This is a genomic window from Bacillota bacterium, assembly GCA_040755295.1.
Taxonomy (GTDB): Bacteria; Bacillota; Desulfotomaculia; order Desulfotomaculales; family Ammonificaceae; genus SURF-55.
In genome coordinates this window covers 1-57,671 of the sequence record JBFMBK010000013.1, presented here as the reverse complement: position 1 = coordinate 57,671, position 57,671 = coordinate 1, and the positions used below count along the sequence as shown (strand labels likewise).

The window sequence follows — 57,671 nt, the reverse complement described above, 5'->3', positions numbered from 1 at the left end:
ATTTACTTCCTACTCATCGCTGCTCAAGACCTGCAAACTTCAACTACTTCATTAAACTTAGTTTAGGAGGGTTAATTCAATGAAAAAAAATTGTTGGGAGTACAAAAGGTGCGGAAGGGAACCAGGTGGAGCCAAAACGCAACAACTGGGAGTTTGTCCTGCTGCTACCGAAACTCGGATGGACGGCGTTCACGGGGGCAAGAATGCCGGAAGATCGTGCTGGGTTCTTGCGGGGACTCTATGCGGCGGCGCAGTCCAGGGAACGTTTGCCCAGAAATATGCGAACTGTAAGAATTGCGATTTCTATGAACTTGTGAAAAGCGAAGAGTACCCGCATTTCATTTTGAGTGCGGTTCTGAACGAAAGGTTAAAATGAACAAAGGCGTCCTAAGGGAATATTAAATCGGGAGGCTGAGTCGTTTGGAAAGAAGAGCGCTTATCAGTGTTTCGGACAAAACGGGGGTAGTAGAGTTGGCCCGGGGTCTTTCAGAACTCGGGTGGGAGGTCGTTTCCACCGGCGGCACCTTCAAGACCATCAAAAACGCGGGTGTCGACGCTACTTATGTCTCCGAGGTCACCGGTTTTCCTGAAATCCTGAACGGACGCGTAAAAACGCTGCACCCCAAGGTCCACGGCGGGATCCTTGCGCTCAGGACGGAAGAACACCTGCGCCAGCTCGAGGAGCAAGGTATAACGCCCATCGATCTGGTGGCGGTAAACCTTTACCCCTTCCGCCAGACGGTCAGCAAAGAGGGCGTGACCCTTGAGGATGCGATTGAAAACATCGATATAGGCGGTCCGGCGATGATCCGGGCGGCCGCCAAGAACCACCGGTATGTGCTGGTGATGGTCAACCCGGACCAGTATCAGGCGGTATTAGATGCTCTCCGGGCCGGAGAAGTAAGCGATAAACTGAGGCTGGCGTTGGCCCGGGAAGCGTTTGCGCATACCGCGCATTACGATACGGCAATCGCCGGCTATCTCGGCGGACTTCTGGTTTAGCTTCGAACTGTGAACCGTGAACCGACCTCAAAAGGTCCATCCCTGTAGCTTGCACGTTGAATGTTGAACGATTTCCAAGGAGGCGTAAGCTGTTTTGAAGGTCCTTGTAATCGGCGGCGGGGGGAGGGAGCACGCCCTCGTCTGGAAGATCGCCCAAAACCCGAGCGTGAAAAAGGTATTCTGCGCGCCGGGAAACGCGGGGATCGGACGGCTTGCCGAGTGTGTCCAGATTAAAGCGGAAGACGTAAACGGGCTGCTCGCCTTCGCCCGTGAGGAAGGTATATCGCTCACCGTCGTGGGACCTGAGGCGCCCCTGGCTGCGGGCATCGTCGACGTTTTTGAGACTGCGGGCTTAAAAATATTTGGTCCGCGGCAGAAAGCGGCGCGTTTGGAAGCCAGTAAGGTTTTCGCCAAGGAGGTAATGCTCCGGTGCGGGGTACCGACAGCGAAGGCCGGGGTTTTCGACGCCCCGGAACCCGCAAAGGATTATATCCGTCGGCTTAACGGCCCGTGCGTGGTGAAGGCGGACGGGCTTGCTGCGGGAAAGGGCGTTATCGTGGCGGACGGGCCGGAGGAGGCCGAAGCGGCGGTTGTCAGCGTGATGGAGGAGAAGGCTTTCGGAGCGGCGGGCGGCCGGGTTCTCGTTGAGGAACGGCTTACCGGCGAAGAGGCCAGCGTTATGGCGCTCACGGACGGTGAAACGGTGCTGCCGCTCCTTCCGGCACAGGACCATAAGCCGGTTTTCGACGACGATAAAGGGCCCAACACCGGCGGGATGGGCGCCTATGCGCCTGCGCCGGCGGTGACGCCGAATCTTTTGCGCCGTATCGAGGCCGAGGTGCTGCTGCCTACCATCCGGGGGCTGGCGGCGGAGGGGATAGTGTATAAAGGCGTGCTTTACGCGGGCTTAATGTTGACTGCGGCGGGTCCCAGGGTTTTGGAATTCAACGTGCGGCTGGGGGACCCGGAAGCCCAGCCGATCCTTTCCCTTCTTGAGAGCGACCTGATCGACGTTATGGAAGCGGTGATCGCGGGCAGGCTGCGGCAGGTAAAACTAGCCTGGCGTCCGGGCGCGTCGGTCTGCGTGGTGCTGGCGGCGGCGGGTTATCCCGGAAGCTGCCGCAAAGGGGACGTTATCACCGGGCTGGAGGACATGCCGCCCGATGCGATGGCTTTTCAGGCCGGCACAGGCCTGAAGGACGGACGGCTGGTTACCGCGGGTGGAAGGGTTCTCGGGGTCACCGCGCGCGGCGCCGATGTGCGCGAGGCGATCGACCGCGCTTACAAAGCCGTCGAAGGGATTAAATTCGAAGGAATGCACTTCCGGCGGGATATCGGGCGGAAGGCGTTGAAAAACCAGTAGGTAGTAGGTAGTAGGCAGTAGATAGTAGGTATGTAGTAGTCTGTGTCTCTCCGTGGTAAAATCAATTGGCCCCGGTTTGTTCGGGTTTTGAATAACTGATGTCTTTACGGAGGAAAATGACTGGTTTGCTGCGGATATTGAATGCCAACGACCCGGAAACCGAGCGGCTCCTTGACCGGGAGTTTTCATTCCCGGAGGATGCGGCTCGGACCGTGGAAAACATTATCGCCAGGGTGCGCGCCGAAGGGGACGCCGCCCTGTGCACCTTAACCGCCGAGTATGACAAGGTGGAACTGTCACCCGAGGGATTGGCGGTAAGGGAAGAAGAAATTGAAGCCGCGTACGGGGCGGTCAGCGCGCGATTTGTGGCGGCAATCCGGCTTGCGCGCGACCGCATCAGCGGCTTTCATTCCCGGAAACTTCCCGCGACCTGGATGGATACGGCGCCGGACGGAACCAGGCTGGGTCAGCTGATTCGGCCGTTGGCAAGCGCGGGTGTTTACGTTCCCGGCGGACGGGCGCGCTACCCATCTTCCGTGCTGATGAACGTTGTTCCGGCGCGGGTGGCGGGGGTGCGCCGGGTGGTCATGACCACGCCCCCCGGTCCGCAGGGCGGGATAGACCCGCACGTCCTGGTGGCGGCGCGTGAGGCGGGAGTGGACGAGGTTTACCGGATCGGCGGCGCACAGGCGGTGGCCGCTCTGGCTTACGGCACGAAAGCGGTTCCGCGGGTGGACAAAATCGTGGGACCCGGTAATGTATACGTTACACTCGCAAAACGGGCGGTTTTCGGGCTGGTCGGCATAGACAGCCTGGCGGGGCCGAGCGAGGTGCTGGTGATTGCGGACGACACCGCCGACCCCCGGCATGTGGCGGCGGACCTTCTCGCCCAGGCGGAACACGACCCGCTTGCCCGGGCGTTTTTAATAACCACAAACCGGGCGCTTGCGTTCCGGGTGAACGAGGTCCTGGAAGAGGAACTTACGGCTCTCGGCAGGCCGGAAACCGTCAGAAGGGCGCTTGGGTCGAGTGCCGCGGTGATCGTACCGGATGTCGCCGCTGCGGTTGACTACGCCAACCGCTTCGCGCCTGAACACCTGGAACTGATGGTCGCCGAGCCGATGTCCGCGCTTGAAAAGGTGGAAAACGCGGGCGGGGTGTTCCTCGGACGCTTTTCCCCGGTGCCCATGGGCGATTATATAGCCGGGCCGAACCATGTTCTGCCTACCGGTGGAACGGCGCGGTTCTTCTCGCCGCTCGGGGTGGAGGACTTCTTAAAACGAATCAACGTTGTCGGCCTTTCACCGGAGGCGTTTAAAGAGCTGGCTGGGCCGGCTTTTCTGCTGGCTTCCGTTGAGGGGCTGCCGGCTCACGGGAGGGCTATCAAAATCCGGGAGAAGTAACCCATGCGGGCCTTCCGACCGCACCAAGGGTACAGCTCACGTAGCGTAATACACCTTATTACCGCGCCTTACGAAAGAACACTTATTTTCGGGGAGTTACCCCCTGGGTATAGCGAACCGTGATAAATGAAAATAAGGACCCCTAAGCTGACTACTTAGCAGCAGAAGAGTAACATAAACGGAACGCGACGAGGAGCGAGCGGTACAAGGAAGGCGCAGCCGGACGGGCCGGAGCGTATATGGAAATACGTGACGACCCGGCCGACAAGCCTGACGCAGTAATGCGAAGCTCACCGTCGCGCCCAAAGAGAGAAGTACTATTCTCAAAGGAGACGGAATGTGACTGACGAGGTACTGAAACTTACACGGCCGGACCTGCGCGATCTGATTCCTTATGCGGTGCCGGACTATCCCGGGTTTATCAAACTCGATGCCAACGAAAACCCTTACGATTTCGCGCCGGAAGTAATGTCCGAGATCTTCAGGCAGGTTTCCGGGCAGACCTTTGTCCGTTACCCGGACCCTCTGGCAGCAGGGTTAAGGGAAGCGTTGGCGGGTTACACCGGCCTTGACCCGGAGAACGTCCTTGCGGGCAACGGCTCGGACGAGCTGATCCTTACGCTGCTGCTGACCTTCGGCAGCGGCGGGCGGGTGATAATCACCCCCCCTACCTTTTCAATGTACGGGATTCACGCGCGTATCGCCGGGGCGGTCCCAATCGATGTGCCGCGGCTGGCGGACTTCACCCTCGACCTGCAGGCGCTGTTGCGGGAAGCGGCGGTTCAGGGAACCAGGATGATGATTATTTGTTCGCCGAACAACCCTACGGGGAACACGGTAGCACGTGCGGCTGTCGAAGAGCTGCTCGAAGGGACGGAAGGTCTGGTTTTGCTGGACGAGGCTTACGTGGAGTTTGCGGGGAAAAGCTGCACGGAGCTTGTGCGGCGCTACCCGCGTCTGGTGGTGCTGAGGACCTTTTCCAAGGCCTTCGGGCTGGCCGGGTTGCGGGTCGGTTACCTGGCGGCGGGCTCAGAGGTGATAAGCGCGCTATTAAAAGTAAAACAGCCTTTTAACCTTAACGCCTTCTCCCAACTGGCCGCCCGAACCGTATTGGAATACCTGCCGGTCTTCCGGGAGCGCATAGACGCGATTGTTGCCGGCCGGGAAGAACTGCTGCGGAAGATGAGCGATATTCCCGGCGTTGAGACCTTTCCCTCCCGCGCAAACTTTATTCTTTTCAGAACAGGTTTACCTGCGGCGGCGGTTTACGAGGGGCTGTTGGAAAGAGAAATCCTTATCCGGAATGTGGAAAGTCCGGGACTGGACCGGTGTTTGCGCGTAAACGTCGGCACACCGGCGGAGAACCGGGCGTTTATTGATGCTTTGCGCGCTGTTTTAGGAGTCAATGATGACGATTAATCGTCTATCGTGGAGTGAAAATATAGACCCGTAAGCGTGTTGCTTAGCCGCAGAAGAGTAACATAAACGGAACGCGGCGAGAAGTGGTGCAGTGCAAGGAAGAACGACGGAGCCGAACCGGAGTGTACTGGGACGTACATGAGGATTCGGTTTCGTCGGACTGACGCAGCGATGCTTTACTTATCGTCGCGCCCTGCGGGGAAACTGAATAGTTGCATACGAACGGGAGGTGGCCGAATGTCTGATATGCGAAAAGCGAGTTTTACCCGTCAAACGTCGGAAACGGCGGTCAAGGTTACGCTTAACATCGACGGGGAGGGCCGGAGCACCGTGAAAACCGGCGTGGGTTTTTTCGAGCACATGCTGCACCTCTTTTCCCGGTTCAGTCTCTGGGACCTTGATGTCGCGGCCGAAGGCGACCTGAAGGTTGACGCGCACCACACGGTTGAAGACGTGGGTATCGCCCTGGGTCAGGCTTTTAGCAAGGCCATCGGGACCAAACAGGGGATTCGCCGGTTCGGATACGCCGTGGTGCCGATGGATGAAGCGCTGGCCCTGGTGGCGGTGGATATTAGCGGCAGGGCTCACGTCGCTTTAAGCGCCGACTTTCCCGCCACCCGGGTGGGCGACTTCGACACCGAACTGGTATTGGAGTTTTTCCGTGCTTTTGCGTACAACGCCGGCGTTACGATGCACCTGAATGTCCTCTCCGGAAGGAATACGCACCACATCATCGAGGCGCTTTTCAAGGCTTCCGGGCGGGCGATGGGCGATGCGGCCTCTTTCGACCCGCGTGCCAAGGGAGTTCCGTCGACCAAGGGGACGCTGTAACAGTTCAAGGTTCAAAGTTCAACGTTCTTCTGAATTCTGACCCTGAATACTTGCGGAGGAGTTAATTGTGATAGCGATTATCGACTACGGGATGGGAAACCTCCGTAGTGTGGAAAAAGGTTTTGAGAAAGCGGGATTCAAGGCGGAAGTGGTACGGGAAGCCGAAGCGGTTGTCGCCGCACCGGGGGTTGTCTTACCCGGTGTAGGTGCATTTGCCGATGCCATGGCCAATTTGAATTCGCGCGGCCTGCTTGGCGCTGTGGAGCGGGCGCTTAACTCCGGGAAGCCCTTTCTGGGCATCTGCCTCGGTCTGCAGCTGCTTTTCGATGTGAGCGAGGAGTGGGGGGAGACGAAAGGCCTCGGATACTTCCGGGGACGTGTGAAACGTCTGCCGGAAGGGGTTAAGGTACCGCATATGGGATGGAACGAGGCGGAATTCGCCCGGCCGACGCCGCTGTTTACCGGCATCCCGGACCGGACCCGCTTCTACTTCGTTCATTCCTATTATGTTGATCCGGAAGAACGGGATATAGTGATTGCGGAGACGGAGTACGGCAAGCGTTTTACTTCGGCGGCGGGGAGAGGGAATGTTTACGGAATCCAGTTCCACCCCGAGAAGTCGAGTACCTGGGGATTGAAAATCCTTATGAATTTCGGAAAGCTGGTGACAGGGTGCTTGTGATTCCTGCGATCGACCTCCGGGGCGGGAAATGTGTCCGCTTGGTGGAAGGTAGAAAAGATAAAGAGACGGTTTACTCCGGCGATCCGGTGTCGGTGGCGCAGAAGTGGCAGGCGGCGGGGGCGCGGTGGCTCCACGTGGTGGACCTCGACGGCGCTTTTGCCGGACGCCCGGCGCACCTGTCCGTGATCCGGGATATCGCCGGGGCTGTTACGATGCCGGTGCAGGTGGGCGGCGGCATCAGGGAACGGGGGGCGGTGGAAGAGATTCTCGGTTGCGGCGCCGTCAGGGTCATACTAGGAACAGCGGCGGTTTACAACCACGAGCTTATGCTTGAGCTTATAAGGGATTTTGGTTCCCGCATCGTGGTCAGCGTGGATTGCCGGGACGGCGTAGTGGCGGTTGCGGGCTGGGAGAGCCTGGCCGGGGTGAACGCGGTCGCTTTCGGTAAGCAGCTTAAGAAAATGGGCGTGGAACGGGCGGTCTTTACCGACATTGCACGCGACGGCAAGCTTGAAGGTCCCAACATACCGGCGGTTGCCAACTTCGCCCGCGAGACGGGTTTGAAGGTGATAGCTTCCGGCGGGGTATCCCGGGCCGAGGACGTGAAAAATCTGCGGGAGACGGAAGAACTCGGGGTTGACTCGGTAATCATCGGGAAAGCGCTCTATGACGGGCGCCTCAGCCTCGCAGACGCAATAGCCGCGGCGGAGGGGAAGACGCTTGTTAGCTAAGAGGATTATCCCCTGTCTCGATGTCGACAGGGGGCGTGTGGTAAAAGGAGTCAACTTTATAAATCTTCGCGACGCCGGGGACCCCGTGGAACTTGCGGCCTTTTACGACCGTGAGGGCGCGGATGAGCTGGTTTTCCTCGATATCACGGCTTCGGCCGAAAAACGCGACATCATGCTCGATGTCGCGCGCCGGACCGCTGAAGAGGTTTTCATACCGTTTACGGTGGGCGGGGGGCTCCGGAACCTCGATGATATACGGCAGATGCTGGCGGCGGGGGCGGATAAGATTTCGCTCAACACCGCCGCGGTGAAAAACCCCGGACTCGTGAAGGAGGCTGCTTCCCGTTTCGGTAGCCAGTGTGTCGTGGTGGCGATCGACGCCCGCCGGATCGGGGAAGGACGCTGGGAGGTCTACATCCACGGCGGGCGGACGCCTACCGGGGTTGACGCGCTGTCCTGGGCGCGTGAGGTCGAATCCCTCGGCGCCGGAGAAATTCTTCTTACAAGCATGGACCGGGACGGCACGAAGGACGGCTACGATATACCGCTGACCAGCACGTTTACGGGCTCGCTCCGAATCCCGGTGATAGCCTCGGGTGGCGTCGGGACGCTCGAGCATGTCGCCGAGGGGCTGGTTGACGGCGGGGCGGATGCCGCTCTGGCCGCATCGATTTTTCATTTCGGGGAGTATTCCATCCGGGAGACCAAAGAATATCTTGTAGCGTGCGGGATTCCCGTCCGGCTTTAAAGAGTAACTCCTTCGGTCTTTTCAAGTTGATTGAGTGCCGGGTCCCTTGCGCTGCCCAAACGATCGCCGCGTTCCACCGTTGCAGGATGAACGGCTACTTTAAAGAAAGGCGCGGGTAAAGCCGAGATACGGGAAAATAGGCTTTTTTACTATGCCAAGGAGGGAAGATTTTGCGTTTTAATCTGGACCGTTTCAAATACAACAGCGATGATTTAATTCCGGTGATAGTGCAGGATATCAGAACCAGCGAGGTCCTCATGCTCGCCTATATGAACCGGGAGGCGATCACCAAGACCTTCAGCAGCGGGCAGACGTGGTTTTTCAGCCGCAGCCGGGATACACTCTGGCATAAGGGTGAGACCTCCGGAAATGTCCAGTACGTTGATGAAGTCTATTTCGACTGTGACGCCGACACCTTGTTGGTTAAGGTGCGGCAGGAGGGCGCGGCCTGTCACGAAGGGTACAAGAGTTGTTTCCACTACCGCATTGAGCCGGAGGGACAGGTGGCGCTGGTCGGGGAACTGGTCTTCAACCCGGCGGAGGTGTACGACGATAATGCGACGCCGGGCAGATCGCGGCCGCAAACCAAGGAAACCACCCGCCCGGTGTGTGTCTGCGGCAGTAACATTCTAGAAGAGGTTTACGATGTGATCCTCGATCGAAAGCATAACCGTATTCAAGGCGCGTACACCAGTTATTTATTTGACAAAGGAATAGACTCGATCTTAAAGAAGATAGGCGAGGAGGCGACGGAGGTCATCGTAGCCGCGAAAAACAATAAGAGGGACGAGTTAATCGCGGAAGCCGCCGATGTGATATACCACCTAATGGTGCTTTTGGCTGCTGAAGGGGTGGATGTACGCGAGGTGTTCGGGGAACTGTCCAGCAGAAAAAAATAAGCTCCGGGTGCCTATAACCAGGTCATGTAAAAGGCGGCAACGCCTTTTTAATTTTATCGCTGCGCAATCTAACCACCCGCTGCGTAGCGGGAACCTTCCGGTAATTTTTTATCGCCGATTCATCCCCTGGGGTTATTGACATATGCCCATTATAAACATATACTAATACTAAAAATATCCCTCCTGACGATTGGGGGTGAGGGATTGAAGATCGCGGTTTCAACATCCGGATACACCCTGGAAACGGCGATGGTTTCCTGCTTCGGCCGCTGCAATTACTTTACGGTTTACGATATGGATAACGGTGTATACTCGAACGTATTAATCGCGAAAAAACGCCGGGTGGGCGCAGGGATCCGCGCCGCCCAGACGATTCTCGAAAATGATATAGGGGTTGTCATTGCCGAGAACATCGGGCCTAACGCTCATGAAGCCTTAAAGACTGCTGGAATTCCCTGCTACACCGCGGTAAGCGGCACCGTCAAGGACTGCATCGCCGCTTATGTAAAAGGGTATCTGCCGGCCGCTAGGACGGCCACAGCGCCGCAGTACGCCGGTGTGGCGAAATCGGGGAGGAAACTGGCGGGGTTTTAGAAACGATTACATACAATTTTAATAGCGGTTTCATTAATCACAGGGAGGTCAAAATCGTGAAAATTGCTGTGTCAACCGACGGCGGTAATGTGGCGGCCCATTTCGGACACTGCCCGGTGTTTACCATTGTCGAAGTGGAAGAAGGGCGGATTAAAGATCAAGCGGAGGTCCAGAACTCCGGGCACCAATCGTGTTCACTCCCCAATTATTTCGGGGAGATGGGGGTGACTCACGTCCTGACGGGAGGAATGGGTGAAAAGGCGAAAGAGGTTTTTGGGAGAAGGCGTATTACCGTCATAACCGGCGTAAAGGGTTCTGTGGCGGACGCCGTTACCGATTTCATTGCCGGAAAACTGGCCGACGGTCCTTCACTCTGCAATCACGGAACGGGCGGCCACGCACACCGGCATCGCTGCGGGGGCGGCGGCTGCGGCGGGCATTAGAGCGTTAATCGGCCTTTTCCTTTAGGATAAAAAATTGCAGGTTGCGATAGCGGGCTGGAGAAAGGAGTGTCTTGACACTCCTTTCTCTTATTATCCAATGCATGGTATCATAAGAGGAGCCTTCCCGGAGGCATACGGCAACGCCGTGCAACTATTCAGTGTCCCGGTCGTCGGGCCGCGACTTGAGAGGTGCGATGTGGAACAACAAGCATCTGAGTGGTTGCAGCGGCAGGGAGACCGCTTATAAATTAGCCCTGTGGCGGAGGACAAAGGCCGTAACCGGCGAATTTATACACCGGGAATGTTCCTTATGCCTTAATTGGTAAGAGAAGTGTTCCCATTTTAAACATTTTTTACGAAAGAATAATATTAGTTTTAATTAATTACTACACCGGTTCCAGCGCTTTTTTGCGGAAAGGATGCCCAGAGAGAGTTGACGGATTTCCTCCGAGAACTAAACCCGGGTCAGAGGGAGGCGGTGGAGCACACCACGGGGCCGCTTCTGGTTTTGGCCGGAGCCGGCAGCGGCAAGACGCGGGTGTTGACCTACCGGATAGCCTACCTTATCCGCCAGGCCGGCGTACGGCCGGAGAACATCCTGGCCATTACCTTCACCAACAAGGCCGCAAAAGAGATGCGTGCCCGGATCGAGGCGGTCCTGCCCGACGAAGCGCGGGACCTCTGGGTGATGACCTTTCATTCGGCGTGCCTGAGGATCCTGAGGCGCGAGATACACCACCTCGGAAGGGACAGCGGGTTTGTGGTCTACGACGAAGACGACAGGCGGGCGCTGGTAAGACAGTGCCTGAAAGAGATAGATCTTGACGAAAAGCGGTACCCTCCCGGCGGCATCATCGCCGCCATATCCCGGGCAAAGAACTGGCTTAAGGGACCGGAGGAATACGCGCGGCATGCTGATAACCGTTACGAGGAACTGGTGGCGAAGGTTTATACTCTTTATCAGGAAAAGCTTCAGCATTATAACGCCCTTGATTTCGACGACCTTCTGGGGGAAGCGGTACGGCTTTGCACGCAGTGTCCTTCGGTCCTGGAACGCTACCGGCGGCGCTTCCGTTTCATCCTGGTGGACGAGTACCAGGATACCAACCACGTGCAGTACGTCTGGGTGAACCAGTTGGCGTCCGAGCACCGCAACCTGATGGTGGTGGGCGACCCTGATCAAAGCATCTTCGGCTGGCGCGGGGCGGATATCAGCAATATCCTCAATTTCGAGCGGGATTATCCGGAAGCGCGGGTGGTCAAGCTGGAACAGAATTACCGTTCCACGGCAAGTATCCTGTCCGTTGCCGACGGGGTGATAAGTCATAACAACCTGCGCAAGGAGAAGACCCTCCTTGCGGTCAAGGACCCGGGAGCGCCGGCAATGCTCTGCGTCGCGCCGGACGAGGTGACGGAGGCAAATATGATCGCGGAAAACGTCGCCGCCCTCCGCCGCGACGAAGGTCTATCCTACGGGGATTGCGCGGTGCTGTACCGCACCCACGCCCAGTCCCGGGTTATAGAAGAAGTTTTTCTGCTCTCGGGTATCCCCTATGTGATATTCGGGGGCCTGCGCTTTTACGAGCGCAAGGAGATTAAGGATATCCTGGCCTATCTCAGGTTGATCGTCAACCCGGCGGATGCCGTAAGCCTGAGGCGGGTCATCAACGTTCCCCCGCGCGGGATCGGTGACGCCTATTTAGGGCGGCTGCTGCAGCATGCCGCCGCGAACCGCCTGTCTCCGGCACTCGCGCTTCTTGAGGCCGAAGCGGTTCAGGGGTTGTCTAAAAAGGTCCGGGAAGAGATGCGCCGGTTGGGCGAGCTATTCGTCCGGCTGCGGGGAGAGGATGCCTGGGCGGTGACGAGAATCCTGGAAACCGTGCTTGCGGAAACGGGTTACGAGCGCCACCTTTTCGCCGAAAAAACACCTGAAGCGCAGGCGCGGGTGGAGAACATCAGGGAGTTTCTTACGGTAACCCGTGAATTCGACATAGAAGAGCGCGGCGGTCTTACAGACTTTTTGGCCGAGGTCGCGCTTTTTACGGATGTGGACAGGTTCGAACCGGGAACGGACGCCGTGGCGCTTATGACCCTTCACACCGCTAAGGGCCTGGAGTTTCCGGTGGTTTTTATAACCGGGCTGGAGGAGGGCCTTTTCCCGCATGCCAGGAGCATCGGGGATACGGCGGCGATGGAGGAGGAAAGACGGCTCTGCTACGTGGGCATAACCCGCGCCAAGGAACGGCTTTTCCTGACGCGATGCACGACCCGGCACCTTTACGGGAATACATCCTGGAACCCGCCTTCGCGCTTCTTGGGCGAGATGCCCGAGGGATTGCTGGAGGAGATGAGGGCGGGGGACGTTGCTCCGGCCGACGGCGAAGGGCTGGATGCCTTTGAGCTGGAGCCCGGCGACCGGGTGGCCCATAAGAAATGGGGTCCGGGCACGGTGATGGCGGTCGAAGGCAGAGGGGAGGACGCGCGGGTGACGGTTATGTTTCCCGGCGCCGGGATAAAAACCCTGATTTTGAGTTACGCTCCTTTAGAAAGGCTGGCCATAGAGTGACGACGCATCTCATCGCGGTTATGGCTCTTACGGTGCTCGTTCACCTGATTAACACCCTGATTTACAGCGTGCGTCTCTCCGGGGTGCGAACCGGGCGATTGGCGACCGCATATTCGCTTTTTAATATCATTTTCCTGATCGCCAGTTCGGCCAATATGATTCAGGCGCCGCTCCTGTCCTCTCTCGTGGAGAGGGCGATAAACCGCGGTATCGCGGCGCTGCCGTCCCGGGCTTCGTTGGATGTTTTGCTCGCGTCACCGGTATACCAGCAGGAGCTTCTTTCTTTGGACCACAGCATAAGGCTCGTTATAATAGCGGCGACCGTCGGGACGATCCTCGGAGGGCTTCTGATCCCGGCTTTTGTACAGGTGTTTTCCAGGGCGATCCTGCTTTTTGAAGAAATAGGGTCGGTTCCGCGGCTGATTATTTTTTCCCTTTCGCCGCGGCGGTTTTACAAGGCTTTGAAGACCATGAGGCCGGCCGCGCCCCAAACGCTGCGGAAGGTGATCCGGGAGCGCTCAGGCATACCCAAGGGGTTCCTGGTCCTTAATATTGTGGTGACGGGTGTCTACACCACGGGGGTGCTTTCCGCCCTTTACGCCGGCGCCCTTTTCCCCCACTACCGGGCGACCGCGACGCTCCTTTCCGGAATCGTCAACGGCGTGGCGGCTGTTCTCCTTGCTACGGCGGTGGACCCGACGGTCGCGATGATTACCGACCAGGCCCTCAGGGGTAAGCGGGAGGAAAAGGATGTGCGGCAGATGGCGACTTATCTGGCCGTGACCCGTTTTCTCGGGACCCTGCTGGCGCAGGTGATTTTTGTGCCCGGGGCGATACTTATAAAGTTTGTGGCTGAATTGATAGTGTAAGATATGGGGATGAACCGCCAAGGCGCCAAGGAGGCCATGAAGTACGGTATTATTTTAAAGGATACCGAAAGGCAATATTAAGTACTAAAGGCTACACCTTAAATTAAACGATAAGATAGCAACGTGGAATATTATCATAAAAATTTAGGATACAAGGGCAACTTTTTACTAATGAAGAAAGCGAGGCTTTAACAGACTTGTTGACTTAACGTTTTTAGAATCTTGGCGTCATGGCGGTTATATCACCTTCAGGGAGGAAAAATGTCCGGGAAAGAAGAGGCGGAGCGCCGGATCGAAGAACTCCGCCGGGAGATAGAACATCATAACCACCGGTACTACGTTCTTGACGACCCGGTGATTTCCGACGCCGAGTTTGACCGTCTGCTCGGCGAACTGACGGCTTTGGAAAAGGCCCATCCGGAATTGATAACCCCTAACTCGCCGACGCAGCGGGTCGGCGGCGCGCCGCGGGAGGGCTTTGCCGCCGTGCGGCACATCGCGCCGATGCTCAGTCTGGCCAACGCCTTCGGGGCGGAGGAACTCCGGGATTTCGACCGGCGCGTCCGCAGCGCTCTGCCCGGCGAGAGAACGGCCTACGTGGTGGAGCCGAAGATCGACGGACTGGCGGTGTCGCTTACCTATCGTCTCGGCGAGTACGCCCGTGGAGCCACCCGCGGGGACGGGGAAACGGGTGAGGACATCACCCCCGGCTTGCGCACCATCCGGGCGCTGCCGCTCCGCCTGATGAAGGATGCCTCCCCGGTTATCGAGGTGCGCGGCGAGGCGTACATGCCCAAGGAGGCCTTCGTGCGCTTGAATGAGCTGCGGGAGGAAGCCGGCGAAACGCTTTTCGCCAACCCGAGGAACGCCGCGGCCGGAAGCCTGCGGCAGCTGGACCCCGGCGTTACCGCCCACCGCAAGCTCGACCTGTTCGTGTACGGTATCGGGCACGCCGAAGGGCTGGAGCTCAAGACCCATCACGAAGTGCTTGAATGGCTGGCGGCGCAGGGTTTCAGGGTCAATACGAATTACCGCCTTTTTTCCGGGATTGAGGAAGCGGTTGAGTATTGTCTCTCCTGGCACGAAAAGCGTTTTGACCTGCCGTACGCGATCGACGGTATGGTGGTAAAGCTGGATTCGTACGAGCAGCAGGCGCGGCTGGGGGCGACCATGAAAAGCCCGCGCTGGGCGGTGGCCTATAAATTCCCGCCCGAGGAGGCGGTCACGAAGATTAAAAAGATCATCGTCAGCGTCGGGCGGACGGGGGTTTTAACCCCTACGGCCGTGTTTGACCCGGTGCGTCTCGCCGGGACCACCGTTGTTCGCGCGACGCTTCATAACGAGGATCTGATCCGGGAAAAGGACATCAGGATGGGCGACAGTATCGTGGTGCACAAGGCCGGCGACGTCATCCCCGAGGTCGTGCGCTCCCTTCCGGAAAGGCGCGCGGGCGGGGAAGAGGTGTTTACGATGCCGCACCGCTGTCCCGTATGCGGTGCCGGAACCGTAAAAGAAGAAAAGGAAGTGGCCGTCCGGTGTCCGAACATCTCCTGTCCGGCGCGTCTGAAAGAGAGCGTGTTGCACTTTGCCTCCCGGAATGCGATGGATATCCGGGGGCTTGGCCGGGCGCTGGTGGAGCAGTTGGTAGAAAAGGGCCTGGTGAGAAGCATAAGCGATATTTATGCCATAGAGCCCGGGGTTATGGCGGGTCTGGAGAGAATGGGGAAAAAATCGGCCGCCAACCTTTTTGGCGAGATCGAGGCAAGCAAAAAGAAGGATTTCGGCCGGCTGATTTTCGCGCTCGGCATACGGCACGTTGGGGAACGAGCGGGGAAGCTGCTGGCGGGTCATTTCGGCGACCTGGAGCGGTTGATGGCGGCTACCGGGGAAGAACTGACGACCATTCATGAGATAGGACCCAAAATGGCGGCCAGCATCAGGGCTTTTCTCGCGGAGCGGCAGAACCTGGAGGTAATAGAGCGGCTTGCCGCGGCGGGGGTCAACACCCGGAGCCTCGAAGACCGCGCGGCGTTCAGGCCGCTGGCGGGCAAGGTCTTCGTCCTGACGGGGACGTTCGAAGGGTTCACCAGGGATGAGGCCACCCGACGGATCGAGTCGTTGGGCGGCAGGGCGGCGTCGAGCGTGAGCCGCCGTACGGATTACGTCGCGGTGGGGAAGAACCCGGGTTCCAAATACGATAAGGCGCGGGAACTCGGCGTCGATATTTTAAACGAAGAAGAGCTGCAACGCCTGCTTTTTCTTGAGGGCTGACGCCGAAAGCAGCCGGAAAAACAGTAACCGACCCTTCCCCGGGCGGTATTGCTGTCTTGAAAGAAGAGCTTGTTATTTAAGGCACAAATTTGATATAATTTGCTTTGGTTTTTCAAGAGTCACCCATGCCGCGTTACGGCAAAACGAAGCATGAAAATCGACGCTGGATATAACGATTTAAGTGTTGTGATATATTTTTTTCTTGATTCATTGCTTTCTTGGCGTCTTGGCGGTTGATTTATTTTTCGAGGGAGGGTGTTGGAGATGATTACTCAAAAAGATGTCGAACATGTCGCCCTTCTGGCACGTTTAGAACTTAACGAGGAAGAAAAACGGGTTTACACAAAGCAGCTCGCAAATATCCTCGAGCACGCCTCCGTTTTAAACGAGCTTGATACGGCTGACGTTCCGCCGCTGGCGCATGTCCTGCCCCTGCAGAACGTTTTTCGTGAGGATAAAGCGGGCGGGCATCTTGAGGCGGAAACGGTCCTGGAGCACGCTCCGTCAAGGGAGGACAGGCACTTCCGCGTGCCGCGGCTGGTGTGACGAACTCAGAAGCCAGAAGCCAGAAGCCAGAACTCAGAAGCCAGAAGCCAGAAGCCAGAAGCCAGAAGCCAGAAGCCAGAAGCCAGAAGCCAGAAGCCAGAAGCCAGAAGCCAGAAGCCCTTCCAGAGCCTTTTGCCCTAACTACTGACTACTGGATTCTGACCCCGAATAGATACGGGAGGAATTGACTTGGCCCTTTTTTACAGGCCGGCGCACGAGTTGGGCCGGCTTTTACGGGAAAGAAAAATATCGGCGGTGGAACTTGCGGAAACCGTTTTTAAACGAATCGACGCGGTCGATGAAAGGGTCAGGGCATACCTTCTCCTGCAAAGGGAAGAAGCATTGTCCAGGGCGCGGGCGGTCGACGGCGCCCTTGCCGCGGGCGAGGTATTGCCGCCGCTGGCGGGTATCCCCGTAGCCCTGAAGGACAACCTGTGTACCCGGGGCGTGGAAACCACCTGCGCCTCCAGGATCCTCAAGGGGTTTGTTCCCCCCTATGACGCGACGGTGGTCGAAAGCCTTGAGAAGCAAGGCGCGGTGTTTACGGGCAAGACCAACATGGACGAGTTCGCGATGGGCTCGTCAACCGAAAATTCGGGCTATTTCCCCACCGCCAACCCCTGGGACCTCGAGCGGGTCCCCGGCGGGTCAAGCGGCGGTTCGGCGGCGGCGGTCGCTGCGGGCGAGGCCGTACTTGCCCTGGGTTCCGACACCGGCGGCTCCATCCGGCAGCCGGCGGCGTTCTGCGGCGTTGTCGGGCTGAAGCCCACCTACGGTCTGGTCTCCCGTTACGGCCTTGTGGCGTTCGCCTCTTCACTCGACCAGATCGGCCCGTTCAGCCGGGACGTCCGCGACTGCGCGCTGCTGCTGAACGCCGTCGCCGGGCACGATCCGAAGGATTCGACCTCGGTTCCCAGAGAAGTGCCGGACTACACGGAATCGCTTGTAACGGATATAAAGGGCTTCAGGGTGGGCGTGCCGCGCGAGTATACCGGAGAAGGCATAGCGCCGGAAGTCCGCGATGTTTTTAACGGGGTGATCGAGGTTTTAACCAGACTCGGCGCGACGGTGGAAGAAACGTCCCTCCCGCATACCAAATACGCCCTGCCTACGTATTACCTTATCGCACCCGCCGAGGCTTCCTCGAACCTGGCGCGTTACGACGGGGTGGAGTACGGCCTCCGCGTACCGGCGGAGGACGTGGTGGCGATGTACAAAAAGACTCGCAGCCAGGGTTTCGGCGCGGAGGTCAAGCGAAGAATAATGCTCGGCACCTACGCCCTTTCCGCGGGTTACTACGACGCTTACTACCTTAAGGCGCTGAAGGTGCGCGCGCTTATCAAACGCGATTTCGACGCCGCTTTTGAGCGGTTTGACGTTTTGCTCTCGCCGACGACGCCGACACCGGCTTTCAAAATAGGCGAGAAGGTCGCCGATCCCCTGTCGATGTACCTCTCGGACATCTGCACCCTTGCCGTGAACCTGGCGGGGTTGCCGGGTCTGTCCATACCCGGCGGGTTTGCCGGAAGCCTTCCGGTAGGCGTCCAGTTGATCGGGCCGCCCTTCGGCGAGGAACGGCTGTTGCGCGCGGCTTACGCCTTTGAGCAGGAAACCGGCTTTACGGCGAAACGGCCCGGTCTTTAGTGGCAAGAAAGCCACCACGGATAAAGACGAATGCGGAATGAGGACCAAGCACCGGAAACAATGGAACGATACGAACCACGGATTAACACTGATTAACACTAATGGGGAATAAGGAAACGAAACTTGTGAGCAAGGACCAATGACTTAGGAATAGACTAAATCCGTATCTATCCGTGTCCATCTGTGGCCCAGCACTCAACTTGTTGATCTTAAGACGCGGCGTTCTAAGTCACATTGTGCACATAACGATACAAAGTAGTTCTAACGTATCGTTAAGTGCTTGGGTGGTTCCGGCTTGTCCGGGTTAGGGACTAAGAGGAGTTGAACGAATGAAGGGTTACGAAACGGTAATCGGGCTCGAGATACACGCCGAGCTGCGGACGGAAAGCAAGATATTCTGCTCCTCGAGCGCGGCCTTCGGCGGCGAGCCCAACGCCCACATCTGTCCGGTGTGCCTGGGGCTTCCCGGGGTGCTGCCGGTTTTAAATAAGAAAGTGGTCGAGTACGGCATTCGTGCCGCCCTGGCGCTTAATTGCGAGGTGGCGCGGTTCTGCAAATTCGACCGGAAGAACTATTACTACCCGGACCTGCCGAAAGCCTATCAGATATCGCAGTACGACCTGCCGCTGGCGCAGAACGGCTACCTTGAGGTAGAAACGGAAAACGGCGTCAGGCGGATCGGCATCACCCGCATTCACATGGAGGAAGACGCCGGAAAACTGGTTCACCAGGGGACGGTTTCCACGACACCATACTCGCTGGTAGATTACAACCGGACCGGCGTGCCTTTGCTGGAGATAGTCTCCGAACCGGACATGCGCTCGCCGGACGAGGCCAAGGCCTACGCGGAAAAACTCCGGAGCGTGATTCAGTTCACGGGCATTTCGGACTGCAAGATGGAAGAGGGCTCCCTGCGCGTCGATGCGAACATTTCGGTCCGGCCTGTCGGAAGCCCGGAATTCGGTACCAGGACCGAAATAAAGAACGTGAACTCCTTCCGTTCCCTGCAGCGGGCGCTTGCCTACGAGGTCGAGCGCCAGATCGCCGTGATAGAGGAAGGGGGGCGCGTGGTTCAGGAGACGCGTACCTGGGACGACGCGAAAGGCGTGACTCTCCCCCTGCGCAGCAAGGAGGAGGCGCACGATTACCGCTATTTCCCGGAACCCGATCTCCCGCCTTTGGTGATTACCAGGGAGTGGGTCGAACAGATAAACGGAACCCTTCCCGAACTCCCCGACGCGAGGCGGGAGCGCTATGTCGGCGAGTACGGCCTTTCGGCTTATGACGCCGGGGTGCTCACGAACACGCGGGAGATAGGGGATTATTTCGAGGAGTGCCTGAAGGTATATCCCAACCCCAAAACCGTCGGTAACTGGGTGATGGGGGAACTGGCGCGGCTTTTAAACGCGACCAATAAAGAGATAGACGCGTCACCGGTGCGGCCGGCGCAACTGGCCGTGCTGCTCAAGCTGATCGACGACGGCACCATCAGCGGGAAGATCGCCAAGACCGTCTTCGAGGAGATGTTCAACAGCGGCAAAGACCCGCAGGTTATCGTGCGGGAGCAGGGTCTTGTCCAGATTACCGACGAGTCTGCGCTTAAGGCGGAGATAGAAAAGGTTATCGCCGCAAATCCCAAGGTGGTGGCGGATTACAGACAGGGTAAGGACAAGGCGCTCGGCTTTCTGGTGGGCCAGGTGATGAAGGCCACCAGAGGGAAGGCCAATCCGGGGCTGGTCAACAGCCTCTTGAAGGAAGCCCTGGAGAAATAGAATATAGAATGTAGAATATAGAAGACAGAAGGTAAGTGAGGGAAGGAGCAAGAGGTAGAAAGAAAAAGAGTTTTGATTAAATATTCTATATTCTGACCCTGAAGAAATGACTCTTATAGAGACAGAGAGGTGTTTGTTTTGTTTGAGGGGAGAGACATCATGATTGTCGACACCACCCTGCGCGACGGGGAACAGACCGCGGGAGTGGTTTTCGCCAACCGGGAAAAGATCCGCATCGCCAAATTCCTGGATGAAATAGGGGTCCACCAGATTGAAGCGGGAATCCCGGTCATGGGCGGGGACGAATCCGAGTCGATCAAGGAAATCTGTCTGTCGGGGTTGAAGGCCAGCATCATGGGCTGGAACCGCCCGGTGATAAGGGATATCGAGGCGTCGCTCGCCCTTGGTGTGGACGCCGTGGCCATATCCATCTCGACGTCCGATATCCACATCAAGCATAAACTGCAGACCTCCCGGGAGTGGGTTTTAGATAAGATGACGGGCGCCGTCGCCTTTGCCAAGAAGCACGGGGTCTATGTTTCTACCAACGCGGAGGATGCTTCCCGCAGCGATATGGATTTTCTTTTGACCTTTGCGCGGGCGGCCAAAGAAGCGGGCGCAGACAGGCTGCGTTACTGCGATACCGTAGGAGTGCTGGACCCCTTTACGACTTACGAAAACATTAAAACCATTGTCAAAGAAGTCGGTATCCCGATAGAGATGCACACCCACAACGATTTCGGTATGGCCACCGCCAACGCTCTTGCGGGAGTGGCTGCGGGCGCCGACTGGATCGGGGTCACCGTTTGCGGGCTCGGGGAAAGGGCCGGGAACGCCGCACTGGAAGAGGTGGTTATGGCGCTTAAACACCTCTATAACGTGGACCTCGGCTTCAGGACCGAGATGTTCCGTGAGGTGGCGGAGTACGTATCACGCGCCGCCCACCGGGAACTCCCCTCCTGGAAGGCGATCGTGGGGATGAACATGTTCGCGCACGAGTCCGGGATCCACGCCGACGGCGCGCTCAAGAACCCGAAGACTTATGAAGCCTTCCGGCCCGAAGAGGTCGGACTGGCCCGCCAGATAATGATCGGGAAACACTCCGGCTCGGCGGCCCTCAGGGCTAAGTTTGCGGAGTACGGGATAATACTGAGCAAGCACCAGGCCGAGGAGCTTCTGCCCGAGATTCGCCGGGCGGCGGTGGATTACAAGCGTGTGCTTTTTGACAAGGAACTTGTCAGCATTTATGAGGATTTCTTCGGAAAGAGGGGATAAGGCTTTGGGACAGACCATCATTGAAAAAATTCTCTCACGTGCCGGCGGCAGGTCCTGCCGGGCGGGTGAGATAGTGGTTGCCGGGATCGACTGCGTGATGGCCCAGGACGGCACCGCCCCACTTGCCATCCAGGCGTTTGAGCGGATGGGCGGGAAGAAGGTTTTCGACCCGGACAGGGTTAACCTGGTGATCGACCACAGTGTGCCCAGTCCGACGGAAGGCATCTCCAACCTTCACAAGCTGATGCGCGATTTCGCCCGGGAAAAGGGCGCAAAGATATACGATATCGGTAACGGCGTGTGCCACCAGGTGATGGTGGAAAGCGGCCGTGTGGGTCCCGGCTGCGTGGCCGTGGGGGCGGACTCCCACACCTGCACCTACGGGGCGCTTAACGCCTTTTCCACGGGTGTGGGTTCGACCGACCTGGCGGCGGCGCTTATCTCGGGGCACATGTGGTTCAAGGTCCCCGAAACCGTTAAAATTGTATGCCGCGGCGTCCTTCCCAAGGGGGTATACGCCAAAGACCTTATCCTTTCCCTCATCGGCGCGCTGACCGCGGACGGAGCCACCTACAAAGCGGTTGAGTTTACCGGCGAGGCTTTTGCCGCGCTCTCTATGGAAGGCCGTTTCACCGTGGCCAACATGGCGGTGGAGATGGGCGCCAAGGCGGGACTGATGGAGGCCGACGCCAAGACCTTCGCTTGGCTTGAGGCATGCGGCGGCAAGGAGTTTACACCGGTCGCGGCCGATCCCGACGCCGCTTATGCCGCCGTGAAGGAATATGATGTTTCGAACCTGGAGCAGCAGGTGGCCAAGCCCCACCGTGTGGACAACGTGGCGCCTTTGGGCGCGGTCGCGGGTCTTAAGATCGACCAGGCCTTTATCGGCACCTGCACCAACGGCAGGCTGGAAGACCTCCGCACGGCTGCGGCCGTTCTCGACGGAAAAAGCGTACACCCGCACGTGCGCCTGATTGTTGCGCCCGCCTCAAGGCGGATTTACCTGGAGGCGATAGAGGACGGCACGCTGGCAAAACTCGCGCAGGCGGGAGCGGCGGTGGTGACGCCCGGATGCGGTCCCTGCGTGGGGACGCACAACGGCGTTCCGGCCGACAACGAAGTAGTCGTTTCCACGGCCAACCGCAACTTCAAAGGCCGCATGGGGAACAGCAACGCCGAGATCTACCTTGCTTCGCCCGCGGCGGTGGCCGCTGCAGCGGTGGCGGGCGAAATAACCGACCCGCGTGAACTTCTGCCTTAGCAAGATAAAGTGGGGTGGGCTGCGCCTACCATTTTTACAGGCCAGGGAAACGTTGTCACATCTTGGACATTGGGCGTTCTTGGCGTCTTGGCGGTTGAGTCATTTTTGATATAGGAGGGAACGCAATGGAACTTAAAGGACGAGCGCACAACTTCGGTGACGACGTCAACACCGATTACATCATATCCGGCAAATATAAGTTCAAGACGCTCGATATGGATGAGCTGGCGCACCACGTCATGGAAGACCTTGATCCGGATTTCTATGGAAAGATACGTCCCGGGGACTTTATCGTAGCCGGCGCCAACTTCGGGTGCGGCTCTTCCCGTGAGCAGGCGCCCCTGTCCATCAAGCACGCCAGGATCGGCGCCGTGCTGGCGAAATCCTTCGCCCGGATTTTTTTCCGTAACGCCATCAACACCGGTCTTCCGGTGGTGGAATGCGACACCGACCGGATAAAACCGGGTGACGACCTGGTGGTGGACCTTGCCGCGGGGACCATTACAAACCGAACCAGAAAAACCTCCATTCCGGTTAAACCTCTGCCGCCGGTGATGTTGAAAATCCTTGCCGACGGCGGCCTGGTGGCGCATTTTAAAAAATACGGGGGATTTAATTTTTCAGAAGATAGAAGGTAGGAGGTAGAATAAAGAAGTCCTCAGTCGAAAGTCCTCAGTGGCTCCTGTTTCCCGGCTCCTGACTTCTGGTTCCTGGCTCCTGACTTCTGACTACTGAATTCTAACGTTGAACCTTGAACTTTGAACTTTGAACTTTGAACGTTGAACTTTAAACGGAGGATTACCATGCACAGAATAACCCTTATACCGGGGGACGGGACCGGGCCGGATATCACAACCGCCGCGCGGCGGGTGATCGAGGCTTCCGGGACCGGGATAGAATGGGAAGTGGTCGAGGCCGGGGAGAAGGTTATCGGCGAGTACGGCACCCCGCTGCCGGCGCATGTGCTCGATTCCATCAGAAAGAACAAAACAGCACTGAAGGGGCCGCTGACCACCCCGGTCGGTAAAGGCTTCCGCAGCGTCAACGTGGCGCTCAGGCAGGAGCTTGACCTGTACGCCTGCCTGAGGCCGGCGAAAAGCCTGCCCGGTATCAAGACGCGCTACGAAAACGTGGACCTGATCATCGTCCGGGAAAATACCGAGGACCTGTACGCCGGGATCGAACACAAGGTCGGCCGGAACGCGGCGGAAAGCATCAAGATCATAACCCGCGAGGCTTCCGAGCGGGTCGTGCGCTTCGCCTTCGAACTTGCCCGGCGCGAGAACAGGAAGAAAGTCACCGCCGTGCACAAGGCCAACATCATGAAGTACTCAGACGGACTTTTTCTTGAGTGCGCGCGGAGTGTCGCATCCGGCTATTCCGACATCGAATTCGAGGACATGATCGTGGACGCGATGTGCATGAAGCTGGTGCAAGCGCCGGAGAACTACGACGTCCTGGTCCTGCCCAACCTGTACGGCGACATCGTTTCCGATCTAGCGGCGGGCCTGGTGGGCGGGCTCGGCGTGGCCCCCGGCGCCAATATCGGGGAAGAAACCGCGGTATTCGAGCCGGTGCACGGCAGCGCCCCCAAATACGCCGGGATGGACAAGGTCGACCCCCTGGCCACCATCCTCTCGGGGGTAATGATGCTCAAACACCTGGGCGAGTCCGCGGCCGCGGAGCGGGTAATGTGCGGCGTGACCGCCGTATTGGAGGAAGGGAAGACCGTCACCTACGACCTCGGCGGCACCGCCAAAACAAGCGAAATGGCGACCGCGATAATAGAAAAGATGCGGTAGAAAAAGCTAACCCTCTCTTTGCTTTAAACAGCACTATCCCATATTGTAAAGATACTATGAAAATAGCGGGGTCAACAGACCCCGCCTAAAGATGTTTGTTGTCAAATACCATCTCATTCTTTATATATGACAATACTGCCGCCACCCAGGTCGGTTATGGTCCATAAAACTCACGCAGGCTTGAATTTGGGTGTTGGACAGTGTAAAATCAATCGGGGCACTGACAGCCTTTGGCGCTATTGCGTCCTTGCGCGCACAGTGACGTTTGCCGTATCCTCCGCCATATTCCCGGCATCGTCATAAACGGTGAGGGTTACAGTATACCTTCCAGGGTTACTGTATGTATGGACACCGTACGGGAATTCACATGCGTCGACAGTTCCGTCGCCGAAACCCCATAAGAATACAATCGCGTCACTGGATGACGAAGCGTCAAAGGCGACTTCTTCACCATTGTAAACCTCCTTGTCCAAACCTGCATCCGCGACGGGCAAGACGTTGTCAATAATAAAGTCCAGGCTCTTGCCGGTTGATGAAAAGTTGTTATCGGCTAATAAGGCGGAAAATGTGTACTTCCCGTCCGGTAGTAATGTCGGATTCAGTAAATAAGTCTTTTCCACTACGCTCTGCGGAGTGTCATACCATACGCTAACTAAATCATTGTAATTCAGAAAAAACTCAAGTGAGGAAAAACCATCCATATCATAACCCCGGGCTGTAACAACGACCGGTTCCTTTAGGACATAGCCATCGGCAAATCCTTCAAGAATCACCTCCGGCGGAGTCTCTTCAATAACGAGAAGGAGACAATTTACGGTGCCTCCCCCAGGCGGCACTTCATTTGCCGTAACGACACAAGTCCATGTGCCGGGTTCGGGAAGGTCTACGGCGCAGTATGCATATGTAGCATCCTTCCTAAAGGTGTAATCCCCGAACGGGTCTTGAGGGTCAATTTGACTTCCGTCAGGGCGAACCAGACTAAGGTCATAATCGCCGCCGGACCAGGTGATTTTAAAAACGCCCTGTAAAGTGCAGGGATTTACGTCAAATATGCAGGTCTTTATCTGACCGCGAGCGTTACAGTGTTCCGTCGTGTTTCCCTTTACGATGCCGCGAGTTATAGCTGAGGGTGTCGGGGTAGCTGACTTTACGTTTGTAAGCCCTGCGTTTAATAAAATGGGAGTAGCAAGAACGGTATATCCGGTAACAGGTGTGTTTATGAGAAGCGAACAAATATGATCATATCCCGGTCCTGTTAACAAACCGATGATTTCTTCATTTGCAGCAGTCCGCAATGGTTCTCCGGCACACGCATAACCCATGCTAATCCATGTTAATACCGGCATTATTACGAAAAAAGGGACACTGCGTATAAACAGGATTATGAAATTCATTGGCTGCTTCCCACCTTATAATGGACATAGTATGTATTATTTACATATTTTAAATAACCATGGTATATTTTGACGTTATTTTTTGATTAATCCTAACGCTTGGAATTTGGGCTGTCAAGGATTATTTTAAAAAGGCGCGGTTATTGGGAAGGTGTATCGCGCTGCCGCATCATGTAGTGAGAATTCAGGCGGATCAGGCGTGAACCGTATTCACGAGCTTCAGTTCGGGCGACTCATTTGTGCCACCTCAGTGGCTTCCGGAGGAACTTCCGGCGTTGGGAGTTGACCGGATACATCCTTCAGCCGCAGATGCGCCCGGAATAGGAAAGACAGTCCCACCGCAAAGGTGAAGAGGTAAAGCCCTCCCTGGTAGACGAAGGAGTATGCCAGGCTTTGTTCCTTGGGGACGCCGAACGCGGCCAGCGCCGTCCAGAAGGCCACCTGCATGACCCCGAGCGCTCCCGGGGAGGAAGGAATGAGCAATCCGAGGTTTACGAAAAGGAGAAGCAACAGTGCCGCCTGTAGTTGGGACACCACTGCGCCGTTGATAAGGGCCAAGACCGAAAAATAGTTGCTGGCCCAGGCCGCAAGGCTCAGCCCCAACAGGGCCAAAACGATTTTCGGCTTCTGAAGTTGGCGCACCGGCTGAACGAATTTGCCGATAACGTCGAAAAGACGGGCAAAAAAGTTTGAAGCGCCTTGCTTTCTCCCGCTAGCCCAGGAAAGCCCCGCCACTAAAAGGACTGCTGCCAGGACCGCCGCGGCCAGCGCCGTCAGCGCCACCTCCGCGGTGTGTACTGCAAGCCCTTGGATGCCACATGCGACCCCAAGCGCCAACAACAGTGCGAGCGAGACAACATCGAGGACCCTTTCGATGCAGATGGTGGAGAAGGCGGCTGTTTTGGAGATATCGGAGCGCGCGGCAAGATAGAAAGCCCGCACCAACTCGCCCGCCCGCAGGGGCAGGACGTTGTTCGCCATATACCCGACAACCACGCCGCCGAACAGCGTAAAGAACCCGACCTGTCCTAACGGCCGCGTTGTGAGGCGCCACATCAGCGCCCGGAAGACACAGCTTAACCCGAAGAACATGACGCACAACAGCACATTGACCGCGTTTATGCTCTTAAGCGCCGCCCAGAACTGCGGCGGTTGTATCTTGTAAAACGCCCCCGCCAGAAAAGCCAGGCTGACCGTAATACCAATAGCGATACGTAAAAGCCTCGATTGAAACATTCTTTACCCCCGTTGGGCATGAGGTTTCTAAGAATGATTGAAGCACGTAAAAGAAAGGTCTTAAAATGATACTTACTGCATGAACCAGGCCACCGTTTTCTGTAGGCCTTCCTGCAGCGAAACGGCGGGTTCGTAACCCAATATTTTGCGGGCGCGGGTGATGTCGGCCAGGGAATGACGCACGTCACCGGGACGGGCTTCCTGATGGACTGGAGTCACGTCGCTTTTCATAATCCTCTTCAAGTCAGTCAGGAGTTGATTGACGGTAATTTGATTGCCGCATCCCACGTTGAGTACTTCCCCGGGGGCTTTCGGCGCCGAGCACGCCAGAAGGTTGGCTTCCACCACATCCGAAACGTAGACAAAATCCCGAGACTGGTCTCCGTCGCCGTAAATCACGGGGATTTTCCCTTGCAGGATCGCTGCAATAAAAAGCGGTATCACGGCGGCGTACATGGAATTGGGGTCCTGCCTGGGGCCGAATACGTTGAAATACCGCAGCGCTACTGTCTCCAGTCCGTATATTCTGTAAAAAATCCGGCAGTAAAGCTCCCCGGTATACTTGGTAACGGCGTATGGGGATAACGGGTCGGCGGACAGGTTTTCGCTCTTGCGGAGCGTTGATGTGTTGCCGTAAACCGCTGACGAAGCTGCATAGACGAAACGTTTGATCTTGTTATCGCAAGCGGCCTGGAGCAGATTCAGCGTGCCGGTGATGTTCACCGCGTTCGTCAGCAAAGGGTCCCGGACCGACCCGTCGACCGACGCCAGCGCGGCCTGATGCAGGATATAATCAACGCCCTCTACCGAACGGGCTACGTCCGCGGTATTGGTTATGTCCCCTTCAATGAATTCGATGCTTTTCGTTAAATGCGCCAGGTTTTCCTTTTTACCGGAAGAGAGGTTGTCCAGCACGCGGACCCGCTCGCCCTTTCGGACCAGTTCTTCAACGATGTGCGAACCGATAAAGCCGGCGCCTCCGGTTACAAGGTAAGCGGTCATGTTTTTCCCTTTCTCTATCCCTATTCGTTAAGTTCAGCTTGATATAGCGCTATGTCTTGCAAACATCTTCTAAAATTCCCATGCGAAATCCTCTACTCCGGCTGCTGCAACAACCGCTTTTTGAATGACGCTGCAAATCCTCTTCAAACCTTCCGCAGTCTTCGCTTCACAGCGCGCCACCAGCACCGGTTGGGTGTTCGAAGCGCGCACCAGTCCCCAGCCTTCGTCGAACAGCACCCGCGCGCCGTCTACATCGATGACTTCGTGGCCCTTTCGGAAATGGTCGACAAGCCGAACGACCACGGAAAATTTCTGATCATCGGCGCACGGTATCCTTGTTTCCGCGGTTGAGTAATACCGGGGAACATCGGCGAACATTTGCGATAATGGAAGGCCGGCGTGCGAGAGGATGCGCAGCAGTCTGCCGGTGGCGTAAAAGGCGTCGTCGAACCCGTAGTACTCATCGGCGAAAAACATATGCCCGGACATTTCGCCCGTAAAGAGCGCCCCGATTTCTTTCATTTTGGCCTTAATAAGCGAGTGGCCGGTTTTATAGAAGAAAGGTCTTCCCCCCAGACGTATTATTTCGTCCACCAGCGCCTGAGAGCACTTAACCTCCACAATGCACGGCGTTCCCGGGTTGTGCGGCAGGATCTCCCGCCAGAACAGGATCTGCAGCCGGTCGCCCCAGATTATGTTACCTTTTTCGTCGACTACGCCCAGACGGTCCGCATCCCCGTCGTAACCGACGCCAAGGTCGCAGTCCTTATCGATAACCGCGCGCCGGAGTTCCTGAAGGTTGGCGGTCTTAACCGGGTCCGGCTGGTGGTTGGGGAAGCTTCCGTCCGAGACGCAGAAAAGGGGAATGACCTTGCACCCCCAGCCCCGCAGTATCTCTTCCGCGAACAAGGCTCCCGTGCCGTTGCCGCAGTCAACCGCGACTTTGAGCCGACGCGGGCCGAGCTTTATCTTTTCCCGGAGCATCCCGAGGTACGCCCGCGAAGCGTTTTCGTGCCTTATAGTTCCGGTTCCGGTGGAAAAAGCGCCGGCCGTCATTATTTCTTTTAACCGGAGGATCTCCTCGCCGTATATGGTTGCTCCTCCGACAGTGATTTTAAAACCGTTTTCTTGCGGGGGGTTGTGGCTCCCGGTAATCATCACTCCACCCCCGGCGCCGTAATGGTCGCACGTAAAATACAAGACCGGCGTCGCCGCTTCACCGATGTCACAGATATCACACCCGGTACCGACCAGACCGCCCACAAGCGCGTCGCGCAGCCTCGGGGAGCTCAGGCGGTTATCCCGGCCCACAACAACATTATGGCTCCCGCTGTTAATCATTAAGGTCCCCACGGCCTTCCCGAGCGCGGTTACCGCCTCAGGCGTCAGGTCCCGGTCGGCGACCCCCCTGATGTCGTAGGCCCGAAAAATGTTCGGGTTAAACAGCGTCGTCATGCCCGGCTTCCTTTAACGCCGCAACCAGTCTTTTTATCTCCTGGGCGCGGTTCTTGGGGCAGACCAGTAAACGCCCGTTTTCCTCAACAATGACGAGGTCGCGAATGCCCAGAGCGGCCACCACGTGATTAGAAGCCCGTATCACGCAACCCGAGCTTTCCACCAGCACCCCGTTTCCTTCAATGACGTTTCCCTGCCCGTCCTGGATGCCGCCGTACCGCGCCCAGGCAGGCCAGGTGCCGACGTCGTCCCATCCGAAGTCGGCGGGCAGCACCAAAACGTTGGCGGCCTGTTCCATAACGCCGTAATCGATGGAAATCCGGGGGAGGGAGGGATATACCGTTTCAAGCATACTTGCCGCCTGGTCCGTGCCCAGTGCGCTGCCTATACGCTCCAGGCCGCCGGTGAGTTCGGGTAAATACTTCTTGAACAACTGGAGTATCACGTCAATCCGCCAGACAAACATTCCGCTGTTCCAGAAATACTTGTCGCTGGCGAGAAACCGGCGCGCCTTAAGGGCATCCGGTTTTTCCGTAAAGCGCAGCGCCTTATAAACCGCCGTGCTTCCTACGGTTTTAAGCAGCCTTCCGCGCTGGATGTAGCCGTAGCCGGTTTCCGGCCGCGTGGGCGTGATGCCCAGCGTAACCAGCCATTCGCCGGACCGGGCGGTTTCAACCGCGATTTCCAGCACCCGGCAGAATTTCACCGGATCGGCGATATAATGGTCTGCCGGCAGGACCGCCATAACCCCCTGAGGATCGCGGCGCTCCAGGTAAACCGCGGCCAATCCCACGGCCGCCGCGGTATCGCGTCCGCAGGGTTCTTCTATAATGTTTCCGGCGGGTATCTGGGGCAACTGTTCCCGGGCGAGCTCGCCGAATCCGCGCCCGGTGACGATTAGAATGTCCCGAGGCTTCACGAAACCGGCAAGCCGGTCCACCGTCTGCTGGAGCATGGTCCTGTCCCCGATGAGTTCCAGGAACTGCTTCGGCTGTTCCTTCGAACTAAGCGGCCAGAACCGCTCTCCGCCCCCTCCGGCCAGAATTACGGCAAAAACCGAACCGTCAGGCATTGTCTCCTCCCGCTTTTTTATCCTCAATCTCGCAGGTGTTCTATTGGCGAATGTCTATAGGATATTTTTAAAATAAGATATGGTCCTGCTTAAGCCGTCCCTAATAGGAATCCCGGGTTCCCAGCCCAGCAACGCCCGCGCTTTAGAAATATCCGGACAGCGCCGCAAAGGGTCGTCCAGAGGCAGCTCTCTGAATTCCGTTTTAAAATCGCGGCCGCAGAGTTCGGCGATCATTTCCGCAAAATTAAGTATTGTCCGTTCTTCCGGGTTCCCGATATTCACCGCTTTACCTGTAACATGCGGCGCAGCAAGCAGACGGACCAGTCCGTCAATTTCGTCCTTGACGTATACGAAGCTGCGAGTCTGCCGTCCGTCACCGTAAATTGTCAAGGGTTCGTCTTTTAAGGACTGAGTAATAAAATTGGAAACCACCCTGCCGTCGTGAGGGCGCATCCGCGGCCCGTAAGTGTTAAAAATTCTGGCGATTCGAACATTCAGTCCGTAGCGGCGGTGGTACTCCATGGTCAGTGCTTCCGCGAAGCGCTTGCTTTCGTCGTAACACGCCCGCGGTCCCGTGGGATTCACGTTTCCCCAGTAAGCCTCTTTCTGGGGGTGAACCAGCGGATCGCCGTATACTTCAGAGGTGCTGGCCAGCAAGAAGACAGCGCTGGATGCCTGCGCCAGGTCAAGGAGATTTTTTGTTCCAAGGCTGTTAACCAGCATCGTCTCGATACTTAAACGATGGTAGTCAACAGGGCTTGCCGGGCTGGCGAGATGGGCGACGTAATCAACAAGACCTTTCAGCGGAACTTCTCCGACCACGTCGTGACGGATGAAACTGAAGTTTGGATTTTTACGGGCTTCAGCAAGGTTCTCGAGATTGCCGGTACTAAGATTGTCAACGCCCGTGACCCGGCCTCCCGCAGACAGCAACGCATCCACCATGTGGCTTCCGAGAAAACCGGCCGCTCCACTGATCAGGATATGCTTGTCACGGAAGCAGGCCGGATCAAACTCCCACGCCGCGATAGACAAAATCCAAGCCCTCCAGATAACTCTTATTTAATGCATTTCTGCCGTCAATGATTACCGGGGTGCGCATAAGCGTTCGGATCCTCGGCCAATCACAATCGAGGAATTCGCGCCACTCCGTCACAAGAATGAGGGCATCCGCGCCTTCCGCCACCTCGTTGACGCTTGCGCAAAGGCTCACCTGAACCTCAGGGTACATTTTCCCGAAGGGCTCCATGGCAACCGGGTCGTATGCCCGAACCACGGCCCCGATTTCGGTTAGTTTCCTAATGATGTCTATTGAAGGGGCGCTGCGGAGATCGTCGGTGTTCGGCTTAAACGAAAGTCCCAGGACACCGACCGTTTTACCCCGAACTGTTTTGAGCACATCCTGTAATTTTTTAACTACGACCATTCGTTGAAGCTGGTTGACGTCCGAGGCTGCTTTAAGCAACCGGGCGTTGTAACCGTAAACTTCGCTTTCGCGCACCAGCGCCGTCAGGTCTTTAGGAAAACAACTGCCGCCCCAACCGATACCGGCGCTCAGGAAGGACTGACCGATGCGGCTGTCCAGGCCGATACCCGCGGCGACGTCAGCGACGTTGGCGCCTACCAGGTCACAGATGTTTGCGATTTCGTTAATGAAGCTTATTTTAGTGGCCAGGAAAGCGTTTGCGGCGTATTTAACCAGTTCCGCTGTCACCGGGTCCACTTTTAACAACGGCACCTTATTAAACCCTTCCGCCCGGGGAAATCCCGGCGGGGGCGGAAAGGTTTGCTCGAGAATCGGCCGGTAAAGCTTCGTCAGGGTGTCCACGGCGCAGGTATCCTCCGCGCCGATCACTACCCGGTCGGGGTAGATTGTGTCCCGAATGGCTGATCCTTCGCGAAGAAACTCGGGGTTGCTGGCCACGGCGTAATCAACCTGCCCTATAATCCCGCGTTCTTGAAGGCTTTGTCCTATGAAGGAATCAACCCAACCGTTGGAGCCCGCCGGAACCGTACTCTTATTCACTATTACGCGAAACCGTCCTTTTTCAAGATGCATGCCTATGTCCATAGCCGCCTGGCTGACGAAACGCATATCCACAGTCTGCCCGTCTTCTGTGAGGGGGGTTCCCACAGCGATAAAAATAACGTCCGCCGGCGCCAAAGCACTTTTTAAATCCAAAGTAAATCTCAGCCGCCCGGCACCCAGTTGTGCTTCAGTGAATTCAGCCAGACCGGGTTCGAAGAACGGAGCTTCGCCCTTCTGTAACCGGCCGACTAGTGTTTCATTTACGTCAAACCCTGTAACATCATGGCCAAGAAAGGCCATCACCGATCCGGTCGTAAGCCCGACCCATCCAAGACCCACAATGACTACATTCATTTGTTATCCCCGCTGTTCGTCGTTAATTCGTTCGGTTGTGACTTGTTTTAAAACCGTATCGTACAAAGGTACAATGGCCGCGGCGTCGAAGTCCTTTGCCCGTTCACGGGCTTTTCGGCCCAAAGCCGCCCGTTTTTCCGGTGCGGAGACGAGGCTGAGGATCGCCCGGCTTAATGCCGACTTATCGCCCACAGGTACCATTATACCCGCGCCGGATGATCCGACAATATCTTTGCCGCCGTCGGTCGCGGTGGTAATTACGGGCAAACCTGCCGCTAAGGCCTCGGTAATTACAATGCCGAAAGGTTCCCATGCCGAAGCGAGCACGAAAGCATCCGACTCGTACATCCAGGCATATGGGTTCGCGGCAACCCCGGGCAGGAAGACACGCCCTTCGATTCCCAACTCTGCAATCAAGGACTCAAGGCGGTTCCTTTCCGGACCTTCTCCCAGGATGACAAGCTCCAGGTCTTGAGCCGAAGACTTGCATGCTTCCGCAAAACCGGCCAGCAAATCATGATGGGCCTTTTGCGGGGCCAATCGTCCGACCGAAATCAACCGCAACCGTCCCGGAGCCTTATTCTTCAAATCAGCTGGCTTCTCCTCCTTCAGTTTGTCGATAACTGTCAGATCTATTGCATTGGGTATAATGGTAATCCCCGGGAGAGGTATTCTCAGGACCTTCGTTATTTTCCCCGCCACCCCCTCTGATATGGCAATGTAATGTGCCACCTGCGGGGGGATGTACCGTTTTACCAGTAATGAACGCAGCCCGCCCAGCCACCGGCTGGCGAAATCCGCTTCCAGGTCCGACTGAACCGACCAGACGAATTTCGGGCGTCTTTTCAACCCGCGCAACGCCAAGGCGCACAAGAGGCTGGGCAGCCATAGAAAGGTCAGGACCGCGTCGAAATTATTGGCGCGCAAGAACTCCCGGACGGCGCCGGCCTGCCGGAGGGACCAGGACAGCTTTCCCGGCGCGCTTTCAGGTAAATGCTCGGAGAGGGCGTGCAGCTTTACGTCGTCCGGCAGGTCTTTGCAAAACAGCCCCTGTTTTTCCAGAACGAGTACCGATACCTCCCAGCGGGAACGGTCAAGGTACCGCGCCACATGAAGCAACTGCCTTTCGGCCCCGCCCACGGCAAGATTCGTGTTTAAAAGAAGCAGGCGTTTACAAGACAATAGAATCCTCCAATCCTGATAAACACTTGCATCTGAATGTATAATTCTCAAAGCGGCTTATAAGAATCCGGCTTGAAACCTCACTTGAAACCTCAAGTGTTAATTCGAATGGCGGCACAGATTTAACAATTCTTCTCCCAGATGCTTGACTGAAAAGTTATTTTCGGCGAAAAAACGCGCGTTGCGGCCAAGGGTCAATCTTTCTGCTTCGGTCATCCGGTAGAGATGGAGGATGGCGTTAGCCAGCGCCCCGGCGTCGCCGGGGGGTATGACCATGCCACAGCCGGCCTTTTCTATTACCGCAGGCTGGTCGTTGACCGAGGTGACAATCACCGGCCTTCCGGTAGCCAGGTATGCCGAAAGCTTGAAGGGGTACTGGGTTTCCGTAGCCTTGTGCGCGATTCTCGGCGAAAGCAAGACGTGACAGCGATTCATGTAAGACGGCGTTTCTTCACGCGTTAAAGGCCCGATAAAGGTTGCGTTATGTAAACCGAGCGAGGCATAACGTTCACTAGGAAAGCCCATAAGCAGGAAGCGGATGTCCGGGTGCGCCTCCAACAACCGGCATGCTTCAAAGACCGTCTCCAGCCCCTGCCAGAAAAGGTCGTTCCCGCAGTAACCTATGATGAAAGGCCGCGAAGGCGGAGGATCACCGCTGTAGAAGAGATTAAGGTCGACCGGTCCCCACAGTACCCGGATTTTGTCTGGATTGACGCGATAAAGCTTGCGTATCAGTTCACGCTGAGTATAACTCATTGCGATAACGGCGTCGGCCCGTCTGGCGCCCCAAAAGTCGATGAAACCCAAAACCAGGCGCTTAAGAAGCAGGAGTTCCGGCTGTTCATAATAAGATAAGCCGTGCATCTCAAAAACAACCCTGACTGAAGGATGGCGGCGCTTGTAAAGTACGGCCGGCAAAACGGCTACCGTGGTTACCGCGTGAATCGCATCAGGATTGATCTCGTCTAATCGCCGGAGCGCCGTTTTGGTGAATCCCCAAAACCCTGACGGTGCATTGCCTTTCTGCTCTTTTTTCTTGTCTTCCCCCAAAGACCAGGTGTCTCGGGTATCGTTTTTGCCGCCTCGATCTATAACTTCCAGCTTCAGATTTTGTTCAATCGCCTCGATGTTTAAACGAACGCGGGTGGGCGTAGCGCGCGGAGACGCAAGCTCCGCGGGGTATATAACGACCGCCTTTAAATTTTTATGAATTGGTGAATTGTGTACCTGATGCATCTTTTCGCTGATGCTTTTAAAATCAGATCGTCTTTGATTATTTGACATCAGTAACCTCACGTGTTACCGACAAGAATGATCCGGCGCATTCATTCAGCCTTACCGGCAAGTCTTGGCGTGCCTTTTCTTCCAATTCATTATCTGGTCCTGGTGGAATGTTAAGCCACATTTCTTTTAATCTAAAAGCAATGTCTTCTTCTGAATAAGGATTGAAAAAAGTTGCTTGTGGAGGGTTTTGATCGCGGTGGGCAGGTATGTCCGACAGAATAACACGCTTGCCAAGCGACCAGGCTTCGTTGACCGTCAAGCCAAGTCCTTCGAACAGCGAAGGATTAATAACACACACAGACTGGCGCATTAATGGGAAGATGTGTTCTCGTGGGATCACGCCGAGAATAGCTACTTGATCTCGGATACCCCAGACCGAAATTTTTTGGAGCAAGTCACTAAAATGATTTGGATACCGGCGATCACCCGGATAACCGCTGCATACGATAAAAACTTTTATACCCTCATCTTTTAACTGTCTTAATACTCGAAAAACTAGTTCATGGTTTTTGTGTCTCCAAAATCTGTTGGGTAGGTAGATAAACCTTTCAGGCAAATGGTATTGAAGAGAAACACACTTTGAATCGATGTCGTAAACTGACTCCGGTATAAAACTTACAGTCTTTATTACCCTCGCCTTATGTGCATATTTTGGTGCAAACAATTTAAAATCCTTTTCGACCGCATCACTCATTAAAACAATCCGGCTTGAAATTTTGGCTGTTTTTAAAAAAACTCGATTCCTCCACCGGCGTTCCGAAGGTTCAAACATTTCTGGAAGATGGACATGCTGCAAGTCAGGAATCCAAGATAGGGTGGGTATACTTCCGTTTCGGTGTTGGACGACATGGCCAAACAACACGTCAGTTTTAAGCTGTTTGTATTTTAAGAAACCTCTGATGTCATAGGAAAACAGATGCTTAATGGTACCTTCTATCGCCCATAAAGGAGTACCCCGCGGGAAACTAGGTAAGGAAACGGTATTAATGCCTGTTTCCTTAAGCTCTGTGGGAACATCTTTAGAGGATATAATAAAACTTACTTCTATTCCATCTTTATAAGAAAACTTAAGAGCTTGAGCAAGCCCTTTAATATAGGTAAAGCTACCCTGCCATGAATGTGCTCCTGATACGATGAACGATATTTTCATTCAGCTAAAAGTGCCTCCTGCACAGTCGTTAGCTCTTCTTCAATCAGCAGTTTTATTAAATCTTCGAATCTCAAATGGTACTCCCACCCTAAAATCGTTTTGGCTTTTTGTGGGTTTCCGTAAATCTCGTCGATATCCGAAGGCCGATAAAGGTCCTTATCAATTACAACATGGTTCTCCCAATTCAGTCCCAAATAAGCAAAAGTATATTCAATAAATTCAGTCAGGGTATGCGACTCACCTGTAGCGACAACATAATCTTCAGGGTTTTCCTGCTGTAACATTAACCACATAGCTCTCACATAATCTGGTGCATAACCCCAATCCCTTTTTATAGCAACATTGCCTAACTTGAGTTTATCTGTTGACCCCTTGGCTATTCTTACCGCCGTGTTTATTATTTTTTTTGTAACGAAATTACTTCCCCGTAAGACCGACTCATGGTTGAACAGAATCCCGCAACAGGAAAAAACCCCATAAGCTTCTCGATAATTCACAGCAATCCAATGGGCAGATGCTTTGGAAACAGCGTAAGGACTGATAGGGTGCATAGGGGTTTCTTCAGTTATCGGTAATTCGGACACCTTTCCAAACATTTCGCTGGAAGATGCCTGATAAAATCGAGATCCAAGATGCAGTAACCGTACGGCCTCAAGTAAATTAACAGTGCTCATTATGTTGAATTCGAGTGTTCCTATGGGTTGATCGAAAGAAAGACCCACTGAGCTTTGAGATGCTAGATTGTATATTTCATCCGGATTGTGCTTGTCGAGAATCCTGATAATGTTTGATAAATCAAGGAGATTAGCCGAAAGTATCTCCACCTCCCTGTCTATCCTAAGAAACTTAAGATTTTTTAAATTGATACTAGCAGCGCTCCTTGTAATTCCGTAAACCTTATAACCTTTACTGAGGAGTAGTTTTGAAAGATAGGATCCGTCTTGCCCTGTAATTCCGGTTATTAAGGCTTTTCTCATTAATGTATCACCTTTTATACGTTGTTAATTCTGTTTTGATTTCATAGCTGCATGGTCTTCCCATGTTTTACTGAGATTCTTTCTTATGTACCGAATATATGCTGAATAAATAGTAAATGAATGTCTATTTCTCATAATAAGGTATTTAAATGGGGAAATGTTTTTATCTGTAATAACATGAAATTCGGGACTAATCATGTAGTATTTGCATCCAAATATTTTTGCTAACAAATCTAATGTTTTGGGTTGATAAAACGATATATGTTGACCGCTTTCAAAGGAATAATACCACCAGTTCCTATCTGGGATTGGTTCTTTGAAGGTTAGAGTTGAAAATAAGATTGTTCTAGTGTGATATTTTTTAAAATATGTTTCTAAAAATACTTTTGGGTTCTCTATATGTTCTAAAACCTCAAAAGCAGTAAGGGCTTCGGCTTTAAACTCGTCTGTTGGTTCAAACGTTTTAGCAAAAAGGTTCTCACAATAAGGATCTAATGTATAAAAATCAAAACCAATATCACGCATTAATCTTGTTAGTAATCCATATCCGCCACCAATGTCCAAGAACCTTGCATTCGGATTGCAGAAAATGCAAAGAGCGGGTTCTAGTATTTTGGAATTCGATATATTCCGCCGGACTACTCCAGTGTCTTGGCATGATATGGCACTCTGATAGGCTTCATCTAGCCAATACGGTGTTTCAGTCTGCAGCATTCCACTCTCTTCACTAAAGTAATAGGTAACATTATATTTTCTCAGGATTTTTTCTGAGAATGCTGGTTTCATCGGCTTTTCAGTAATTGGACAAATCTTGTAATCGGTCAATAGGTTTTTCCTCGACATAATATCTTAAAATGTAACATATATCTTACCCTAATATACTTTTAAAATCCACAACCATGACATGCTCTATTGCTGTAGAATTATTTTTTAGTAAAATAAACGCATGCCACGGCGCGTGCCGCTGCGGCCCGGTCCGGTTCCACCGGCACAGGGTTGGGCCATTCGCTGCGCGGTTTACTAACCCATTCGGCATACTTACAGCTGGCGCATTCTTCGGCGCCGGCGGTATTCCACCCGTCTTCACGGTAACGATAAAAAACCTCGCTTTTTTCAGTGTAAGGCTCGAACGCTTCTACGGCCAGCGATAACAAATTTTTGTCAAACTGCTGAAAGGCACCGAGATCGGCGTAAGCTCCGTATGGCACGCTTATGTACATCACGCCGCCGGGCTTAAGCACCCGCCGCAGTTCCTGAACGGCCCGGACGAAGTCTTTCGGTTGCCGTTCACGGTAAAACTCGTCATGCGTGTACAGCGCGTTGTCTAATCCGATATGTTCGAGAGTCGATAGACAGGCGATAGCATCGAAGTAATCGTCGACAATCGGTATTTGCCGTAAATCACAAAACTCATAGGAAATTCCCTTTCGCCAAAAACAGTGGTCCTCGGGGGCCAGGGTCATGATCCACAGTTTCTTTTGCCGGAAGACGGGGTGTTCCAAAACATAATCGTGGTTGAGCGTGGACCCCGCATCAAGGAAATAACCGGGCCCGGCATCCATGTTTGCGACCAACCAGGGATATTCGACACAACGTTCATCGATACCCACGCCATAGCCGGAGGGCAAGGAAGAACCATGGCGAAAAAGACTTAAGATACTCTGATCAGCAAGCGTTTGCTGAATGTAATGATTTTTGAAAGCAGTGTACCCATCCGACCACGGAATCCTGTTACGTATGTAACGCCTTAAGGAAGCCGTATTTTTGGAACCCTTGATCACGTCCTGCACTAGCGGGGGAAGAAGACTTTTTATAGTCGTTTTTAAGTTCATTTGCATCTCACTTTGGAGGAGTTTATTTTATTCTATAATTGCTTTTTAATGACTTCCGCGAACTCTTGCATCCTTTGATAATAAGTATGGTCGCGCAGGGTTTTATCTTGTCCCGTGCGGCCGATGGTTTCCCGTTCCCGGTCGTTTTCCAGATAGTGCCCGATAAGGTCGGCGCATTCTTTCGGGGTCCGATAAGCGATTACTTCCTTTCCATGCTCAAACATCTCGTGCAGGTTTTGTTTCCAGTCGGTGATAAGAAGGGTCCCGACTCCCGTTGCTTCGTATAACCGGCAATTGTTTGCGTACGGGGGAACGTCTCCGTGATGATTTAAAGTAATTTTAGAATTTTGGAGAATTTGGTACATTTCCCGGCCCCATGCGGGTCCAGCATAATGTTTCTGAAGTGCCGGGCTGTTTCTAAGCTGGTTAATGCTTGGTCCCCAAATCTTTAGCTCGCTGAAGCGTGCGGCTATGGTCTCCAGCAACTCGATCCGGCTTTTGTGTACCGCATGAAAAGAACCGATAAAACTTATCGGTATGTCTTTCCGGCTGTCTTTCAAGTACGAAAGGATTTGCGGCTCGAACGCTAGACGGTTTAAAACGCAGTTGACGCCCTTCTGCCGGAACCAATCTATCGTTGGCGGGAATGACGATATGACCAGGTCGTAACAACCCCAGTCTTCCGATTCCGGCAGCTTTGTGGCGGCATGTTGCCCCACTAGTAACTGGGTATAAGGTTTCATCTCTTTAAGAAAATTTGGACTGACGTTGTTAACTACCCGATTGAAAAGGATATCGGGCTTGTAGTGCTTTATCTGTTTCGCGAGAATTTCGTAAAACCAGTTCTGCCGGCTGTCAAGCGACTGCAAGACGGGACGGAAGAAAGGCTTTAACAGCCTAAGCGGCGTCCGGGCAGCCGTCCGCCGCAGTTTTTTTAAGTACTCGCGCAGGCGAAGTTGCGTCAGCGCGTTGTCTTTGCCCGCGGCGCCGTGTTCTTTTGCCCAGGCCGCCTGCATGAACCCGTTGTTGGCGTGAATGTCCCAAGCCTCGTACCCGAGCTTGCACAGGTTGCTTGAGTAAAAGTTCGCCACTCCGAAGAGGCTTTCGTTACGGACCCGCATCTGTTCATCGTAGGGCTGCTTTTCAAGGCCGGGATTCCGGGAGTAGACCCACTCCAGGAAATCGGGATAGTCTGTGCTTATTATTAAGAACCTCACTGTTGCGCCACCGCCTGCCAGAAGGAGCTGCTCAACTCGTCAAGACCAGTACTGCGCACGAACGGGGGGTCTTCCGCCAACTGGTCGAGTTCCGAAACCTTAACAACCGAACGCATGTCGGATTGATAAGCGTCAAGCATCGTACGCAGGTTCGCCGGCAGCTTGAACATTGGGTAAAGCACGTAGGCGGGCAGCCCGCAGAATGCCGCTACCTTGGATGCCGTGGATTTGACCGATATTACTTTGCTGAAACGGTTGCGCAGGCACAGCTCTTCGAATGGTATCTTGGGGGATACCATTTCAAAGCCCTCCAGCTTAAGTCTTTCGGTATCCGTCAGCCCCGGTCGGGGTTTGAACAGTAGACGGTATCCCGTAAAGCGCCGTTTGATAAAATCCAGTATTCCGTCGTACAATTCCTGAATAGACGGGTCGTCTATGCCGAAAAGCGGGGTTCTTTCGCCTGCCACCAGAACCGACTTTTCATCATTACCTTCCTGATTAATCCCGTATAGATGCCGCAGCGCGACAAAAGGAGGAGGCAACCTGTAGGCCGGACCCTTGTGGCCTTGCCCCCAGTCGGAAATGCAGATAGTCCGGTGATAGGGGTTGCGCTTGAACCAGTACGCGTAGTTGAAAGTTGAGTCCGAGTTCCACCGGTATTCCAAGGTGGAGGCGCCGAACAACGTGTTGAAAACATTATTGTATAAAGGATATAAAAATTTTTTTGATTGACACATGCTATCTCGTTCCTGGTCGCACATCCTTAAAGCCACCAGCCGTGACTTGTCACCAAGTTGCCGGCAGATGATGTTAGCAAAGTACTCCCGAAAAGAACTAATGAGTATGAAATCAAAGTCCGTTTGTTTTTTTCGTAGCTGGTGCACGAAAGCCCGGCTTTGAGCCATGTCGGACCAGGGACGCCGGACCAGGCCTGGGAACCTGACAACGTTGATGCTTGCATACAACTTTTCCAGGTCTGCATTCAGCTTCCGGAAAACCCGTTGCGTGGTCAAAAGTCGAAGCTCTGTTTCCGGTTCGGCCAACTTGAGAAGGTACCCGACCGCGCTCAGGTAGTAAAGTTCGAAAACCGTATTTGGAACACAAAGCGCCTTCAATACTGATTCTCCTTGTTCATAATCATCCCGTTATTCCTAGGAAAACCTACATTCTCTTGTCGCTTTTGCTTTAAGTTCCGGGTTCCGCTCGACGAACGTTATCAGTTCATCCAGCGTGAAAGGTCTACCGTCGTAAAGGCCGTGGAAGATTATTTTTAATACCTCCAAATCCTCAGCGGTATCCAGCGTGAAACTGTAACCTTTACGGTATTTCTCAGCCACCGGCATTTCGCATACCCGGAAGAGGTCCGGGCGCTTAACCGCGTAAGTCAAATGCTCGCGATGGCTCGGGTCATTGAGCAAACTGTAAGCCCGCTTCAGTGCCGGAGTCGAAATAATTTCGGTCTCCGTTCCTTTGGGAATTCCATACCACGTATAATCGGCATTCATTCGGTTGTGGTAATCTATAGCCCGGTCGAGGTGAACCCAATCTATCAGGATATCGTCGCCCGTAACCCTTACGATATTATCGGCGTTCTCCCTATCGGCGGCCTGTATGAAACGCTCCATCACGTTCTCCTCGCTTCCCCTGAAGCAGCCGACCTCTTTACGTAATGCGGTTTCGGCGATCAGGTCGTTTTCAGGGTTGGTAGAGGTGCAGACGATGATTCCCGCCGGGATGGAGGCTAGTTTCAGCCGGTCGATTAAGTGCTCAAGCGCTGATTGTCCGGCTATTTCGACCAATGCTTTGCCGGGCAGGCGCTTCGATCCGTACCGGACCCCGACCAGCACCATGGTTCTGGTGCCCGTACCGTTAATGGCGCCTGTTCTCTTCAAGGTTCTCCCGGCGCCGGCAGACTTTCGGTTTGTTATTGCAAGTCCTCCTCGCGTAAGATCGTTCCTTCCGGGATGTCCCGGAGCGCTCTGCGGCCGACCACGGACGGCCAGTTCTGCGCGGGTATCCCGTTCGCCGGGCGCAGGAAGGTAATGCTTTCTCTTGCGATGATTTCTCCCGCGCGCAAAGCCCGCCGCGCTGCGACGCTCCTTCGCATCGGTTCCCGGTTTGTCCGTTCGCAGTCCATAACGCTTTTCAGTGGCTGTCCGAGGGATTTCTCTATCTGGCGGATGCTTTTCACCAGTTCCGCCATCTCACCGGGCTCCAGGGATAGCTGGTGGTCCCTGAAAACCTGGTCCTGCTTCCGGTACGTGAAGTGCTTTTCAATGACACAGGCGCCGAGGGCAACGGCCGTCTGGCAGGCCAAAGCGCCCAGCGTGTGGTCGGAGTATCCGGTAAGGACGTTGAAACGCTCGCGCAGGTATGGAATGGAAAGAAGATTGGCCTGATCGATGGGCGTGGGGTAGCTGGAAACGCAGTGCAGCAGGACAACCTTCTCTTTCAACGGCCGTGAAGAAACCAGCTTAATCGTTTGAAGCGCTCCGGTAATCTCCTCATCGGTTCCCATCCCTGTGGATAGAAAGATGGGCTTGTCCTTTTTGGCGATGTGCTCTATCATAGGATAATTTGTTAAGTCCCCCGAGGCGATTTTAAAGACGGGAACAAGATCGTCCAGCATATCGGCGCTTTCGAAGTCAAAGGGGGTGGAGATGAAGATCAGTCCTTTTGATTTCGATAATGCCGCCAATCGCCTGTACTGGTCGTTTGAAAGTTCAAATTTCTTTAACTGAAACAACCGCTGTTCCTCAGATCTTGCAACAAGCTTTTCCGCCCACAGCGTCTGAAACTTAACGGCGTTGACTCCGGCCTCCGCTGCTTTTTCCACCAGCATTTTGGCGGTCTCGAAGTCGCCCTCGTGATTGTTGCCTATCTCCGCGATTATAAAATACGATTTTCCTATTTCAAAACCGTTGACCTTCACCGTTCCAGTCGTCCTTTCGTTATTAGCAGCCCTTTATTCTTTCATCTGCCTTGCGGCTAATATCTGCTCAACCAGCCAGAATTCAAACTCGGAATCTATCTGAAAGCTCTCCTCCCTGGACATCAATATGTGACTGACCGTAGATCCCACAAATTTTGACTGGGTTATGGTTTCCGTTTTTGACAATACGATTGCGCCGTTTTCGGCGTAAAGCATTTCCTTTTCCAGCCGGAGCCGCCTTTCCCTGATAAGCGGTTCAAGCCCGTGTTTTCTACGCCGGTAAAAAAAACTGTCGTCCTCCCTTACCGATATAACGCTGTCGCAACTAAAAATCTGCAATGTGTCAATCGCTTTTTGTATGTGCCGGGCCTGGCGCAAGGGGGCGTTGACATACAGGAGGAGTACCGCGTCGGGCACATAACCCGAATTTTCCTTCAGCTTGTTCAGAACATGTAAAACCGTCGGTTCTATAGGAAAGTGCATACGAGCCAGTTCAGGACTCCTGTATACTGTTTCCACGTCCGGGAAGGAAGCTGCGTGCTCCAACACCTGACGGTTGTCGGAGGTTACCGCTATACGGTCCAAGGCTTTCGATTCAAGCGCCGCTTGAACGGTGTAGTCCATGAGCGGTTTTCCCGCGATACGGCGCATGCCAAGCGGTAAACCGTTGGCGGTTTCCGCTCCCCTGACGGGTATTACGGCCAGGACCTTTAAAGGAGGCATGTCCTGTCTTTCTACGAAATCTCGTTTGATGCGCTGGCGGGTCCGTAAAATCCGGTCGGTATAGGTCGTCAAGCTGCCCGAATGTTGACGGTAGTAAAAAAGGGGAAGGTTTACGTTTGAAACCGGATACTTCCGGATCAGCCTCAACCACAGATCATACCCGTCCTGGCACCGGATATCCTCATTATATCCGCCAAGGTCGAGCAGACACGATTTTCTGATCATTGAGCAGGCGCCGTGCGCGGGGACGTCCATCAACTCAATCTCGTCGTTTACCTTGCTCCGGCGCTCCAGCCTCAGGATCTCTCCATTCTCTGAGATTGTCCAGTAGTCAGGGTAGACAAGTGCGACCTCAGGGTTTCGGTCCAATGTATTGCTTAAAACCAGCAAAGCGTTTTCGTCCAGGTAATCGTCCGCGTCCAGCCGCATAATGTACTCGCCGCACGACAGCTCTATGGCGCGGTTGCAGTTACGGGTAAGCCCGAGGTTTTGCTGGTTGACTAAAATCCTTACTTTAGGGTGCCCCTCAAAGGTTGACAGGACTGCCCCGGTCTCATCCATTGATGCATCGTCAATCACAATCAACTCCCAGGAATCATGGGACTGGCGCAGCACGCTTTCGATCGCCTGCTTAATGTACTTGCCGTAGTTGTACGTTGGTATGTAAATAGTTACTTTCGGCATAAAAACTATCAACCTCAATGATTAAGCGTTTGTGCAGCATTACTAAGTTTCACAATATCGTCAAGATATCTTATTGTCCAATATACTTAGTTATCTTTTTCCGCAACTGAAGATAGATGAGATTCCTGTAATATGTACCAGTTAATCTTCTACCAATATGTAGGGAACAGGCTTTGAACAGGCAAAATTTCTGGAAAAACGGCAAATCGGACCATTTGAAGCACTTGAACAGCAATCTTGAATATTCAAAGAGACAAAATAATACTTTAAAAAGTCCTTGGTATGTACTTACATTTGAACTAAAGCCGTGCTTTCTTTCGAAAAACAGTGGTTCCGGAAAAGTGACGAGATCTCCTTTATCGATGCAACTCAGCACAATTAAAACGTCTGTGCCCATTGGATCTTTCCTATCCATCAGTGACGCGGATTCCATTAAGATATGTCTGCGAAAAAGACCGTAGACAAGTGCGCCGTATGTATTACTTAAGAAGTAACGTAGTCGCTCAATGTACGGCATCCCTAATGAATCTCGCACCAACGGGCGAATGTACCTAAGTTCTCCGGACAACTCGATTTTTGCTACTTGGGAAACCGCAAGTACCGCTGAATCATATTGGTTTAAAAGAAGTAATAATTCACGAATATATGAAGGGTGCCACATATCGTCATGTGCCGCCCACATGAAATACTCGCCTTGGGATAGCTCGAGCACCTTTTTAAAGTTGCCGAGAGGTCCGATGTTATCCTGGTTTCTCGTATATCTTATCCGGTTATCCTTATTTGAATATTTTTTAATAATATCTGCCGTATTGTCTATTGAAGCATTGTCGCAAATAATCAGTTCAAAATTATCGTATTCTTGGGCGATTAATGTATCTAACGCTTTTTCGATAAGATTTTCGCCGTTATAAACCGGCATCCCGATAGAAACTAGAGGACGACTATTCACCAACGTTGCTCCTTATGATGCTGCGTAGGGAATCGCAAACATACTTTACTTTTTCTCGATTCATATTAAAACCGCTTGGAAGGTTTATCCCGTAAGGAGAAACTTTATAGCTTATTGTATTGTTCAACCGGACTGAAACGGCCTGCTCCAACCCGTCATACGCAGGAAGGAGGCTCAAAGGATGAAAAAACGGCCGGCAACTGATACCTTTTTGCGCCATTTCTGCAATTAGCTTTTCTTTTCTTATACCTGTTTCCTGGTATAGGATAGCAGTGACCATCCAGTAGGTATTCTTTGTAGAATGGGCTTCGTAGTTCAGGGTAATGCTATTAATTTTAGATAGTTCTTTTCGATACCAATCAAAGATTTGACGTTTCGTACCAATCAAATCGTCTATCCGTTCTATTTGAGCTAGTCCGAGGGCTGCTTGCATACTGCTCATTTTGTATTTGTAAGCTACTTCAGTGTTCCAAAATAATTTATTGCCCGGTTCTCGTCCGTGGTCTCCTAAGAACAGACAGCGTTCGTATAGATCATCACGGTTTGTAACCAACATTCCACCTTCGCCGGTAGTCAAAGTTTTTGAACCATGAAAGCTGAAAACCCCCGTGTCGCCGAAACTCCCGGCTTTGTGTCCCTTGTACTCGGAACCTATTGCTTCGGCGGCATCTTCTATAACCGCAATTCCATATTGCTGTGCTACTTCTCTGATTCTGTCCATTTCAGGCATATTGCCGTAAAGATCCACCGGAATTACAGCCTTGGTTTTGGGGGTTATCAGCCGCTCAAACGATTCTGCAGACAGACACCAGGTTTTTTCATCAATATCGGCGAAAACCGGCGTAGCACCTACGTATGAAATCGGGGCGGCACTTGCGATCCAGGTTATATCGGGAACTATTACCTCGTCGCCTTCCTTAATACCCAAGGATAATAATGACAGGTGAATCGCCGAGGTACAAGAAGGGAGCGAGATGGCATGACGGACACCGATGTATTCGGCGAAAGCCTTTTCAAAGCGTTGATTGTATATATTCGCATTACCGTACCAGGCGTTGGTAACGGCATCCGTTACATATTTGATTTCCCTGTCCGTTATCCAGGGGCCGGCAACAGGTATTGTTTTCATATGTAATTACCCCTTTATGCGCTTTAAATAGCCGTCGGGAGCTACCGTGATAAGAAGCTTCTGCTCAATTTCCTTGTCTATTTCAAAGCAGTCGTTATTCTGCAAAAACTGCTTAACAGCGGTCTTAGGGTTATTGCCCTTACCCCACGGGCGGTCCGGGAAAAAGTCTTCGGGCATGTCTTCCACAAGGGTATCGAAGACGACCAAATAGCTGTCCTTGGTGACAAATGGTGAATACAACTCCAATTCTTTGAAAACATGATCATGAGTGTGATTGGAATCCAAAGCCACTATAACCTTTTCCTTTCCCTTAGCCAGATCGGACACTTGTTGAAGAACCCTATTGTCGATTGAAGAACCTTCGATCATGGTAATCCTTTTGGACATCGAGTGCTTTTCAATTTCGGTCCTGTTATGATTACGGATATCAATATCAATCCCCAGAACCATGCCGTCTTTTCCGATTAATTCGAGCATCGAGGCATAGAAAATAAGTGAACCGCCATGGGCAATTCCTGTTTCTATTATTAAATCAGGTTGTACCCGCCAAATTAGTTCCTGCATCGCAACCATATCCTGCGGCAACTGGATGATCGGTCTTCCAAGCCAGGAGAAATTGTACGAGTATTTATAACGCGAAGTCTCCCTAAGCCAAATGTTGGAAAAAACCTGCAGGACGAGATCTTTGCCAAGCGCCTGAATATTCTTGCGGACTTCGGCATAAAACCTTTCAATCTCATTTGCGTTACCCATTTAGACGATCATTCCTTTTTATTCTAATACGGCAAAAGACAATTGCGGCGTGAAGGGGAAGCGCTGAATCCGAAGTTTGGACAAACCTAATGTTTCGAGCACAGCCAAAGTCTCTCCGGGCCAGGCCGCTTGGTTCAGTTCATCGAAGGCAATAACCGCTCCCTTGGGCATACGAGGCAAAAAGGTTTCGATTGCAGCTTTTGTCGGCGTGTACAAATCAAAATCTAGATAGATCATGGCGATAACCAAGTGAGGGTTCTCTTGGACATAATCGGGTATTGTTTGACATGCATCTCCAATTACCAATTCAACGCGTGGGATGTGCCCTATGGGTCTGTTAAGGTCGTATAACCGGACGGCTTCTTGCAAGTCGTCATACGCATTAGTAGTTAGCCCACCTTCAACGGTGTAGGTTAGGTTTTTCTTGCCTTTATCCTTATCGTCGATCTCAACGAAACCGGTAAACGTATCGAATCCTATCACGCGGCGGATATGGTTATATGGTTCATATATCGCGCTGAGCTGAGCCCAAGTCATTAACCCCCCGCCGAGGAATACGCCGCATTCTATGATATGTCCGTGAATACCAAGCACCTGTTGAAACAAAGCATGCTTAGCGAGAAACAGGCTTATTGTCTGCCGGGGAACATACTTGGCGAAATGCCTTAGCTTGTCGATATTGGTACCAAGACTGTTTTGGAAGTATTCATCCATCCCATTAACAAAGTCATGATCTTGCCTTGTTTGGTTTAATGGGTCGAGCATTGAAAACTGTTCATTAGGTTTATCGGGCATGGCATTTTTCCTCCACAAGCATTTTTAATCCACTGGGGAAATCAATTATCGGTTCCCAGCCAAGTGTGGACCTTGCGCGACTATTATCCATGACTATATTACTGGCGTAATTATCAACCTTAATATGTTGAAGCTTACTATGGGAACCACACAACTCGATTATATATCGTGCAACTTCGGCAGTGCTGGTCCCAACACCTGTTCCAAGGTTGAAGGTCCCCTGTGCGCCAAGCTTAATAACCTGCGCAACAGACCTGCATAGATCACTGACATGAAGTAAATCGAGTTTGGGAAAACCGTTTAAATACTTATGGGTTACAATTTCCTCATTCCGTAATGCCTTATTTAAGAAATTCCAAATAAACCTGGGCCGATCACTTTCGGTGCCGTAAACCGGACTGGAACGCAGAATCGTATAACGCAATCCGTTGTTCCGATGAAAAAGGTCAATTAAGGTTTCGCATAAAAACTTGGTTTGACCATAAGTGCTTCCGGGATGTGGGGGAAGGGCTTCATTTGCTCTTAGTTCCTCTGTTTTGTAACCGGAATAAATCTCCCAGCCGCTGAGAAATATCAGCCACAGCTGATTTTCACTACAAACATCGAGAACGTTTTTGAGCATGATTAACGCTTGCCCCATAGACTCATTGGTTGAGTAGACCCTTGGGTTTGCCAGATGTATTACGGTATCGATGTTCTTCTCCTTCACCAAAAGATCCAACTTAACCACATCAGACATTAGATTAATTTCACTGCGTGTCGGTCTGAAAGTTTCTAAATTATCCAGGTGAGCTGCAAGAGTTGTGCCGAGGAAACCTGATGATCCAGTTATTAACAGCCGTTTTGGGGTTCCAGCCAATGATGTCGGTGAGTATTTTTTCGTTTCCGACTCAAGAGCTTGACGAACGGCCGACAATACCTCAATCTTTATTGAGTTTTCTCCCGTTGTCTTTAAAACCTGTCGAACAGCTTGATTTAAACCTATTTGGTCATATCTGGCTATAACCCCGGCAGCTATTGCATTGCTTCGCGATACGCCGTAGTCACAGCAGATGACCACTTTCTGCCCTTGCAGCAGATGCGATAACGCCTCATCAATCTTAGAATTTATTGCACTTGGTTCGTTGCCGCTTTTATCGACAAGGTCACGGACATCTAAGAGATGTATATCAGGCTGCGCAGTAGCCTCATTAAACGCCGAGGTGCCGATATAATCCGTGATCCAGCGGGTCATTGCTTCACCTCTTCCTTGCCGACAAAAGTTTCTTGCAAGCTGCGCAAATAATATCCGAATTTAACTGCAGGGAACACCGGTTCGTCCCCGAGAAGTATGTATCGCAAATAGGTGTCGATTTCGTTTAATCCCGCCATGGATCGTAGATATGTAGACGCAGAGAACCTGGGGTTGATTTCAAATGGCAGTAAGGTTCCATTCCGGACACGTCCTTGAATGTTCAGAGGCCCGGCACTATTGATTGCTGCTGCAATCCGCTCAGCCTGTACTCGCACTGCAAGGAAATCATCGATTAAACCCTGGCTGTATCCACTTGATATCAACCCTGTATTTGTTTTTGCGGAAACCGATAGTTTAGTGTTAAACAACCGTTGCATCGCTATGGAGCCGACTAAGCGGCCATTTGGCAGTGAAAGGACTCCTATGGTGAATTCCCCTTCGTCCAGCGGGATGTATTCTTGGATTAATGCGACGCCACGGTTTTTAAGAAGGTAGCTTATATACAGTTTTATCTCATCTCTATCCGAAACAAGGAACACGAAAGAGCTGCCGCCTGTTTCAGTGACAGGTTTAATTACGCAAGGATAAGAGATGTCTTTAACTTCACTAATATCTCGAACTGTAAAAGTCTCGGGAGTTGGTATGTTAAGCTCCTTTAACCTCTTAAACAGGCTTCCTTTATTTGAGCAGGTGGCAATCACCTCAGGCGAGTTTGCTGCAATTGCGACGCCTATATCCGCAAAGCTCCTTGCACACGGTCCAAGTAAGGTTAATGGCTCTTCTCCTCCGGGGACGATGGCTTGTATGCCATTATTGGTGCAGATTTCACGTATTGATTCTACGTATTTATATCGATTCACCCGGAATGTTTCGGTGAACCCTTCCTGATAATGGCCATAAGCATATTGAGAGATATCGCATCCATAAATTGAATATGATGCGGTATCTCTAAGACATTTAAAAATTTCCGTGCCTAAGGAAGCGCCTCCTATGCCGGCAATTAGGACGGGTATTTGAAGCTTCATTAAGCAATGCCTCCAGTAAAGTCCGGATAATGCTTGTCCTTATCTGAAATAACGCGAACCGATGTCGCCCAGTCGATTTTGAACGCCGGATCATCCCATCTCACACCTCTCGCGCATTCCGGATGATATAATTCCGACATTTGATAAAAGACGATACTATCATCTTCTAAGGTTTGAAAACCATGCGCAAACCCTTTAGGGACATAAAGCATCTTAAAATCTGTTGCGCTTAATTCGGACGCAAACCATTTGCAATAGGTCGGAGAATCAGGCCTAAGGTCAATAATCACATCGTATATCGATCCTTTAATGCAGGTAACTATTTTAATCTCTTCGTGAGGGCTTTCCTGGTAATGCATCCCCCGGATTGTACCCTTCCTTTTATTGGAAGAGATATTGCATTGAACAATTTCACTGTTTAACCCATGTTCACTGAACTCTTTTTGACAAAAGCTTCGGGCAAAGAACCCGCGTTCATCTCTTATTGGTTCTAATTCAACTATATAAGCTCCTTTTAAAGGAGTCTCCTTAAATCGCATTTTTAGATCACCTGTACCTGAGGAATCGGAATTATAAACTTGCCGTTCCATTCGCGAATGTAACTGATTTGTTCCATGATTTCATTTTTTAAATTCCAGGGCAGGATGATAACATAATCCGGTTTCGTTAGCTTTATTTTATCGGGGGATTCAATAGGTATATGACTTCCGGGAAGAAAACGCCCTTGTTTATAAGGATTTCTGTCTACCGTATAATCAATAAAATCAGTTCTAATTCCACAGTAATTAAGAAGGGTATTACCTTTGGCCGGGGCGCCGTAGCCTACAATTGTCCTGCCTTCTTCTTTAAACTTAATAAGAGAACTTACTATATGGCGCTTTACGGCTTTTACCTTATCGGAAAATGCAAGGTAATAATCAATATTTGAAAAACCGAGTTGGTTTTCGTATTCTTTTAAATGCTGCACCCGGCCGGAGACTTCTTTGGATTGGTCTTCCTGATGTTTGGCGTAAATTCTCAAAGAACCGCCGTGAGTGGACAATTCCTCAACATCGAAGATGGAAAGACCATGGGAAGCGAATATATTGGATATCGTCAGGAAAGAAAAATAAGAAAAATGCTCATGGTAGATGGTATCGAACTGGACATCCTCAATAAGTTTCAAAAGATGAGAAAATTCCATGGTAATAACGCCATGTGGTTTTAAAATAACCTTTAACCCTGCAATAAAGTCATTCAGTTTCGGAACATGGGCTAAGACGTTATTCCCTATCAGGAGGTCCGCATATTTTCCTTCCGATGCCAACCGTTCAGCCGTTTGTAAGCCAAAGAAATCCGTTTCCGTGGGAATCCCTTTCTGCTGCGCTACCGCTGCAACATTTTGCGCAGGTTCTATCCCTAATACGGGGATGTCCTTATTTACAAAGTATTGAAGCAAATAACCGTCGTTGCTGGCGATTTCGATAACATGAGACCGGTGGTTGATATCGTAAGCCGCCGTCATTTTCAAAACATACTCTTCAGTATGTTTTAGCCAGCTTTCTGAAAAGGAAGAAAAGTATGCATAGTCGCTGAATATATTTTCAGGGCTTTCGAATTCATTAAGCTGCACTAAAAAACAGTTTTCGCATACGTAGACATCCAAAGGGTAAAATGGCTCCATCCGGTGCAACTGTTCTTCCGACAGGAAGGAGTTGGCCAAAGGAGAAGAACCGAGAGATAAAAATGAATGTCTAAGTTTGTGGTGACAAAACCTACAGTTCATGAGAGATTAGCGTCCTTCCTGAAGAAGATGGTCCTCGTAGCTCTTAATCTGGGAAACGGTAAGATTAAAAACGTCTTTATTCCTGTAATAAGCCTTATACCATTCAACGGTTTGTCTCAATGCAAACGGTAAGTCCCATTGCGGAGACCAGCCTAATCTTGCTTTTGCCTTACCGCAGTCGAGTTTTAAACAGTTGGCTTCGGGTGGATGTTCGTCCGCCGAGGTGGTCCAGGAGGCGCCTTCCCCCCAGATCTCAACTATTTGTTCTACAATAGACCTAACGGGCTGCGCAGCATTATTATCGGGGCCGAAGTTCCATGCCTCCATAAATTGCGGCCCATCTTGGAGAAGCCGTTGCGCTAACAGCATATAACCGTACAATGGCTCTAAAACATGTTGCCAGGGACGAACGGCATTTGGGTATCGAATAACAACTTGCTTGTTTTGGGAGAAAGCCTTAATACAGTCGGGTATAAGCCGATCTTCAGACCAATCGCCGCCGCCGATAACGTTTCCTGCCCTGACGGAAGCGAGAGATAACCCGAGTTTCCCTTGATCGAAGAAGGAGTCTATATAAGCCTTTGTAACCAATTCGGCACATGATTTACTGCAACTATATGGGTCTGAGCCGCTCAGTCGATCACTTTCCCGATATCCCCAAATCCAATTCTTATTCTCATAGCACTTGTCGCTGGTCACGTTGACCAAAGCTTTAACTCCCTCAACTTGTCTTACTGCTTCAAGTAAATGTACTGTACCCATTACATTTATTGTAAAAGTATCAACTGGATTTAAATAAGAACATCTTACTAAAGATTGAGCTGCTAGGTGAAAGACAATCTCAGGACGATATTCTTCGAGTATATTTTTTAAATGATTGTAATTACAAATGTCACCTTTTATAGCAACAATTCTATCTTTCAGATTAAGGCAATTGAATAAGCTGGGTTCGGTGGGAGGATCTAAGGCGTAACCAATAACTTTTGTACCTAATAAACTTAGCCATAGCACCATCCAGGATCCCTTGAAACCTGTGTGACCTGTTACTAATACAGTGCGATCTTTATAAACGCCATTAAACATTGAATGTGTCAAACTACCACACCTTCCATGGGGCGCTTCCTGAATTCCACAAATCTTCCAACGTATTCTTATCGCGCAAGGTGTCCATAGGTTGCCAAAAACCTGTATGTTTATAAGCCATAAGTTGTTTGTCTTGAACGAGAGCTTCCAACGGTTCCCGTTCAAAACTGGTTTTATCATCTTTTAGGTATTGAAGAACCTCCGGTTCAAGCACAAAAAAACCGCCGTTAATCCAAGAACGGTCTCCAGAAGGTTTTTCAACGAAAGACTGGACTTGGCCTCTATCTTCAAGGACCAAAGCTCCAAAGCGCCCCGCAGGTCTTACAGCGGTTATCGTTGCTAATTGTTTGTTCAATTGATGACATTCAACCAACTTTTTGATATTTATATCAGCTAACCCATCCCCGTAAGTTAACATAAAAGTTTCACTACCGATGTACTGCTGGACACGCTTCACACGTCCGCCTGTTAAAGTCTCTATGCCCGTATCAACTAGTGTGACTTTCCACGGTTCAACGTGGTTGCTGTGAACGTCCATAGAATTATTTTTCAGATCGAAGGTAACATCACTCATATGTAAGAAGTAATTAGAAAAGTATTCTTTAATAACATATCCTTTATAGCCTAAACAAATAATGAACTCATTAAAGCCGTAAAACGAATATATTTTCATGATATGCCAAAGAATCGGTTTCCCACCGATTTCAACCATCGGTTTAGGTTTGACCGTCGTTTCTTCGGAGAGGCGTGTACCGAAACCTCCAGCGAGGATGACTACCTTCATTATGATTTACTCCTTTCAAGGTTCGGTAGAGCTGATTGATGACTGGTATTGTGCAGTCCACTTGAGTAAAGGTCGAATCACGCCGGGTATCCGTCTCGTGTATCTTCCCCTGGCAGTATCTCCGTCAAGACTATCAATAACTTGAAACGAAACAGCGTCTCGTTCGAAGAAGTGAACTTGTACCGGGTCCAACGTAGAAACAGCGACTCCGACTATATATGTCCCTTCGGAAAGCAAGTTTCCGGGAATCCAGCATGTGCTTTTCCAGATACCTGCTTGTCGTGCTTGAGTACCCCAGACAGGGTCATACGAATCGTTCGAAACAAAAACATAAGTGCCTTGAGAATCAAACACATGAATATTGGGGGTTAATACGCGAGAATCGTCAAGGACCCAATATTCCATTTCAATTCCAACCGGTTGACGTATATCTACTGATTCTTGAGTTTCTCCTTCAGCGTTACAAATCCGTACAGAACGAAGCTTTGCCATGTGGTCCCCCGGAGCTTTTTGAACATCCTTCCATTGGCGCTGGGCGCTTGTACCAAGGTCCGACATAAGATAATAACTTGTTATCTCAGCTGTTGGCCCATCGCGAATAATCTGACCGTGGTCAATCAGTAGAGTTCGTTCACAAAGACGGTTTACCGCCGGCATGTTATGGCTTACAAAAAGTACCGTGCGGCCTCCCTCTGAAACTTCTTTCATTTTACCTATACACCTTTTTTGAAAAGAGGCGTCTCCAACCGCAAGAACCTCATCAACCAAGAGAATTTCTGGTTCTAAATGAGCCGCAACGGCAAAAGCCAGTCTTACATACATACCACTGGAATAAAACTTCACCGGTGTATCAATAAACTTATCAATTTCAGAAAAAGCTACTATCTCGTCAAACTTATGTTTTATCTCACGTTTTCTCATACCCAGAATAGCGCCATTTAAATAAATATTCTCACGGCCTGTTAGTTCAGGGTGAAAGCCTGTTCCTACTTCAAGTAGAGAACCTACCCGGCCATGGATTTCAGCAAAACCTTCGGTTGGTTGGGTTATCCGGGATAAAATTTTTAAAAGAGTGCTTTTCCCAGCACCATTACGTCCTATAATCCCAAGAACCTCTCCGGGTCTTACTCGAAAAGAAATGTCTTTTAATGCCCAAATTGCTCGAGGAGATTCGGCTTTGGCAGATGTTTTTCCACTTAACGCCGACACCAACATACGATATGGAGCACTTAGATTCTGCGTTAAGACGTCCCTTAACGCATGATAACGTTCTTGTGGTTTTATCCGATACTGTTTACCAAGATTCTCTACCCTGATAGAGATTCCATTCATTAATATGCTTAACCCCCAAATCCCAACGGTCATGTGACGTATTTCAAAGCGCTACTTTGTACATTGCGTCGGCCTTATAATAGGTCCGCAATTGTACCTTCCACCCTTCTAAAGTAAAGAAGTCCTCCAATAAGTATGAATACCACCATTAGAACGGAAACTCCAAGCAGTTCAGGGGGGTGTCCCTGGCCGAGCACTGCCCAGCGGAAGCCTTCGATCACGCCGGCCATCGGATTAAGTCCATAAAGGATACGCCATTTTTGGGGAATCAAGCTGCTTGAATACACCACAGGAGAGACGAACATCCAAAACTGAATCAGAAATGGGACAACATACCTTACATCACGGTAGACCGCGTTCATCGCTGTAAACCATAAGCCTACACTTAGTGCCGTAGCCACAGCCAATAGCAAGAAAGGTATTACCGTAAAAACCGCCATGGTCGGCGTAATATGATAATATACCATCATTCCTATAAGAATAACAAAAGCGATAGCAAAGTCAACAACGCCCGGCATTACTGACGCGACAGGTAAAATTATTCGCGGGAAATACACCTTGGTGATAACTCGTTGGTTCTCAACTATTATATTGGTTGCACTCGTAAGGGCGCTGGCAAAATATGTCCAAGGCAGAAGGGCGCTGTAGTAGAAAATAGGATAAGGCAGCCCGTCTGAAGGAAGTTTTGCAAGATGGCCGAAAAAGAGGCTGAAGACCACCATGGTCATGAACGGTTGTATTACCGCCCACGCGGCACCGAGCACGGTTTGTTTATAACGCACCTTGATATCCCGCCAGACGAAGAAATACAGCAATTCTCGGTACTCCCAGAGTTCCTGCCAGTTTATCCCGAGCCAGCCGCGGGAAGGTTTAATAACCACAGTTATAGGTTCCTTATTGTCCAATTTGGGCCTCTCTTCCTTACCGTAGCGCTATTTTACGGCTCGTTGCGCCAAATACCAGTCGATTGTCTGCCGCAGCCCTTCCTTAAAAGTGGTTGTTGCCTTAAAACCGAAGTATTCCTGTGCTTTTTGGGTATCCAGGCGCCGGCGCGGCTGCCCGTCGGGTTTGCCGGTATTCCACTTAATACCGCCCGTAAAACCGACCAGGTCGGCGATCAATCGGGCAAGGTCCTTTATGCTGATGTCTTGGCCGGAGCCGAGGTTTACCGGTTCATTTCCGTTGTAATGCTCGGCAGCCAGCAGGATTCCTTCGGCGGCGTCTTCCACATACAGAAACTCGCGCGTCGGCCGGCCCGTTCCCCAAACCTCTATGCTTTCCTCGCCTCGTTCTTTGGCCTCCACGCACTTGCGGATGAGCGCCGGGATAACGTGGGAGGTCTCAAGGTCTAAGTTGTCCTTCGGGCCATAAAGGTTAACCGGAAGAAGGTAGACGGCGTTAAAGCCGTACTGCTCACGATAGGCCTGGGCCTGCACCAGAAGCATCTTTTTTGCCAGGCCGTAAGGAGCGTTTGTTTCCTCCGGGTAGCCGTTCCAGAAGTTTTCTTCCCTGAACGGCACGGGCGTGAATTTCGGATAGGCGCACACCGTGCCGACGGCCACGAACTTCTGCGCCCCTGTCCGCCAGGATTCATGCATCAATTGAACGCCCATCATAAGGTTGTCGTAAAAAAATTCGGCGGGGTGGACGCGGTTCGCGCCAATGCCGCCCACCCGCGCGGCAAGATGGATGACGATATCCGGGCCGGTGTCGCGCAGGAGCTTCCGGATTTCTTCCAGCCGCCGCAGGTCGTAATCCCGGCTGCGTGGAGCAAAAACTTGCCGGCAGCCGCGCTCGCGGAGCTTATCTACCACGAAAGAGCCGAGGAACCCGGCCCCACCTGTTACCGCGACCGTTTTGCCGTTCCAGAAACTCATATTTCATTCCACCCGTTCTGCAAGTCAGTACCAAGTAAGTGCAAAGTTAAGTGGTCAAGTTGTTGAGTAAGGGTATCCAAACAACTTACCCACTAAACTACTCCACTAATAAGTGCAAAGTTGAGTGGTTAAGTTGTTAAATAAGGGAATATCTTTAATTAACATCGGCAGCCTTGGGTCTGTAAATAGTTTTGTGCTTTTGCCCTTGTCCAACCACTCCTAACGCAGATAAGATTTCACCTTATCCGGGAAGAAAATCGACAACTGCAATAGAATCTGTCCCCAGTTTTGAATTCGGCCG

52 protein-coding genes and 1 pseudogene are annotated in these 57,671 nt (G+C 52.5%); 22 read left to right on the top strand and 31 right to left on the bottom strand.

Annotation, left to right across the window (positions count from 1 at the left end):
• Positions 1 to 79 precede the first annotated feature (79 nt).
• The 22 genes and pseudogenes from AB1500_10120 to AB1500_10015 all read left to right on the top strand — a co-directional run bounded on the left by AB1500_10120 (position 80) and on the right by AB1500_10015 (position 24,121).
• Entirely contained in the window at positions 80 to 376 is a 297-nt protein-coding gene (locus AB1500_10120; GenBank protein MEW6183512.1) for a two-CW domain-containing protein, read from the top strand.
• Positions 377 to 420: 44 nt separating this feature from the next.
• Positions 421 to 993, top strand: a pseudogene (gene purH / locus AB1500_10115) (bifunctional phosphoribosylaminoimidazolecarboxamide formyltransferase/IMP cyclohydrolase).
• A gap of 103 nt (positions 994 to 1,096) precedes the next feature.
• Positions 1,097 to 2,365, top strand: a complete 1,269-nt coding sequence (gene purD, locus AB1500_10110; protein ID MEW6183511.1) for a phosphoribosylamine--glycine ligase — start codon at positions 1,097 to 1,099, stop codon at positions 2,363 to 2,365.
• A 116-nt stretch (positions 2,366 to 2,481) separates the two neighbouring features.
• On the top strand, positions 2,482 to 3,768 hold the full coding sequence (gene hisD, locus AB1500_10105) for a histidinol dehydrogenase (protein MEW6183510.1): 1,287 nt from the start codon (positions 2,482 to 2,484) through the stop codon (positions 3,766 to 3,768).
• A 339-nt stretch (positions 3,769 to 4,107) separates the two neighbouring features.
• A complete protein-coding gene (gene hisC / locus AB1500_10100) occupies positions 4,108 to 5,187 on the top strand; it encodes a histidinol-phosphate transaminase (GenBank protein MEW6183509.1) in 1,080 nt (359 codons plus the stop codon).
• Positions 5,188 to 5,433: 246 nt separating this feature from the next.
• Positions 5,434 to 6,018 carry an imidazoleglycerol-phosphate dehydratase HisB gene (hisB, locus tag AB1500_10095; protein ID MEW6183508.1) on the top strand — a complete coding sequence of 195 codons (585 nt, stop codon included), beginning with the start codon at positions 5,434 to 5,436 and terminating at the stop codon, positions 6,016 to 6,018.
• 67 nt (positions 6,019 to 6,085) lie between these two features.
• Positions 6,086 to 6,700 carry an imidazole glycerol phosphate synthase subunit HisH gene (gene hisH, locus AB1500_10090; GenBank protein ID MEW6183507.1) on the top strand — a complete coding sequence of 205 codons (615 nt, stop codon included), beginning with the start codon at positions 6,086 to 6,088 and terminating at the stop codon, positions 6,698 to 6,700.
• Entirely contained in the window at positions 6,691 to 7,431 is a 741-nt protein-coding gene (gene hisA, locus AB1500_10085) for a 1-(5-phosphoribosyl)-5-[(5-phosphoribosylamino)methylideneamino]imidazole-4-carboxamide isomerase (protein MEW6183506.1), read from the top strand. Before hisH ends, hisA begins: the two co-directional genes overlap by 10 nt.
• A complete protein-coding gene (gene hisF, locus AB1500_10080; GenBank protein ID MEW6183505.1) occupies positions 7,421 to 8,179 on the top strand; it encodes an imidazole glycerol phosphate synthase subunit HisF in 759 nt (252 codons plus the stop codon). The genes hisA and hisF overlap by 11 nt, the downstream gene beginning before the upstream one ends.
• Positions 8,180 to 8,349: 170 nt before the next feature.
• Complete coding sequence (gene hisIE / locus AB1500_10075; protein MEW6183504.1) at positions 8,350 to 9,078, top strand: bifunctional phosphoribosyl-AMP cyclohydrolase/phosphoribosyl-ATP diphosphatase HisIE; 729 nt, start codon at positions 8,350 to 8,352, stop codon at positions 9,076 to 9,078.
• 204 nt (positions 9,079 to 9,282) lie between these two features.
• Positions 9,283 to 9,672, top strand: coding sequence for a NifB/NifX family molybdenum-iron cluster-binding protein (locus AB1500_10070; protein MEW6183503.1), 390 nt, complete (start codon positions 9,283 to 9,285; stop codon positions 9,670 to 9,672).
• Between the two features lie 56 nt (positions 9,673 to 9,728).
• The gene (locus tag AB1500_10065; GenBank protein ID MEW6183502.1) at positions 9,729 to 10,115 is read left to right on the top strand and encodes a NifB/NifX family molybdenum-iron cluster-binding protein; all 387 of its coding nucleotides are present in this window, start codon (positions 9,729 to 9,731) and stop codon (positions 10,113 to 10,115) included.
• A 433-nt stretch (positions 10,116 to 10,548) separates the two neighbouring features.
• On the top strand, positions 10,549 to 12,681 hold the full coding sequence (gene pcrA / locus AB1500_10060) for a DNA helicase PcrA (GenBank protein ID MEW6183501.1): 2,133 nt from the start codon (positions 10,549 to 10,551) through the stop codon (positions 12,679 to 12,681).
• A gap of 20 nt (positions 12,682 to 12,701) precedes the next feature.
• The gene (locus AB1500_10055) at positions 12,702 to 13,550 is read left to right on the top strand and encodes a lipid II flippase Amj family protein (GenBank protein MEW6183500.1); all 849 of its coding nucleotides are present in this window, start codon (positions 12,702 to 12,704) and stop codon (positions 13,548 to 13,550) included.
• 261 nt (positions 13,551 to 13,811) lie between these two features.
• Entirely contained in the window at positions 13,812 to 15,821 is a 2,010-nt protein-coding gene (ligA, locus tag AB1500_10050) for an NAD-dependent DNA ligase LigA (GenBank protein ID MEW6183499.1), read from the top strand.
• A gap of 264 nt (positions 15,822 to 16,085) precedes the next feature.
• Positions 16,086 to 16,367, top strand: a complete 282-nt coding sequence (gene gatC / locus AB1500_10045; GenBank protein ID MEW6183498.1) for an Asp-tRNA(Asn)/Glu-tRNA(Gln) amidotransferase subunit GatC — start codon at positions 16,086 to 16,088, stop codon at positions 16,365 to 16,367.
• A gap of 189 nt (positions 16,368 to 16,556) precedes the next feature.
• Positions 16,557 to 18,011, top strand: a complete 1,455-nt coding sequence (gene gatA, locus AB1500_10040; protein ID MEW6183497.1) for an Asp-tRNA(Asn)/Glu-tRNA(Gln) amidotransferase subunit GatA — start codon at positions 16,557 to 16,559, stop codon at positions 18,009 to 18,011.
• Positions 18,012 to 18,340: 329 nt separating this feature from the next.
• A complete protein-coding gene (gene gatB / locus AB1500_10035; protein MEW6183496.1) occupies positions 18,341 to 19,783 on the top strand; it encodes an Asp-tRNA(Asn)/Glu-tRNA(Gln) amidotransferase subunit GatB in 1,443 nt (480 codons plus the stop codon).
• A gap of 159 nt (positions 19,784 to 19,942) precedes the next feature.
• Complete coding sequence (gene nifV / locus AB1500_10030) at positions 19,943 to 21,058, top strand: homocitrate synthase (protein MEW6183495.1); 1,116 nt, start codon at positions 19,943 to 19,945, stop codon at positions 21,056 to 21,058.
• Between the two features lie 4 nt (positions 21,059 to 21,062).
• Positions 21,063 to 22,319, top strand: coding sequence for a 3-isopropylmalate dehydratase large subunit (locus AB1500_10025; protein ID MEW6183494.1), 1,257 nt, complete (start codon positions 21,063 to 21,065; stop codon positions 22,317 to 22,319).
• A gap of 125 nt (positions 22,320 to 22,444) precedes the next feature.
• Positions 22,445 to 22,957, top strand: coding sequence for a 3-isopropylmalate dehydratase small subunit (locus AB1500_10020; GenBank protein ID MEW6183493.1), 513 nt, complete (start codon positions 22,445 to 22,447; stop codon positions 22,955 to 22,957).
• A 165-nt stretch (positions 22,958 to 23,122) separates the two neighbouring features.
• Entirely contained in the window at positions 23,123 to 24,121 is a 999-nt protein-coding gene (locus tag AB1500_10015; protein ID MEW6183492.1) for an isocitrate/isopropylmalate dehydrogenase family protein, read from the top strand.
• Between the two features lie 236 nt (positions 24,122 to 24,357).
• Here AB1500_10015 and AB1500_10010 read toward each other — a convergent pair whose 3' ends face one another.
• The 31 genes from AB1500_10010 to AB1500_09860 all read right to left on the bottom strand — a co-directional run bounded on the left by AB1500_10010 (position 24,358) and on the right by AB1500_09860 (position 57,370).
• Positions 24,358 to 25,416 (bottom strand): PKD domain-containing protein, encoded by a 1,059-nt coding sequence (locus AB1500_10010; GenBank protein MEW6183491.1) that lies wholly within the window; start codon positions 25,414 to 25,416, stop codon positions 24,358 to 24,360.
• Between the two features lie 318 nt (positions 25,417 to 25,734).
• The gene (locus AB1500_10005) at positions 25,735 to 26,751 is read right to left on the bottom strand and encodes a lysylphosphatidylglycerol synthase transmembrane domain-containing protein (protein MEW6183490.1); all 1,017 of its coding nucleotides are present in this window, start codon (positions 26,749 to 26,751) and stop codon (positions 25,735 to 25,737) included.
• A 72-nt stretch (positions 26,752 to 26,823) separates the two neighbouring features.
• Positions 26,824 to 27,753, bottom strand: a complete 930-nt coding sequence (locus tag AB1500_10000; GenBank protein ID MEW6183489.1) for an SDR family oxidoreductase — start codon at positions 27,751 to 27,753, stop codon at positions 26,824 to 26,826.
• Between the two features lie 69 nt (positions 27,754 to 27,822).
• Positions 27,823 to 29,208 carry a phosphomannomutase/phosphoglucomutase gene (locus tag AB1500_09995; GenBank protein MEW6183488.1) on the bottom strand — a complete coding sequence of 462 codons (1,386 nt, stop codon included), beginning with the start codon at positions 29,206 to 29,208 and terminating at the stop codon, positions 27,823 to 27,825.
• A complete protein-coding gene (locus AB1500_09990) occupies positions 29,192 to 30,280 on the bottom strand; it encodes a mannose-1-phosphate guanylyltransferase (protein MEW6183487.1) in 1,089 nt (362 codons plus the stop codon). Before AB1500_09990 ends, AB1500_09995 begins: the two co-directional genes overlap by 17 nt.
• 54 nt (positions 30,281 to 30,334) lie before the next feature.
• Positions 30,335 to 31,315: a UDP-glucuronic acid decarboxylase family protein gene (locus tag AB1500_09985; GenBank protein ID MEW6183486.1), complete on the bottom strand. Its 981-nt coding sequence runs from the start codon at positions 31,313 to 31,315 to the stop codon at positions 30,335 to 30,337.
• Positions 31,290 to 32,663, bottom strand: a complete 1,374-nt coding sequence (locus tag AB1500_09980; GenBank protein ID MEW6183485.1) for a UDP-glucose/GDP-mannose dehydrogenase family protein — start codon at positions 32,661 to 32,663, stop codon at positions 31,290 to 31,292. The genes AB1500_09985 and AB1500_09980 overlap by 26 nt, the downstream gene beginning before the upstream one ends.
• 3 nt (positions 32,664 to 32,666) lie before the next feature.
• Positions 32,667 to 33,845 carry a glycosyltransferase gene (locus AB1500_09975; GenBank protein MEW6183484.1) on the bottom strand — a complete coding sequence of 393 codons (1,179 nt, stop codon included), beginning with the start codon at positions 33,843 to 33,845 and terminating at the stop codon, positions 32,667 to 32,669.
• A 99-nt stretch (positions 33,846 to 33,944) separates the two neighbouring features.
• On the bottom strand, positions 33,945 to 35,129 hold the full coding sequence (locus AB1500_09970) for a glycosyltransferase family 4 protein (GenBank protein ID MEW6183483.1): 1,185 nt from the start codon (positions 35,127 to 35,129) through the stop codon (positions 33,945 to 33,947).
• Entirely contained in the window at positions 35,119 to 36,279 is a 1,161-nt protein-coding gene (locus AB1500_09965; GenBank protein ID MEW6183482.1) for a glycosyltransferase family 1 protein, read from the bottom strand. Before AB1500_09965 ends, AB1500_09970 begins: the two co-directional genes overlap by 11 nt.
• On the bottom strand, positions 36,276 to 37,256 hold the full coding sequence (locus AB1500_09960; GenBank protein ID MEW6183481.1) for a GDP-mannose 4,6-dehydratase: 981 nt from the start codon (positions 37,254 to 37,256) through the stop codon (positions 36,276 to 36,278). The genes AB1500_09965 and AB1500_09960 overlap by 4 nt, the downstream gene beginning before the upstream one ends.
• 24 nt (positions 37,257 to 37,280) lie before the next feature.
• Positions 37,281 to 38,081, bottom strand: a complete 801-nt coding sequence (locus tag AB1500_09955) for a class I SAM-dependent methyltransferase (protein MEW6183480.1) — start codon at positions 38,079 to 38,081, stop codon at positions 37,281 to 37,283.
• Positions 38,082 to 38,179: 98 nt separating this feature from the next.
• Positions 38,180 to 38,884, bottom strand: a complete 705-nt coding sequence (locus tag AB1500_09950) for a methyltransferase domain-containing protein (protein MEW6183479.1) — start codon at positions 38,882 to 38,884, stop codon at positions 38,180 to 38,182.
• A gap of 236 nt (positions 38,885 to 39,120) precedes the next feature.
• A complete protein-coding gene (locus AB1500_09945; protein ID MEW6183478.1) occupies positions 39,121 to 40,305 on the bottom strand; it encodes a glycosyltransferase in 1,185 nt (394 codons plus the stop codon).
• Positions 40,302 to 41,420: a hypothetical protein gene (locus AB1500_09940; GenBank protein ID MEW6183477.1), complete on the bottom strand. Its 1,119-nt coding sequence runs from the start codon at positions 41,418 to 41,420 to the stop codon at positions 40,302 to 40,304. The genes AB1500_09945 and AB1500_09940 overlap by 4 nt, the downstream gene beginning before the upstream one ends.
• A 36-nt stretch (positions 41,421 to 41,456) precedes the next feature.
• Positions 41,457 to 42,197, bottom strand: a complete 741-nt coding sequence (locus tag AB1500_09935; GenBank protein ID MEW6183476.1) for a hypothetical protein — start codon at positions 42,195 to 42,197, stop codon at positions 41,457 to 41,459.
• A 32-nt stretch (positions 42,198 to 42,229) separates the two neighbouring features.
• Positions 42,230 to 43,237: an N-acetylneuraminate synthase family protein gene (locus tag AB1500_09930; GenBank protein ID MEW6183475.1), complete on the bottom strand. Its 1,008-nt coding sequence runs from the start codon at positions 43,235 to 43,237 to the stop codon at positions 42,230 to 42,232.
• A 33-nt stretch (positions 43,238 to 43,270) separates the two neighbouring features.
• Entirely contained in the window at positions 43,271 to 44,644 is a 1,374-nt protein-coding gene (locus tag AB1500_09925; GenBank protein ID MEW6183474.1) for a glycosyltransferase, read from the bottom strand.
• Between the two features lie 70 nt (positions 44,645 to 44,714).
• Entirely contained in the window at positions 44,715 to 45,593 is an 879-nt protein-coding gene (locus tag AB1500_09920) for a glycosyltransferase (GenBank protein ID MEW6183473.1), read from the bottom strand.
• A complete protein-coding gene (locus tag AB1500_09915) occupies positions 45,586 to 46,722 on the bottom strand; it encodes a DegT/DnrJ/EryC1/StrS family aminotransferase (protein MEW6183472.1) in 1,137 nt (378 codons plus the stop codon). Before AB1500_09915 ends, AB1500_09920 begins: the two co-directional genes overlap by 8 nt.
• Positions 46,723 to 46,728: 6 nt before the next feature.
• The gene (locus AB1500_09910) at positions 46,729 to 47,475 is read right to left on the bottom strand and encodes a cephalosporin hydroxylase family protein (GenBank protein MEW6183471.1); all 747 of its coding nucleotides are present in this window, start codon (positions 47,473 to 47,475) and stop codon (positions 46,729 to 46,731) included.
• An 18-nt stretch (positions 47,476 to 47,493) separates the two neighbouring features.
• The gene (locus tag AB1500_09905; GenBank protein ID MEW6183470.1) at positions 47,494 to 48,270 is read right to left on the bottom strand and encodes a TylF/MycF/NovP-related O-methyltransferase; all 777 of its coding nucleotides are present in this window, start codon (positions 48,268 to 48,270) and stop codon (positions 47,494 to 47,496) included.
• Positions 48,260 to 49,504, bottom strand: coding sequence for an NAD-dependent epimerase/dehydratase family protein (locus AB1500_09900; protein ID MEW6183469.1), 1,245 nt, complete (start codon positions 49,502 to 49,504; stop codon positions 48,260 to 48,262). The genes AB1500_09905 and AB1500_09900 overlap by 11 nt, the downstream gene beginning before the upstream one ends.
• Entirely contained in the window at positions 49,501 to 50,529 is a 1,029-nt protein-coding gene (locus AB1500_09895; protein MEW6183468.1) for an ATP-grasp domain-containing protein, read from the bottom strand. The genes AB1500_09900 and AB1500_09895 overlap by 4 nt, the downstream gene beginning before the upstream one ends.
• Positions 50,529 to 51,068, bottom strand: a complete 540-nt coding sequence (gene rfbC / locus AB1500_09890; GenBank protein ID MEW6183467.1) for a dTDP-4-dehydrorhamnose 3,5-epimerase — start codon at positions 51,066 to 51,068, stop codon at positions 50,529 to 50,531. Before rfbC ends, AB1500_09895 begins: the two co-directional genes overlap by 1 nt.
• Positions 51,069 to 51,070: 2 nt before the next feature.
• Positions 51,071 to 52,294: a class I SAM-dependent methyltransferase gene (locus tag AB1500_09885; GenBank protein MEW6183466.1), complete on the bottom strand. Its 1,224-nt coding sequence runs from the start codon at positions 52,292 to 52,294 to the stop codon at positions 51,071 to 51,073.
• A 6-nt stretch (positions 52,295 to 52,300) separates the two neighbouring features.
• A complete protein-coding gene (gene rfbG / locus AB1500_09880) occupies positions 52,301 to 53,389 on the bottom strand; it encodes a CDP-glucose 4,6-dehydratase (GenBank protein ID MEW6183465.1) in 1,089 nt (362 codons plus the stop codon).
• 1 nt (position 53,390) lies between these two features.
• Positions 53,391 to 54,161 carry a glucose-1-phosphate cytidylyltransferase gene (gene rfbF / locus AB1500_09875; GenBank protein MEW6183464.1) on the bottom strand — a complete coding sequence of 257 codons (771 nt, stop codon included), beginning with the start codon at positions 54,159 to 54,161 and terminating at the stop codon, positions 53,391 to 53,393.
• 15 nt (positions 54,162 to 54,176) lie between these two features.
• A complete protein-coding gene (locus tag AB1500_09870) occupies positions 54,177 to 55,493 on the bottom strand; it encodes an ABC transporter ATP-binding protein (protein ID MEW6183463.1) in 1,317 nt (438 codons plus the stop codon).
• 74 nt (positions 55,494 to 55,567) lie between these two features.
• Positions 55,568 to 56,398, bottom strand: a complete 831-nt coding sequence (locus AB1500_09865) for an ABC transporter permease (protein MEW6183462.1) — start codon at positions 56,396 to 56,398, stop codon at positions 55,568 to 55,570.
• Between the two features lie 27 nt (positions 56,399 to 56,425).
• Entirely contained in the window at positions 56,426 to 57,370 is a 945-nt protein-coding gene (locus tag AB1500_09860; GenBank protein MEW6183461.1) for a GDP-L-fucose synthase, read from the bottom strand.
• Positions 57,371 to 57,671 lie beyond the last annotated feature (301 nt).

What these genes read in the sequence shown, in the direction of transcription:
- AB1500_10120 (MEW6183512.1), top strand. Translation starts at nt 80, where the DNA reads ATGAAAAAAAATTGTTGGGAGTACAAAAGGTGCGGAAGGGAACCAGGT.
- hisD (MEW6183510.1), top strand. Translation starts at nt 2,482, where the DNA reads ATGACTGGTTTGCTGCGGATATTGAATGCCAACGACCCGGAAACCGAG.
- hisB (MEW6183508.1), top strand. Translation starts at nt 5,434, where the DNA reads ATGCGAAAAGCGAGTTTTACCCGTCAAACGTCGGAAACGGCGGTCAAG.
- AB1500_10055 (MEW6183500.1), top strand. Translation starts at nt 12,702, where the DNA reads ATGGCTCTTACGGTGCTCGTTCACCTGATTAACACCCTGATTTACAGC.
- ligA (MEW6183499.1), top strand. Translation starts at nt 13,812, where the DNA reads ATGTCCGGGAAAGAAGAGGCGGAGCGCCGGATCGAAGAACTCCGCCGG.
- gatC (MEW6183498.1), top strand. Translation starts at nt 16,086, where the DNA reads ATGATTACTCAAAAAGATGTCGAACATGTCGCCCTTCTGGCACGTTTA.
- gatB (MEW6183496.1), top strand. Translation starts at nt 18,341, where the DNA reads ATGAAGGGTTACGAAACGGTAATCGGGCTCGAGATACACGCCGAGCTG.
- nifV (MEW6183495.1), top strand. Translation starts at nt 19,943, where the DNA reads ATGATTGTCGACACCACCCTGCGCGACGGGGAACAGACCGCGGGAGTG.
- AB1500_10020 (MEW6183493.1), top strand. Translation starts at nt 22,445, where the DNA reads ATGGAACTTAAAGGACGAGCGCACAACTTCGGTGACGACGTCAACACC.
- AB1500_10015 (MEW6183492.1), top strand. Translation starts at nt 23,123, where the DNA reads ATGCACAGAATAACCCTTATACCGGGGGACGGGACCGGGCCGGATATC.
- AB1500_10005 (MEW6183490.1), bottom strand. Translation starts at nt 26,751, where the DNA reads ATGTTTCAATCGAGGCTTTTACGTATCGCTATTGGTATTACGGTCAGC.
- AB1500_10000 (MEW6183489.1), bottom strand. Translation starts at nt 27,753, where the DNA reads ATGACCGCTTACCTTGTAACCGGAGGCGCCGGCTTTATCGGTTCGCAC.
- AB1500_09995 (MEW6183488.1), bottom strand. Translation starts at nt 29,208, where the DNA reads ATGACGACGCTGTTTAACCCGAACATTTTTCGGGCCTACGACATCAGG.
- AB1500_09990 (MEW6183487.1), bottom strand. Translation starts at nt 30,280, where the DNA reads ATGCCTGACGGTTCGGTTTTTGCCGTAATTCTGGCCGGAGGGGGCGGA.
- AB1500_09980 (MEW6183485.1), bottom strand. Translation starts at nt 32,663, where the DNA reads ATGAATGTAGTCATTGTGGGTCTTGGATGGGTCGGGCTTACGACCGGA.
- AB1500_09970 (MEW6183483.1), bottom strand. Translation starts at nt 35,129, where the DNA reads ATGTCAAATAATCAAAGACGATCTGATTTTAAAAGCATCAGCGAAAAG.
- AB1500_09965 (MEW6183482.1), bottom strand. Translation starts at nt 36,279, where the DNA reads ATGAAAATATCGTTCATCGTATCAGGAGCACATTCATGGCAGGGTAGC.
- AB1500_09960 (MEW6183481.1), bottom strand. Translation starts at nt 37,256, where the DNA reads ATGAGAAAAGCCTTAATAACCGGAATTACAGGGCAAGACGGATCCTAT.
- AB1500_09925 (MEW6183474.1), bottom strand. Translation starts at nt 44,644, where the DNA reads ATGCCGAAAGTAACTATTTACATACCAACGTACAACTACGGCAAGTAC.
- AB1500_09915 (MEW6183472.1), bottom strand. Translation starts at nt 46,722, where the DNA reads ATGAAAACAATACCTGTTGCCGGCCCCTGGATAACGGACAGGGAAATC.
- AB1500_09910 (MEW6183471.1), bottom strand. Translation starts at nt 47,475, where the DNA reads ATGGGTAACGCAAATGAGATTGAAAGGTTTTATGCCGAAGTCCGCAAG.
- AB1500_09905 (MEW6183470.1), bottom strand. Translation starts at nt 48,270, where the DNA reads ATGCCCGATAAACCTAATGAACAGTTTTCAATGCTCGACCCATTAAAC.
- AB1500_09900 (MEW6183469.1), bottom strand. Translation starts at nt 49,504, where the DNA reads ATGACCCGCTGGATCACGGATTATATCGGCACCTCGGCGTTTAATGAG.
- AB1500_09895 (MEW6183468.1), bottom strand. Translation starts at nt 50,529, where the DNA reads ATGAAGCTTCAAATACCCGTCCTAATTGCCGGCATAGGAGGCGCTTCC.
- rfbC (MEW6183467.1), bottom strand. Translation starts at nt 51,068, where the DNA reads ATGCGATTTAAGGAGACTCCTTTAAAAGGAGCTTATATAGTTGAATTA.
- AB1500_09885 (MEW6183466.1), bottom strand. Translation starts at nt 52,294, where the DNA reads ATGAACTGTAGGTTTTGTCACCACAAACTTAGACATTCATTTTTATCT.
- rfbF (MEW6183464.1), bottom strand. Translation starts at nt 54,161, where the DNA reads ATGAAGGTAGTCATCCTCGCTGGAGGTTTCGGTACACGCCTCTCCGAA.
- AB1500_09870 (MEW6183463.1), bottom strand. Translation starts at nt 55,493, where the DNA reads ATGAATGGAATCTCTATCAGGGTAGAGAATCTTGGTAAACAGTATCGG.
- AB1500_09860 (MEW6183461.1), bottom strand. Translation starts at nt 57,370, where the DNA reads ATGAGTTTCTGGAACGGCAAAACGGTCGCGGTAACAGGTGGGGCCGGG.